The 57,671-nt window shown below is 59.9% G+C and carries 49 protein-coding genes, 5 tRNA genes and 1 pseudogene (2 of these 55 cut by a window edge); 21 read left to right on the top strand and 34 right to left on the bottom strand.

Annotated elements, in window-relative coordinates:
• The 5 genes from NBH12_RS03100 to NBH12_RS03120 form a co-directional block, all read right to left on the bottom strand.
• On the bottom strand, positions 1–934 hold the 5' portion of the coding sequence (locus NBH12_RS03100; RefSeq protein WP_015439106.1) for an ABC transporter substrate-binding protein. 254 nt of this gene lie to the left of the window's left edge; only the first 934 of its 1,188 coding nucleotides appear in the window; it begins with the start codon at positions 932–934; its stop codon lies off the left edge, out of view.
• A gap of 272 nt (positions 935–1,206) precedes the next feature.
• Positions 1,207–2,091 carry a peptide chain release factor N(5)-glutamine methyltransferase gene (gene prmC, locus NBH12_RS03105; RefSeq protein WP_052789364.1) on the bottom strand — a complete coding sequence of 295 codons (885 nt, stop codon included), beginning with the start codon at positions 2,089–2,091 and terminating at the stop codon, positions 1,207–1,209.
• A gap of 142 nt (positions 2,092–2,233) precedes the next feature.
• A complete protein-coding gene (prfA, locus tag NBH12_RS03110; protein WP_003830112.1) occupies positions 2,234–3,322 on the bottom strand; it encodes a peptide chain release factor 1 in 1,089 nt (362 codons plus the stop codon).
• Between the two features lie 109 nt (positions 3,323–3,431).
• Positions 3,432–3,644: a 50S ribosomal protein L31 gene (rpmE, locus tag NBH12_RS03115; RefSeq protein WP_003830110.1), complete on the bottom strand. Its 213-nt coding sequence runs from the start codon at positions 3,642–3,644 to the stop codon at positions 3,432–3,434.
• 124 nt (positions 3,645–3,768) lie between these two features.
• Positions 3,769–3,842: transfer RNA gene (locus NBH12_RS03120), tRNA-Ile, on the bottom strand.
• A gap of 91 nt (positions 3,843–3,933) precedes the next feature.
• Between NBH12_RS03120 and NBH12_RS03125 the strand changes: the two genes are divergently transcribed.
• Positions 3,934–4,545 carry an efflux MFS transporter permease gene (locus NBH12_RS03125; protein ID WP_003830086.1) on the top strand — a complete coding sequence of 204 codons (612 nt, stop codon included), beginning with the start codon at positions 3,934–3,936 and terminating at the stop codon, positions 4,543–4,545.
• 99 nt (positions 4,546–4,644) lie between these two features.
• On the opposite strand, the gene NBH12_RS03130 is transcribed toward NBH12_RS03125, so the two are convergent.
• The 8 genes from NBH12_RS03130 to NBH12_RS03165 form a co-directional block, all read right to left on the bottom strand.
• Complete coding sequence (locus NBH12_RS03130; protein WP_003830084.1) at positions 4,645–5,436, bottom strand: hypothetical protein; 792 nt, start codon at positions 5,434–5,436, stop codon at positions 4,645–4,647.
• A 520-nt stretch (positions 5,437–5,956) separates the two neighbouring features.
• The gene (locus tag NBH12_RS03135) at positions 5,957–6,376 is read right to left on the bottom strand and encodes a peptide deformylase (RefSeq protein ID WP_016462516.1); all 420 of its coding nucleotides are present in this window, start codon (positions 6,374–6,376) and stop codon (positions 5,957–5,959) included.
• A gap of 58 nt (positions 6,377–6,434) precedes the next feature.
• Positions 6,435–7,283 carry an aldo/keto reductase gene (locus NBH12_RS03140; RefSeq protein WP_016462517.1) on the bottom strand — a complete coding sequence of 283 codons (849 nt, stop codon included), beginning with the start codon at positions 7,281–7,283 and terminating at the stop codon, positions 6,435–6,437.
• A gap of 72 nt (positions 7,284–7,355) precedes the next feature.
• Complete coding sequence (locus tag NBH12_RS03145) at positions 7,356–7,550, bottom strand: hypothetical protein (protein ID WP_003830075.1); 195 nt, start codon at positions 7,548–7,550, stop codon at positions 7,356–7,358.
• 162 nt (positions 7,551–7,712) lie between these two features.
• Complete coding sequence (locus NBH12_RS03150; RefSeq protein WP_350448163.1) at positions 7,713–8,255, bottom strand: MarR family winged helix-turn-helix transcriptional regulator; 543 nt, start codon at positions 8,253–8,255, stop codon at positions 7,713–7,715.
• Between the two features lie 245 nt (positions 8,256–8,500).
• Entirely contained in the window at positions 8,501–9,451 is a 951-nt protein-coding gene (locus tag NBH12_RS03155; protein WP_025222042.1) for an ROK family glucokinase, read from the bottom strand.
• A gap of 284 nt (positions 9,452–9,735) precedes the next feature.
• Positions 9,736–9,812, bottom strand: a tRNA-Asp gene (locus NBH12_RS03160).
• A gap of 177 nt (positions 9,813–9,989) precedes the next feature.
• The gene (locus tag NBH12_RS03165) at positions 9,990–11,795 is read right to left on the bottom strand and encodes an MFS transporter (RefSeq protein WP_065452781.1); all 1,806 of its coding nucleotides are present in this window, start codon (positions 11,793–11,795) and stop codon (positions 9,990–9,992) included.
• Positions 11,796–12,329: 534 nt separating this feature from the next.
• Here NBH12_RS03165 and ettA point away from each other — a divergent pair.
• Both ettA and NBH12_RS03175 read left to right on the top strand, forming a co-directional pair.
• Complete coding sequence (gene ettA, locus NBH12_RS03170) at positions 12,330–14,009, top strand: energy-dependent translational throttle protein EttA (protein WP_003830062.1); 1,680 nt, start codon at positions 12,330–12,332, stop codon at positions 14,007–14,009.
• Positions 14,010–14,225: 216 nt separating this feature from the next.
• Positions 14,226–15,131, top strand: coding sequence for an acyl-CoA thioesterase (locus NBH12_RS03175; RefSeq protein WP_003830060.1), 906 nt, complete (start codon positions 14,226–14,228; stop codon positions 15,129–15,131).
• Positions 15,132–15,207: 76 nt separating this feature from the next.
• Here the strand turns inward: NBH12_RS03175 and NBH12_RS03180 are convergent, their stop codons facing one another.
• The 12 genes and pseudogenes from NBH12_RS03180 to NBH12_RS03235 all read right to left on the bottom strand — a co-directional run bounded on the left by NBH12_RS03180 (position 15,208) and on the right by NBH12_RS03235 (position 30,559).
• Complete coding sequence (locus NBH12_RS03180) at positions 15,208–15,735, bottom strand: DUF3180 domain-containing protein (protein ID WP_014484163.1); 528 nt, start codon at positions 15,733–15,735, stop codon at positions 15,208–15,210.
• Positions 15,736–15,828: 93 nt separating this feature from the next.
• Positions 15,829–17,373: a 2-amino-4-hydroxy-6-hydroxymethyldihydropteridine diphosphokinase gene (gene folK, locus NBH12_RS03185; protein WP_250819166.1), complete on the bottom strand. Its 1,545-nt coding sequence runs from the start codon at positions 17,371–17,373 to the stop codon at positions 15,829–15,831.
• Between the two features lie 11 nt (positions 17,374–17,384).
• Complete coding sequence (gene folP, locus NBH12_RS03190) at positions 17,385–18,263, bottom strand: dihydropteroate synthase (RefSeq protein ID WP_003832761.1); 879 nt, start codon at positions 18,261–18,263, stop codon at positions 17,385–17,387.
• Between the two features lie 197 nt (positions 18,264–18,460).
• The gene (gene folE, locus NBH12_RS03195) at positions 18,461–19,120 is read right to left on the bottom strand and encodes a GTP cyclohydrolase I FolE (protein WP_014484165.1); all 660 of its coding nucleotides are present in this window, start codon (positions 19,118–19,120) and stop codon (positions 18,461–18,463) included.
• Positions 19,121–19,216: 96 nt separating this feature from the next.
• A complete protein-coding gene (gene ftsH / locus NBH12_RS03200) occupies positions 19,217–21,313 on the bottom strand; it encodes an ATP-dependent zinc metalloprotease FtsH (RefSeq protein WP_250819167.1) in 2,097 nt (698 codons plus the stop codon).
• Positions 21,310–21,873 (bottom strand): hypoxanthine phosphoribosyltransferase, encoded by a 564-nt coding sequence (gene hpt / locus NBH12_RS03205; protein WP_003830048.1) that lies wholly within the window; start codon positions 21,871–21,873, stop codon positions 21,310–21,312. Before hpt ends, ftsH begins: the two co-directional genes overlap by 4 nt.
• Positions 21,860–23,011 carry a tRNA lysidine(34) synthetase TilS gene (tilS, locus tag NBH12_RS03210; RefSeq protein ID WP_250819168.1) on the bottom strand — a complete coding sequence of 384 codons (1,152 nt, stop codon included), beginning with the start codon at positions 23,009–23,011 and terminating at the stop codon, positions 21,860–21,862. The genes hpt and tilS overlap by 14 nt, the downstream gene beginning before the upstream one ends.
• Before the next feature lie 35 nt (positions 23,012–23,046).
• Positions 23,047–24,543, bottom strand: a complete 1,497-nt coding sequence (locus NBH12_RS03215; protein WP_250819169.1) for a D-alanyl-D-alanine carboxypeptidase/D-alanyl-D-alanine-endopeptidase — start codon at positions 24,541–24,543, stop codon at positions 23,047–23,049.
• 24 nt (positions 24,544–24,567) lie between these two features.
• Positions 24,568–26,238, bottom strand: a pseudogene (locus NBH12_RS03220) (ABC transporter permease).
• The gene (locus tag NBH12_RS03225) at positions 26,238–27,311 is read right to left on the bottom strand and encodes an ABC transporter ATP-binding protein (RefSeq protein WP_016462525.1); all 1,074 of its coding nucleotides are present in this window, start codon (positions 27,309–27,311) and stop codon (positions 26,238–26,240) included. The pseudogene NBH12_RS03220 and the gene NBH12_RS03225 overlap by 1 nt, the downstream one beginning before the upstream one ends.
• 432 nt (positions 27,312–27,743) lie before the next feature.
• A complete protein-coding gene (locus tag NBH12_RS03230) occupies positions 27,744–28,967 on the bottom strand; it encodes a glycosyltransferase family 2 protein (RefSeq protein ID WP_003830036.1) in 1,224 nt (407 codons plus the stop codon).
• Positions 28,967–30,559, bottom strand: a complete 1,593-nt coding sequence (locus NBH12_RS03235; RefSeq protein ID WP_065464503.1) for an AI-2E family transporter — start codon at positions 30,557–30,559, stop codon at positions 28,967–28,969. Before NBH12_RS03235 ends, NBH12_RS03230 begins: the two co-directional genes overlap by 1 nt.
• A gap of 77 nt (positions 30,560–30,636) precedes the next feature.
• Here NBH12_RS03235 and NBH12_RS03240 point away from each other — a divergent pair, with 77 nt between their 5' ends.
• Positions 30,637–31,563 carry a glycosyltransferase family 2 protein gene (locus tag NBH12_RS03240; RefSeq protein ID WP_052787368.1) on the top strand — a complete coding sequence of 309 codons (927 nt, stop codon included), beginning with the start codon at positions 30,637–30,639 and terminating at the stop codon, positions 31,561–31,563.
• Between the two features lie 135 nt (positions 31,564–31,698).
• Here the strand turns inward: NBH12_RS03240 and fucO are convergent, their stop codons facing one another.
• Entirely contained in the window at positions 31,699–32,850 is a 1,152-nt protein-coding gene (gene fucO / locus NBH12_RS03245) for a lactaldehyde reductase (RefSeq protein WP_014484170.1), read from the bottom strand.
• A 349-nt stretch (positions 32,851–33,199) separates the two neighbouring features.
• Between fucO and NBH12_RS03250 the strand changes: the two genes are divergently transcribed.
• A complete protein-coding gene (locus NBH12_RS03250) occupies positions 33,200–34,504 on the top strand; it encodes a class I SAM-dependent methyltransferase (RefSeq protein ID WP_003832778.1) in 1,305 nt (434 codons plus the stop codon).
• A 47-nt stretch (positions 34,505–34,551) separates the two neighbouring features.
• On the opposite strand, the gene NBH12_RS03255 is transcribed toward NBH12_RS03250, so the two are convergent.
• Positions 34,552–34,627: transfer RNA gene (locus NBH12_RS03255), tRNA-Phe, on the bottom strand.
• 49 nt (positions 34,628–34,676) lie between these two features.
• Positions 34,677–34,750, bottom strand: a tRNA-Asp gene (locus NBH12_RS03260).
• 294 nt (positions 34,751–35,044) lie between these two features.
• On the opposite strand from NBH12_RS03260, the gene trmB reads away from it, so the two are divergent.
• The 7 genes from trmB (at position 35,045) to NBH12_RS03295 (ending at position 39,722) form a co-directional block, all read left to right on the top strand.
• Positions 35,045–35,914 carry a tRNA (guanosine(46)-N7)-methyltransferase TrmB gene (gene trmB, locus NBH12_RS03265; protein WP_115767465.1) on the top strand — a complete coding sequence of 290 codons (870 nt, stop codon included), beginning with the start codon at positions 35,045–35,047 and terminating at the stop codon, positions 35,912–35,914.
• Between the two features lie 86 nt (positions 35,915–36,000).
• Positions 36,001–36,072: transfer RNA gene (locus NBH12_RS03270), tRNA-Glu, on the top strand.
• A 677-nt stretch (positions 36,073–36,749) separates the two neighbouring features.
• A complete protein-coding gene (locus tag NBH12_RS03275) occupies positions 36,750–36,899 on the top strand; it encodes a hypothetical protein (protein WP_014484172.1) in 150 nt (49 codons plus the stop codon).
• 144 nt (positions 36,900–37,043) lie between these two features.
• Positions 37,044–38,300 carry a helix-turn-helix domain-containing protein gene (locus NBH12_RS03280; protein ID WP_250819170.1) on the top strand — a complete coding sequence of 419 codons (1,257 nt, stop codon included), beginning with the start codon at positions 37,044–37,046 and terminating at the stop codon, positions 38,298–38,300.
• Positions 38,297–38,884 carry a WhiB family transcriptional regulator gene (locus NBH12_RS03285; RefSeq protein ID WP_014484175.1) on the top strand — a complete coding sequence of 196 codons (588 nt, stop codon included), beginning with the start codon at positions 38,297–38,299 and terminating at the stop codon, positions 38,882–38,884. Before NBH12_RS03280 ends, NBH12_RS03285 begins: the two co-directional genes overlap by 4 nt.
• Positions 38,875–39,474, top strand: a complete 600-nt coding sequence (locus NBH12_RS03290) for a ParA family protein (RefSeq protein ID WP_014484176.1) — start codon at positions 38,875–38,877, stop codon at positions 39,472–39,474. Before NBH12_RS03285 ends, NBH12_RS03290 begins: the two co-directional genes overlap by 10 nt.
• Positions 39,471–39,722 (top strand): hypothetical protein, encoded by a 252-nt coding sequence (locus NBH12_RS03295; protein WP_025332420.1) that lies wholly within the window; start codon positions 39,471–39,473, stop codon positions 39,720–39,722. Before NBH12_RS03290 ends, NBH12_RS03295 begins: the two co-directional genes overlap by 4 nt.
• Before the next feature lie 116 nt (positions 39,723–39,838).
• Here NBH12_RS03295 and NBH12_RS03300 read toward each other — a convergent pair whose 3' ends face one another.
• Positions 39,839–40,051, bottom strand: coding sequence for a hypothetical protein (locus NBH12_RS03300; RefSeq protein WP_014484177.1), 213 nt, complete (start codon positions 40,049–40,051; stop codon positions 39,839–39,841).
• 35 nt (positions 40,052–40,086) lie between these two features.
• On the opposite strand from NBH12_RS03300, the gene NBH12_RS03305 reads away from it, so the two are divergent.
• Complete coding sequence (locus NBH12_RS03305) at positions 40,087–41,598, top strand: ATP-binding cassette domain-containing protein (protein WP_250819171.1); 1,512 nt, start codon at positions 40,087–40,089, stop codon at positions 41,596–41,598.
• A 165-nt stretch (positions 41,599–41,763) separates the two neighbouring features.
• A complete protein-coding gene (locus NBH12_RS03310; RefSeq protein WP_250819172.1) occupies positions 41,764–42,282 on the top strand; it encodes a GNAT family N-acetyltransferase in 519 nt (172 codons plus the stop codon).
• 349 nt (positions 42,283–42,631) lie between these two features.
• Here the strand turns inward: NBH12_RS03310 and NBH12_RS03315 are convergent, their stop codons facing one another.
• Positions 42,632–43,279 (bottom strand): HAD family hydrolase, encoded by a 648-nt coding sequence (locus NBH12_RS03315; RefSeq protein WP_052790490.1) that lies wholly within the window; start codon positions 43,277–43,279, stop codon positions 42,632–42,634.
• A gap of 321 nt (positions 43,280–43,600) precedes the next feature.
• Here NBH12_RS03315 and NBH12_RS03320 point away from each other — a divergent pair, with 321 nt between their 5' ends.
• Entirely contained in the window at positions 43,601–47,950 is a 4,350-nt protein-coding gene (locus NBH12_RS03320; RefSeq protein ID WP_052828728.1) for an LPXTG cell wall anchor domain-containing protein, read from the top strand.
• Positions 47,951–48,104: 154 nt separating this feature from the next.
• Here the strand turns inward: NBH12_RS03320 and NBH12_RS03325 are convergent, their stop codons facing one another.
• Both NBH12_RS03325 and NBH12_RS03330 read right to left on the bottom strand, forming a co-directional pair.
• Entirely contained in the window at positions 48,105–48,848 is a 744-nt protein-coding gene (locus NBH12_RS03325; RefSeq protein ID WP_250819173.1) for an HNH endonuclease, read from the bottom strand.
• Positions 48,849–48,867: 19 nt separating this feature from the next.
• The gene (locus NBH12_RS03330) at positions 48,868–49,284 is read right to left on the bottom strand and encodes a hypothetical protein (RefSeq protein WP_250819174.1); all 417 of its coding nucleotides are present in this window, start codon (positions 49,282–49,284) and stop codon (positions 48,868–48,870) included.
• 185 nt (positions 49,285–49,469) lie between these two features.
• On the opposite strand from NBH12_RS03330, the gene NBH12_RS03335 reads away from it, so the two are divergent.
• The 6 genes from NBH12_RS03335 (at position 49,470) to NBH12_RS03360 (ending at position 56,283) form a co-directional block, all read left to right on the top strand.
• Positions 49,470–49,676 (top strand): hypothetical protein, encoded by a 207-nt coding sequence (locus NBH12_RS03335; protein ID WP_014484998.1) that lies wholly within the window; start codon positions 49,470–49,472, stop codon positions 49,674–49,676.
• Positions 49,677–49,707: 31 nt separating this feature from the next.
• Complete coding sequence (locus tag NBH12_RS03340) at positions 49,708–50,553, top strand: VirB6/TrbL-like conjugal transfer protein, CD1112 family (RefSeq protein ID WP_003832799.1); 846 nt, start codon at positions 49,708–49,710, stop codon at positions 50,551–50,553.
• Between the two features lie 28 nt (positions 50,554–50,581).
• Positions 50,582–50,965: a PrgI family protein gene (locus NBH12_RS03345; protein WP_052828731.1), complete on the top strand. Its 384-nt coding sequence runs from the start codon at positions 50,582–50,584 to the stop codon at positions 50,963–50,965.
• The gene (locus tag NBH12_RS03350) at positions 50,955–53,330 is read left to right on the top strand and encodes a VirB4-like conjugal transfer ATPase, CD1110 family (RefSeq protein ID WP_052828733.1); all 2,376 of its coding nucleotides are present in this window, start codon (positions 50,955–50,957) and stop codon (positions 53,328–53,330) included. The genes NBH12_RS03345 and NBH12_RS03350 overlap by 11 nt, the downstream gene beginning before the upstream one ends.
• 557 nt (positions 53,331–53,887) lie before the next feature.
• The gene (locus NBH12_RS03355) at positions 53,888–54,955 is read left to right on the top strand and encodes a CHAP domain-containing protein (protein WP_250819175.1); all 1,068 of its coding nucleotides are present in this window, start codon (positions 53,888–53,890) and stop codon (positions 54,953–54,955) included.
• Positions 54,956–54,987: 32 nt separating this feature from the next.
• On the top strand, positions 54,988–56,283 hold the full coding sequence (locus NBH12_RS03360; RefSeq protein ID WP_052828736.1) for a hypothetical protein: 1,296 nt from the start codon (positions 54,988–54,990) through the stop codon (positions 56,281–56,283).
• Between the two features lie 108 nt (positions 56,284–56,391).
• Here the strand turns inward: NBH12_RS03360 and NBH12_RS03365 are convergent, their stop codons facing one another.
• Positions 56,392–57,051, bottom strand: a complete 660-nt coding sequence (locus tag NBH12_RS03365) for a hypothetical protein (RefSeq protein WP_052828738.1) — start codon at positions 57,049–57,051, stop codon at positions 56,392–56,394.
• 1 nt (position 57,052) lies between these two features.
• On the bottom strand, positions 57,053–57,671 hold the end of the coding sequence (locus NBH12_RS03370) for an AAA family ATPase (protein ID WP_052828739.1). 695 nt of this gene lie beyond the right edge of the window; 619 of the gene's 1,314 nt are visible here — the last part of the coding sequence; its start codon lies off the right edge, out of view — the gene reads right to left on this strand; the stop codon is at positions 57,053–57,055.

Below are 57,671 nucleotides of genomic sequence, written 5' to 3' on the forward strand. Positions count from 1 at the left end.
ACTTGTAGGACTTGATGAAGTCCTGCACCTTGGAGTTGGTGTTGTCGTCGGCGGAGTAGTGGGTGGTGTAGTAGGTCTTGTTGTACTGGGCCTTGTCACCGGTGAGCTTGAGGCCGTCGTAGCCGTCAGGGCCCATCACGTAGCCATCGAAGCCCACGGAACGAGCTTGCGGGATGATGTACGGACCAGCCACGGAGTAGTAGTACGGAGCGTAAAGCAGCTCAGCACCGGAGGCCTGGATCTTCTGCAGCTGAGCGGAGTACTCGGTGTCGTCGGCGGAGGAGGAGCTTTCCTTGTCCACCACTTCAAGACCAAGCTTCTCGGCGGCCTTGGCGAAAGCCTCACCCACGCCGGAGGAGTACGGATCACCGGTACCGTAGAGCACGGCGACCTTCTTGACCTTCAGGTTCTCGGCCGCGAAGCGGGCGGCGACCTCACCCTGGTAGGAGTCCTTGAAGCAGGTGCGGAACAGGTAGTTGCCGGTTTCGATGGAATCGGAGGTGGCGGCCGGGGCGATGGTGACCAGCTTGGACTGGTCGGCCAGCGGAGCCACGGCTGCGGTGGTGGCGGAGATGGTCGGACCGGCCACGGCGAGCACGTTGTTGTCGCCAACAAGCTTGTTGTAGGCGTTGGACGCCTCGGTGGCGTCGCCCTTGTCATCCATGGACTCGAGCTTGACCTTCTTGCCGTTGATGCCGCCCTTGGCGTTGATCTCGGAAACGGCCAGCTCGAAGCCCTTGACCTCGGCCTCGCCGTAAGCGGCAGCGGTACCGGAGTTGGTGGTCACGGTGCCGATGGTGATGGTGTCACCAGATGCCTTGGCGCTGGAGCTGGAGGAGTCATCCATGCTGCCGCCGGAGCATCCAGCAAGGGACAACGCCATAACTGCGGCCGCGCTGGCCGCAATGAACTTAGTGGAGAACTTCACGTTCATCCTCTTCCTTCTTCCTTGGGATATTGCAACATCGTTCATCAGTCAATCAACGCGCGGGATATGCGCGTGAGACGTTCCGTTCGCATAATTCACATACCACAGAACTGCATCACACGGCTTGTGACCGTCATCTACGTCTCTCTCATTCGATGTTTGTCGCGGACTGTTATAACCAGACCCGCTTTGAAGCCGCAATAAATTGTTCTTATTATGAGACAGCGCAATTACGGAAACGAGAATGCAAGCCCAAGGAAATGTGGGATTCGTGAGGCTTAGGAAACTGCAAACAGGTAGCGGTCACGACCCGTCCAGTCCTGGCCGGTCGATGCGGCAGCGAATCCGGTGGCCCTGGCAAAGGCCACGAGACGATCCCCCTGGGTCACGTCATGTTCCATGACAAGCGCGCCCCCAGGCTTGAGAAGACGGCAGGCCCGCTCGATAATGCGCTCGGGAATCAACGTACCGTCCATCGAGCCGCCATACAAAGCCAATTCCGGATCCCAATCACGCACTTCCGGCTGCTCGGGAATATCGGTCTGCGGCACGTAGGGGGGATTGGTGATGACGATATCGACGGTGCCGTCCAATTGGGCCAATGTGGCGAAGGACGTGGCATCCGCGATTTCCAGATGGTAATTCGAGGCAATGGATGGGTACTTTTTCGCGGTTTCCGACAGATTCCTTCGCGTCCATTCGGCGGTGTTCGGAGACAGCTCCACCGCCCACACCTGGCTGCCGGGCACCTCGCTGACAACGGACAGCCCAATCGCGCCGGTGCCGGCGCACAGATCGACCACACGAGGATGGATCATGCCGTTTCTTGTCAGCCAGTCAAGACCGGCCTGCACCACGGTTTCGGTTTCCGGCCGCGGAATGAACACGCCAGGGCCGACCTTCAGGTCGAGATAGCGGAACGGCGCATGACCGGTGATGTACTGCAACGGCTCGCGCTTGGCACGACGGGCAAGCATGGATTGGAAGCGGGCAAGCTGTTCGGCTGTGCCAAGCTCCTCCCCCATCAACAGAGCTTTGTCGACATCGCGCAACTCAACACCTGCCGCCTCGGCAAGGAGCAGTTTGGCATCATGCTCAGGCGTCTCAATGCCAGCCTCACGCAATTGCACGGCGGCATCACGAATCACATCGGCAGCAGCCATCACATCCCTATCTTCCGGTGCCTTAATTATCACATAATGTAAGGGTTTGGCCGGTAAATGCGATGCTCGACCGTAGGCTTGACCGAACGTCCTAGAGTGTGTCGAGCATTGTATCTACCGGCCAAACCCGCTCACGCTACTATCACTTCTGATTGGCCAGACGGTCGGCTTCGTCGGCTTGGATGTCGGAGTCGATTACGGCCTGCAGGTCGCCGTCAAGCACGGCATCCAGGTTGTATGCCTTGTAATTCGTACGATGATCGACGATGCGGTTCTCCGGGAAGTTGTAGGTACGGATACGCTCGGAGCGATCCAACGAGCGTACCTGCGAGTGGCGCATATCAGCCGCCTCAGCGGCCTCCTGCTCGTGCTTCATGGCCAGTAGTCGGGACTTCAGCACGCGCAGGGCGGAGGCACGGTTCTGAATCTGCGACTTCTCGTCCTGCATGTTCACCGTGATGCCGGTAGGCAGGTGGGTCATGCGCACGGCGGAATACGTGGTGTTCACGGACTGTCCGCCAGGACCGGAGCTCATGAAGATATCAATCTTCAGGTCTTTCGGATCAATCTCAATTTCGTCATCGTCCTCGTCGGCTTCGGGGAAAACAATCACACCGGCCGCAGAAGTCTGGATGCGCCCCTGTGATTCGGTGACAGGAATGCGCTGCACGCGGTGCACGCCGCCCTCGTATTTCATCGAAGCCCACACGCCGTCCTCGGGAGCAGGCGTGCCCTTGGCCCGGATGGCAATCTGCACGTCCTTGACGCCGCCGAGCTCGGTGGTGTTCTCGGACTGAATGTTCACGCTCCAGCCGCGCTTCTCGGCGTAGCGGGTGTACATACGCAGCAAATCACCGGCAAACAGTGCAGCTTCCTCGCCGCCGGTGCCGGCCTTGATTTCCATAATGGTGTCTCGCGCATCATCCGGATCACGCGGAATAAGCGCGGTGCGCAGCTTTTCTTCCGCGCCCGGCAGTTCGGATTCGAGACGCTTAGCTTCCTCGGCGAAGTCGGCATCCTCGCCGGCCATCTCCTGAGCGGCTTCCAAGTCATCCTTCAATTGCAACCAAGCTTTGTAGGCTCCCACAATGGCACCTAGCTCGGCATGACGACGGCCTAGTTTGCGCAGCTTGTCCGGATTGGACACGACTTCGGGGCTCGCCATCTGCTCTTCGATGGACTGGTACTCCTCAAGTGCGGTCGCCGCCGCGGGGAACTGTTCGTCTGCCATGACACGCTTTCTGGTTGTGTTGTAATCAGGTCAAAAGAATACAAAAACGCCAGTCCTCGGGCGGGCATGCCGAAGCATGCCGGGCCGAATAGGACTGGCGCGAAGTATGCTACTTGCTCTTCTTGCCGTAGCGCTTCTCGAAGCGAGCAACGCGGCCACCGGTATCGAGAATCTTCTGCTTGCCGGTGTAGAACGGGTGGCACTGAGAGCACACGTCAACGAACATGTGATCTTCCTTGCCAGCAGTGCGGGTCACGAAGGTGTTGCCGCACGAGCACGTCACCTCAACGGGGTGGTAATCAGGATGGATACCCTGCTGCATTTTGCGTCTCCTATGGATTCGGGGGACCCGGGTCGTCATGCCCCTATGGCAAGACGTGAACCGGAACCTTACGGATTATACGCGCCTATATGGACGGGGAATACGTTGCGCTGTCGGAAAAGAGTGGGGCCGCAGGGGCTTGAACCCTGGACCGGGCGATTATGAGTCGCATGCTCTAACCGACTGAGCTACGGCCCCACGATGACCTACCGCGATTGCGGAGTAGTCAACTTGCCAAAGTGTAGCACGACCCCGGTCGCAGGAACGGATAACAAACGACCACTCCCGTATGATGTTGTACGCGCCGCCCACCCTGATGCGCGAGTTCAACGTGCCCAGCAGCACCGTGCAATGGCTGACCACCGGATTCATGCTCACCAACGGCATCATGATTCCGGTCACCGCATTCCTCATCGAGACCTTCACCACACGTCAGCTATTCCTGTATGCGATGGGCATGGTCATCGCCTTTGCTCCGGCACTGGGCCCCACCATCTCCGGTCTGCTGGTCGAATGGCTGAGCTGGCGTTGGATGTTCGCGCTGCTGGTGGCAATCGCCGGCGGCGTGATCGCGGCCGCCTGCTTCACGGTGCACAACGTGGGCGAGCCGACCCACCCGCATATCGACGTGCTGTCCGTGGTACTTTCGACCTTCGGTTTCGGCGGTGTGCTCTTCGGCCTCTCCACTGCCGGCGGAAACGGCTGGGGCAGCATGGACGTGCTGGTATCTCTAGCCATTGGCGTAATCGCCCTGACACTGTTCATCTGGCGCCAGATGCGGCTGGAACAGCCAATGCTTGACTTCCGCATTTTTCGCATGGTGGCCATCGTGTGCATCATCTGTCTGGTGGCACCCTTCTTCATCCGAGACCGCGGTCTTCATCCCGGTCAGAAGCGCTGAAAACATGCTCCAGGGCCGCCAGCACACACCGACGGCCCAAGCCCCCCCCAAAAAAAAACAGAGACTACAACTCAGGACGGCAGCCTCGCGAAAGCCCCATCAATCGCGCGCCTGCTCAATCAGCTGATTCAGCATGCCGGTCTTCTTGGCGGCAACCGCCTCCTCCCAATCCAGCCCGGTATCCTTGGCCCGGCCGTAGAAGAATCTGACCAAACCGGGAAAGTCGGGCCGGTATCCACTGTGGCGAAAACTTCGCGCTATGGCCTCGCCCGTCTTGGGATCATCTGGCCGGTGAGCCTCATAGATCGGAATCGCGCAACCCTGCCACCTGCCTCGCACACGGGCAATGCGGTTGACGATCAGGCCGCCGCGTGCGCCGTCATATTCTGCAGCTTGCGGGCTTGCTACATCATAAATACCACCATTAATGAGATCTTCGACCGTCATTATCCCCTTCACCGCATTGGCATCCTTGATCCAAAACATCGAGGCGAAATTGGTGTCATCAATATCCCGGAAATCCTGCAGCTTCCGTTCCCCGACCTGCGGGTCGACGGCGTACACGTATTCCGCCATAGCCCGGAACGGTGAGATGCCGTTATCTTTGTTATGCACCAGCTCGACGCGCATATCCGAGCTTTCATCTCCGGTCAGACCGATGTCGCTGATCGAGCAATCAAAGGAAAACCAATCCCAAAACTGCCACTCGATCATCCGGAGCAGACCCTCGGGATGTGGCTTGAATGGGTTCAAACTGACTTCACGGTAAAACTCACGCCGCGCCTCGGCATACACGGCAAGATTGCATTGCTTGAACATATCAACGACATCCTTGGTATCCAGGATTGCCGGTGCTCCGGAATCTTCAACGGCGGCAGTGGCTTCGGTCATGGTCGGTCCTTCCGGTCAAGTGTGGACGGCAGGCCGCATCGCCCGCCGTGAGACACACTGTACGGAAGCCGGCGACCTTGGCGCAAGCCCCTCAGCCAAACTTGTGGATAAGTGGAAAACCCAATGATTCCAGGGGTTGCCGATTGTGCATAACCCAGTTGGGACTCGGTGAATAACCCTGTATTCTCACGGGTTATCCACCAATTGCCTCGCCGTCATCCACCGCCTCTCAATTATTCACACCACCTCTGGCGTGTCATCCACCGTCGGCATCGAACCACGCAATAGCCCTACTGACGCAGTCACTCTTCAACAGAGTCAACCCGCCAAACACTGGCGGAACGGCACCGCTAAGAGCACCATCAGTGAAGCCAATCTGCCAAGCACTGGCAACGCGGCACCGCTCACGCTCCTCAGCGGAGCCAACCCGCCACTCCTTGGCACCCCAGCACCACTGAGAACACCCCAGCGAAGCCAAACTGCCAAGCGCCGGCAGATTGGCACCGTTCAGAGCTGGTAATCAGATGATGATGCCATTGCAGTGATCGACTTCATGCTGGATGATTTGCGCAGTCCAGCCGCTGAACGTGGCGTGGCGTGTGCGGAATCGGCGGTCCTCATAATTGACTTCGATACGTCGGTAGCGCAAAGTGCAGCGTTCGCCGGTTAGGGACAGGCAGCCTTCCTGAGTATCGAAGGTGCCGTCCGAGGCCGTAATCACGGGATTGAGCATCACCGTGATACGGCCGCCGAGATCCTCATCTACAAAAGCAATAATGCGTTTGCCGATGCCAATCATGTTGGCGGCCATACCCACGCAACGAGAACGGTTGGCTTCCAAGGTGTCCACAAGATCCTCAATCACTGTCTCATCGCCGGGACCAGCAGGCTCAGACGGCGTGCGCAGGAATGAGCGCGAAGTCATAATAGAGCGTTGCATCTTTGGTTCCTTCTATTCACACGGGCACTCCCCTCAGAGAGGGGAGCTAGAAAAGGAATCAGGCTTCTTCGTGCCAGTGGGGGTTCTGACCGAAGGTGTGGCCTTCAGGGTTGTCCATTGCGGCGATATCGGCCATGTCCTGATCGTCGAGTTCGAAAGCAGTCAGGTCAAGGTTCTGGCGCTGACGCTCCGGGTTCAGGGACTTCGGGATGGCCACATCGCCATACTGAAGATGCCAACGCAGAATGGTCTGCACCACAGAAATACCATGCTTGGCGGCGATACGCTTCAAGTCCGGATCGCGCAGCATCTGGTTGGCACGGCCCAGCGGGCTCCACGCCTCAGTGATGATGCCATGCGCGTTGTCGTAGGCCAGCTGTTCGTGCTGCTGGAAGTACGGATGCAGCTCGATCTGGTTGACGGCAGGGGTCACGCCCGTATCGCGAATAAGCAAATCAATGTGACCGGGCAGGAAGTTGCTAACGCCGATATGCTTGACCAGCCCACGTTCACGGGCTTCGACCAGCGCCTCCCATGCCTCGACGAACTGACCTTGGCTCGGGTTCGGCCAGTGAATCAGGTAGAGGTCGATGTAGTCGAGTCCCATGCGGCACACGCTCTCCTCGATGGTGAGCAGCGCCTCGTCATGGGCGTGGTGGCGGCCAGGCAGCTTGGAAGTGACGATGATGTCTTCACGCGGCACACCGGATTCGCGGATAGCGCGGCCCACCACACCTTCGTTCTCATAGTTGAAGGCGGAATCGATGAGTCGGTAGCCCTGATGAATGGCAGACTTGATGGCGTCCACACCGGTCAGGCCGTTAACCTTATAGGTGCCGAATCCGGTGGCGGGCAGCTCAAGGCCGTCGTTGGCCTTGCGAATCGGAGTGACTGGTGGCTCAAGCATGATAGTCCTCCTGCTTCTCCTGTGATGGAATATCGATTCCATCATAAAGCCAACCGATACGCGGCAGGCGAACTATTTGACTTCCCGCAATTCCGGCGGACGGCGAGTGGAGAAGCGGAACATGAGTGCGGCGAGAATCACGCCAAGCACCGCCATGCCGGTGAACACCATCATGCTTTGCGGGAAAGCGGTGAAATAGGAGTCGGCGGCATCCGCCCCATTGTTCACGGCGGCGGCCGAAAATCCAGAAATCAGCGCGCTGGCCACAGCAGTGTCGTTGGCTGCGTTACTGACTGTGTTGTTGGTCGCGTTGTTGCTGGCGTTGCTGACTGTGTTGCTGCATCGTTCATAAGATTTGCCCCCTCCATTCGTTCGTTTTCGGTGTTGCCGATGGGCTGGCCGCCGGTTGTACCGATTGTTTTCCGATTGTTACCGGTTGTTGGCGTCCTGCTGCATGAGTCGCAAGGCTTCGGTCAAGGTGCGTACCGTGGTTTCGCACTGGTCCGAGGTCAACCCACCCAGCAGTTGGCTCAGATGCGCGTGATATTCCTCCACATAGATGCGGCGGATATCTAAGCCGCGTTCGGCGAGCGTAAGCGTCACCGCGCGGCGGTCGGTGGCATCGGCGTGTTTGACGACGAGTCCGAGGTCGGCCATTTCGCCGACGAGCTTGGTGATGCTCGGCGTGGTGACGCCGAGGAATGCGCTGACATCGCCCACGCGCACGGTGCCGGTATCTTGCCCGTTCGGTTCGTTGATATGCCAGACGGCGTCGATCACGTGGACGTAGCGCGGCTTCATGCCTTTCGGCAATGCCGGCATCAGTTCGGTGATGGTTTTGGCTTTCCAGCAGGCGTCTATAAGACTGCGTACGTCATCCACCGGCAGCTGGCCGGGCTTGGACTTGGTCGCGGACTCAGTCGCGGACTTGGTTTCGGTCTGGGATTCGCTCATCGCTGACCCAACCTCCATTTAGTTACCAATAGTCATTACCTTTAGTAAGGGTATGCGACCTCTAGGCAAACCCAACGACCCATTCGCTCACGTTGGGTTTCGCCATTTTCGGGAGAAAAAACAACAGTGCGGTGATTCCCATAACGAGAATCACCGCACTGTACTGTTCGCGATTATTTACGCGTTGCTATCTGCGTCGTGCGCGTTATCTACGCACCGCCATCTGCGTCACCGCAAGACCGAATGCCTTGCGGCCGGCTGCGTCAGCGCAGAGCCAGGTTGGCGGCACCAATGAGGCCGGCATCCTGGCCGGCGGTGGCGGCGACAATCTTGGCGTGAGCACGGTAGGCGCTGCCTTCCAGGAAGCGCTGGTAGTTGTAGCGGGCCGGCTCCAGCAGGATGTCGCCGACGGCCACCACGCCGCCGCCGATCACGAACAGGTCCGGGTCGAGCACGGCGGAAACGGCGGCCATCGTGCGGCCGAGCCATTCACCGATCTTGCCGAATGCGTACAGGCCGAGTACGTCGCCTTCCTGAGCTGCCTGGGAGACCATCGGGCCTTCCAGCTTGGCGATGTCGCCGCCGCACAGCTCCATGAGGCGCTTGGAATCCTGCGGGCGACGGCGCACGGCAGACTTGGCGAAGTTCTCCAGTGAGGTGCCCGAGGTGTAGCGCTCAGCGCAGCCGCGCAGGCCGCAGCCGCAGTGGTCGCCGTCCGGGACCATCGGCAGGTGGCCGAGCTCGGCGGCCATGCCGAAGGAGCCACGGTAGAGCTGCCCGTTGAGCACGATGGCGCCGCCGAGGCCGGTGCCCACGGTCAGCGCGACCATGTTGGAGCTGCCCTGGCCGGCGCCGTGCACGAATTCGCCCCAGCCGGCGCAGTTGGCGTCGTTTTCGACAATGACCGGCACGGCATGGTCGATCATCGCGCCGACATGCTCGGACAAATCGTAGTTAATCCATGCCGGAATGTTGGCGGAGAAGGTGAGCGTCTTGCGATCCGCGCTCACATTACCGGCCGCGGAGATGCCGATGGCCTCGATATCGGTGTGGCCGGCGGCGACGGCTTCGCGGTAGATCTCGGCGATGTGCTTGTTGATGGCGTCGGCGTCCATCGGCGTGGGGACGCGCCAACGCTGGATGATGCTGTCGTTTGCATCGCAGACGGCAGCGGCGATCTTGGTTCCGCCGATATCGATGGCGAGCGTGGTCATGGCTTACTCCTTGAAGACTTTCGTAACGTACGAGATAGCGAAAATAGTAGTGAGCCGCCATGACCTCCCACCGCGGATTTTCCGTGGTTCGCCATGCGTCGCGAACATTCCGCCGATGCGCTTCCTCATGCATTTCACCCGCTGCAAACGGGCGCCTCCCTTAACGCCGGCATCGGTGCGGACGGCGTGTCGAATCGGATGCATTCACTCTCACCGTCCTTGCGGATGGTATCGAAGAACGGCAGGAAACAAAAAAAAACTCCCGACATGCATCGGGAGTTTGGTGGCGACCCCGGCCGGACTTGAACCGGTGACCTCCGCCGTGACAGGGCGGCGCTCTAACCAACTGAGCTACGGGGCCGTGCGTGCCTCGATGAGGCACAAAAAGATATGCTACAGCATCATCGGATCATGACACGCCGCCTGATACGTCGTTCCTTCCACCGGCGAACCGACCGCAGGTGCGGTGGACGGTATGCGGACCATATCGTTCGACCGCGCACGACCGCACTCCCCATAAGACAGTAGCCGTCATGCGTCAACGCACGTTGTGCGACGACGCGGCACGACGCACGGCCACCGAGGCCAGTAAACCGATGAACAGCATGATGCCGGCGACCAGAAGCGTCCACTGACCTCCTTCGATGAACCCTGAAGTCATCGCATCGGCAATCTTCGGCGCCTCATCGCCGAACCGGGCCGCCGGTCCATCACCGCTGCGGAACACGCCGATCGCTCCACCCGCCGAACCGCTGACCGCCTGGGCCAGACCGTCGCCGACCTTGGTGGGCAGCCCGAGGGATTCGAGCCGCGCCGGCAATGTTCCGTTGACGGCCATGGCCAACGACGCGCCGGAGATGGCCGAACCGACGGCGGTGCCGAGCTGTCGAACCGTGGACTGGGTGGCCGACCCTTCGCCGGACTGCATGATCGGCACTTCGGAGAGCACCACGCTGGTCAGCTGCGCGGAGGCGAAGCCCAGACCCAGACCGTATGCGGCCATGGGAATAAGCTGCCACCACACCGACAATCCCACAGGCATAAGGACCGCGACCAGGGCGACGGCGATGATCTCGATCACAAGACCGAGTTGAATCACGCCGGCCGGGGTGAGCCTGGCGGCCATGACATGGGCCTGCGCACCTGCGACGATGGACCCCAGGCCCATCACGGCCAGCATCGCACCGGCCTGCAGCGTGTTGAGCCCGCGGGCGTTGATGAGGTACAGCGGCAGCATGAACACCAGCGCGAATTCGCCGGCGGCGATGGCCGCGGCCGCCAGATTGCCCCACGAGAATGTCCTGATGCGAAACAGGGTCATGTCCAGCATGACCGGCCGACCGGCTTTGCCCCGCGCCGACTCGAAGACGATGAAGGCAGTCATCAGAAGCGCACCGGCAATCAGGCAGATCGGCACCGGCGACAACCAGTCTCGATTCCAGCTCAACCCGCCCAGCTTCAACTGCGTTGAGGTCTGCTTCCACCAGCCGTAGGTCTCGCCTTCAATAAGACCGAACACCAGCAGGGCCGAGGTCAGGGCAGACAGCACCACGCCCGGAATATCCACACCGACACGATGGGATCGGGCATCCCGTGCGGCATCCGCGGCGCCGGCGACCGAGGCGTCCCCACCGGTCTGCGGTACCAGGAAGATGGCCGACACAAAGACCGCGATACCCAGCGGCAAGTTCACTAGGAAAATCCAACGCCATCCCAGAGTCTCGGTGAACACGCCACCGAGCAGCGGGCCGAGGGCGGCGGCCGAACTCATCACCGCACCCCAGACGCCGAACGCCGCGGCACGGTATTTGCCCCGGAACAGGGCGGACACCGTGGACAGGGTGTTCGGCATGATCATCGCGCCTCCGATGCCCTGCAGCACACGGGCGGCAAGCAGCATCCCCGCACCCTGCGAGGCGGCGGCGAGCGTCGAACTCGCCACGAAGATCACTGTACCGACTTGAAACACCAGTTTGCGCCCCCTGGCGTCGCCCAACTTGCCGAAAGGCAGCAACAACGCGGCAAGCACGATGTTGTAGAGCGAGGTGACCCACTGGGCGTCGGTCAGGTTAATGCCGATGTCGGCGATGATGGTGGGAATGGAGACGTTGACGATCGAGCTGTCGAGCACGATCATGGCCAATCCCAGGGCCATCACCCACAGCGCGCCCCACGGCGGCGTCTGGGTAGGCAGTGGCGACGAGGCCGTCGGATTCGTTGAAGAGATCGAAGACGCATCGGCCTGAGTCTGATGCTGAGATCGGGATGCATGATCCATAACGGGGTTTCCTCTCATTGCCATGATTGCGGCGACCGACACGCCTATGCGCCATTCACGGTACATCCGCGGCCTAGACCGTCTCACCGGATTTCGCGGGACATTCCGGGCGTTCAGCCATGGGCGTAACCTCGGCGGATCACTGAAGAGAGGAGCACCAAAGACGGCCGCACTATTCCAGATGCGTCATTTCGAAATGAAAGCCCGGCAGAACGCCGGAATCGCAACGATCGACAAATCGCCAGACGATACAGGGCCGGGCTCTCGCTCAGGAAACAGGGCATGCCCAGCGCCCATTTACCGGCGTCGGCAATGACGGCATCGCCGCCACCTTCCACGTCTCCTCCTGATGACCGAATCGCTAATTCCCGCCCGCCAGAACCCCATTGCATCGTGTAGACGGGATATGGGATAATCCACAAGGTGCTTTTGCTTGGGACCGAGGCGCCGCGATGACACGGAAATCCAGGGACGGGCGGCATCAAACGGGTCGTTCGGAAACCCTCGAAACCGGCCGCGTCGTTCCACAGTGTGTCATCACGGAATCCAAGCCCGGCAAAACGTTGAAATTGCAACGATAAGACAGGATAAGACACTTATATGGCTGAATTTGTGTTTCAGATGATCAAGGCCCGTAAATCCTACGGCGACCGAGTGATCCTCGATGACGTGACCCTGAGCTTCCTGCCCGGCGCGAAGATCGGCGTCGTGGGCCCGAACGGTATGGGTAAGTCCACCCTGCTCAAGATCATGGCCGGCCTCGAGACCGTGAGCAACGGTGAGGCCACGCTGACCCCGGGCTTCACAGTCGGCATCCTACAGCAGGAGCCGCCGCTGGATGACACCAAGACCGTGGGCGAGAACATCAAGATGGCGTTCGGCCCAATCGCCGAGAAGGTCGCCCGCTTCAACGCTATCGGCGAGGAAATGGCTAACCCGGACGCCGACTTTGACGCGCTAATGGAAGAGATGGGCAAGCTGCAGACCGAAATCGACGCCGCCGACGGTTGGGATCTCGACTCCCAGCTCGAGCAGGCGATGGACGCTCTGCAGTGCCCGGACCCGGATACCCCAGTGAACGTGTGCTCCGGTGGCGAGCGCCGCCGTGTGGCTCTGTGCAAGCTGCTGCTCGAGGCTCCAGACCTGCTGCTGCTCGACGAGCCCACCAACCACCTGGATGCCGAATCCATCCTGTGGCTGGAGCAGTTCCTGCACCAGTACAAGGGTGCCGTCATTGCCGTCACCCACGATCGTTACTTCATGGACAACGTGGCCGAGTGGATCTGCGAGGTCGACCGCGGCCACCTGTACCCGTACAAGGGTAACTACTCCACGTACCTCGAGACCAAGGCCAAGCGTCTTGAGATTCAGGGCGCCAAGGATGCCAAGCTGGCCAAGCGCCTGAAGAACGAGCTCGACTGGGTGCGCTCCTCCCCCAAGGCCCGTCAGGCCAAGAACAAGGCACGTCTGGAACGCTACGACCAGATGGAGAATGAGGCACGCAACAACAAGAAGCTCGACTTCTCCGAGATCCAGATCCCGGCCGGTCCGCGTCTGGGCTCCACCGTGCTGGAAGCCAAGCATATTCACAAGGCCTTCGGCGAGCGCGTGCTCATCGACGACCTGTCCTTCACGCTGCCGCGCAACGGCATCGTCGGCGTGATCGGCCCGAACGGCGTGGGTAAGTCCACGCTGTTCAAGACCATCGTGGGGCTCGAGCCGCTCACCAGCGGTGAACTGAAGATCGGCGATACCGTCAAGATCAGCTACGTGGATCAGAACCGCGAAGGCCTGGATCCGAACAAGAACCTGTGGGAGGCGGTGTCCGGAGGCCTCGACTTCATCGAAGTGGCCGGCGTGGAAGTGCCGACCCGCGCCTACGTGGCCAGCTTCGGGTTCAAGGGCGCCGACCAGCAGAAGCTGACCGGCGTGCTCTCCGGTGGTGAGCGCAACCGTCTGAACCTGGCCCTGACCCTGAAGCAGGGTGGCAACCTGCTGCTGCTCGACGAGCCCACCAACGATTTGGACGTCGAGACTTTGGAATCCCTCGAAAACGCACTGCTCGAATTCCCGGGCTGCGCCGTGGTGATCTCCCACGACCGTTGGTTCCTCGACCGCGTTGCCACGCACATCCTCGCGTGGGAGGGCGATGACGACAACCCGGCCAAGTGGTACTGGTTCGAAGGTAACTTCCAGGCCTACCAGGAGAACAAGGTGGCTCGCCTCGGCGAGGACGCGGCCCGTCCGCACCGTCTGCACAAGAAGCTCGTGCGCGGCTAAGCCCACAGCTAACCTGAGAACAAGGCATATTGCCTGTATTCATCGAAAACCGTCCTGAAAGGGGCGGTTTTCCTATAGCTGTGCATAACCGGCCGTTTACCTTCCAAACAGGCTCGTTGCATTTCGCTCCTGAAACTCTTAACCCTCGCCGAATAGACTGCCAACCATACGTTGGAATAATAAAAACCGAATATCGAACAGGAATCGAGGAACACTATGGCTCAGGCGACCGCCGTCACTCCGCTGGATCATCTGGTGAAAGTGTTGAAGTTGGGTGAGCCTTCCGCTTACCGCAATCACACCTATATCAACGGCGAAAGCATGTACTTCCCCACCGGCCGCGTTTACGGCGGCCAGGTCATCGCCCAGTCGGTGGTCGCCGCATCCAAAACCGTCAACGCATCGCGCCTGCCACACTCGGTGCATGGCTATTTCATCGCCGCCGGCGATATTCGGCAAGATCTGCTGTTCGACGTGGAGAACCTGCGCGACGGCCGCTCGTTCTCGGCTCGCCGTGTCAATGTCACCCAAGCCGAAGGATCGATTTTGACTGCTATCGCCTCCTTCCAGGAAACCGATCAGGAAGGCGTGGAGTTCGCCGATCCGATGCCTGAAGACCTACCTGATCCTGAAATGCTGACCTCCGCCAAGGAGCTTATGCAACCGTTCGCCGAGAAGTCGCCGTTCGCCAATTACTACGCCGAAAAGTCGCCATTTGATATTCGCCACGTGACACCCACCGTGATGCTGCGAGCCGATAAGGATTCCGCTGAGCATGATTCCGGCAAGCAGATGGTGTGGATGAAGGCCGACGGCCATGTCGATGTGTCGCAAGTCATGCACCGCGCGATGCTGGCACTCGGATGCGATCAGGTAATGATGGAACCGGTGCTGCGCCGAGCCGGGCTGTCGATTTCCACACCGGGCATCTCGTACGCTTCCATCGACCACTCGATGTGGTGGTATCGCGATATCGACATCAACGAATGGCACCTGTATGTGCAGGACACCCCGATTGCCGCACACGGCCGCGGCCTGGGCATTGCCAAGGTGTATGCGCGATCCGGCGAACTGGTGGCGGCCATCGCGCAGGAAGCCATGGTCCGCGTGCCGCAGAAGTAGACGAGTCTCGTCTGACTATTATTGCAACGGTCCTCTTTCTAGAAGCGGAAGGAGGACCGTTGCACGGATAAAGGGCTTATTGCCGGTATGCCTGAGCCATATCACGGCGACGCTTGGTCTCTTTCATTTTGGGATTCTCCGGCCCCTCGTTCGGCGGTAATTGGCACAGCCATTCGCCCAGTATGCCGATAATCATATCGGCGATGCACACAGCGGCAGCAATCGCGCATTCGGTGATGGCCTGGGAATAATACTCCGCCTCGATATGACCGATGCTCATCAGGATTTGGCCGCCGTACCAACCGGCAAGCCCCGCACCTGCCAGACCCAACGCCTTGGCCAGTACCAATGTATACACGGCGATGGTGGGGTTGATGAAGCTGTGCGGGCGCTTCTTGGGATCGGTATTGGCGTATTTATGCACCTGCAAGGCCATTACCAGCACGATGATGCCCAGCACGGCCAGCAACCCGGTCACAATCCATGGCGCACCAATCAGCGACAACCCTGAACTTTCGCCGTAGGAAGCCAGACCGGTGCCGGCCAACAGGCCAAGTCCGGTACCGATCACATACTGCCACCATGGCGTTCGTCGTGTTTTCACGTCCGGCCTCCTTATCTTGTACTCCACGTCCACCCTACCGGTTGAACCTGATTCACGCTCGCAGCATGATTGCATCAGAGGACGCGTCTCGCATCACTGCTGCGGCATCACCCAGTTGTCAGACAGCAGTCCGACCTGACCGGCATCCGGCGCCATAGCCAGCAGGAAGGACACAGGATCGCCTCCCAGCATGGCATCAGGATCCATGTCTAGCCAAGGGGCTAACACCGATGCGTGGCTGTGCGCAGAAGGCCAAGGAACACTGCAATTCGGCTCGTCGGAGGTCACGCCTTCCATATCAACCAAATCAAGATCGACCGCCAAATCATGAGCGGCCTCGATACTGCCCAACACGGCAATCAGGTCTGCCGCAGGCAGTTTGGTTTCGAGTTGCACCACCGCGCTCATGGCGTCCGGACCATCAAAATGACTGACGTGGTACAGCGGGGAAATGCCCTGCACCTGATTGCCGGGCACACTGTCAAGCGAGACGATGGTTTCGCGGAATATCTTTTCCGCATCATGCGATGCCGAATCCAACGAAACAATCGCCTTGCGCGAGACGGGTTTCTCATCCGTTCCCGCCGGCGGGAACTGGCTTGCGAAGCGAGACTGAGGGTGGTCTTCTTGTGCGCCGGCCGACAACCCCCAACCAGCAGGGGCAGATTCCTTCTTGCCCACGTGGCTGCTCAGCATCCAATCTTCGCTTTCCAGCTGCACGGCATTGCGGTCTGGAGCGACCGCCAACAAACTGGCCACCGGTCCGCCGTGCGCACCTGCCAGCTTGGCATTGGGATTGAGCGCGGCCCATGGAGCCAGCACAAAAGCACGCTGCCATGCACGCGGGTGAGGCAACGCCAAATCGGGATCGGCGCTGGTAATGCCGTCATAATCGATGATGTCAAGATCCAAAGGCCTGGAGTCCCAATGGTTCTCGCGGATACGGCCATGATCCGCCTCAATGCCTTGCAATGCGGCAAGCAGCTCATGGCTGCCCATCTCAGTCTCCAGCTCCACTACGGCATTCAGGAAGTCCGGCGTGCCATCGGCCATACCCCATGCGGCAGTACGGTACAGCGGAGAAATACCGGTCACCTGCGTGCCGGGCAGTGCGTCGATCTCCCGCACTGCGGCCCGTAGCGTGGATTCCACCTCACTCACGTTGCCACCCAGCGCCACCACTGCGCTATGCATGGAAGGGATGACGGGGGAAACCACCGACGAAGCCGGTTCATGCAGCTGCTCCGACAAAGCTTGTTCCGCATCGCCGCAAGCCCCATCACGCACCCGAGTAATGGAGACGGACACATCATCGAACGCCACGACGATCGGCGCATGCGGCTTATGCACGGTGACGTCAATCTGCATCACAGCCGGTGCATCGGCAAGAATACGATCGGCGATGAGCTGAGCGAGCCGTTCGATAAGGCCCACATGAGGCCCCTCGATGATGGCGACGATATCTTTGGCCACACGGCCATAGTCGATGGTGTCGTTGAGATCATCGGATTGGCCGGCCCTCGTCAGATTAAGATGCAGCGTGGCATCCACGACGAACGTCTGCGGCCGCTCATGTTCAAAGGCGAGCACGCCGTGGGTGCCATTGGCATGCACGCCGGTAAGTGTGATGGTATCCATAATGCTGCTTTCTACGAGAGATACTGGCGCCAGATGTTGCCGGCTATGACGGCAGCATGGCTCTTGGCCACGTCATGCACACGTACGGCCCATGCGCCATGTTCGGCGCTGAGAGCCGACAGCGCAGCAGTCACATCATCGCGCTGGGCCATGGTCGGCCCGTCCTCGCCGACTGCACCGGCCTCGGTGAGCATCGCCGAAATAAAGCGTTTGCGCGATTGACCAATCAGTACCGGGTATCCGGTGCCGCGGAAGGTCTCGAGGCCCGTCAGCAGCGGCAGGTTGTGCTCAATGCTGGGCTTGGAAAAGCCCAGACCCGGATCAATGATGATGCGTTCCGGCTTGACTCCAGCGGCCAGTACACCGTCAACCTGGCGCATGAGTTCGTCATGGACGTCGGTCAGCACACCATGCTCGTATACGGAAGTGTCCTGATCGGGGTTCGCCCCCTTGGATCCGGCAAGCCAGCCACGCCAGTGCTGCACGATATACAGGCAGTCATGGTCGGCAACCACATGAGGCAGATTCGCGTCCAGCGTACCTCCGGAGACGTCATTGATGATCTGCGCTCCCCCATCCAGAGCCGCTGCGGCCACGGACGCGCGGGTGGTGTCGATGGACAGCACCGCACCGGCCGGAATCAGCGCGTTGACGGCACCGGTGATGCGGGCCAGTTCATCCTCCTCAGACACTCGCTTGGCACCGGGACGCGTGGATTCGGCGCCGATGTCGATGATGTCGGCGCCGGCGGCCATCATATCGCGACCATGTTGTGCGGCCTTGGCCGGGTCCAACCACAGGCCGCCGTCCGAGGACGAGTCCTCGGTGATATTGAGCACGCCCATCACCATGGTGTGCGATGCGTCGTGCAATGCTTGCAAATCAGTCATTGTGTTCCTTTTCTGCTCCTGCTGGTGGGAGCTGCCCAGCCATGGGCCGACTGAGGGTGGTCGGGCTGTGGTTTACCACCCCCAGTCGGCTGCGCCGCCAGCCCCCGCCAGCAGGCGGCCAATTTATTGATGAGGTCTCTCCCTCAGTCAGCCTTACGGCTGCCAGCTCCCTCATCAGAAGGAGCTTGTCTCCTTCACTATTTATCCAGAATCAGGCTCATGGCCTCGGCTCGGGTGGCGGGGTTGCGCAGCAGGCCACGCACCGCGGAGGTCACTGTACGGGCGGAGGACTTCTTGATGCCACGCATCGACATGCACAGGTGCTCGCATTCGGTCACCACAATCACGCCACGCGCGCCCGCATATTCGACCAGTGCATCGGCGATCTGCTGGGTCAAGCGCTCCTGCACCTGTGGACGGCGGGCATACACCTCGACCAGTCGGGCCAGCTTGCTCAAGCCCATCACCCCATCCTTGGCCGGAATATAGCCCACATGGGCCACGCCGTGGAACGGCAGCAGATGATGCTCGCATACCGAATACAGTTCGATGTCCTTGACCAGCACCAGCTCGTCGGTATCCACATCGAAATGCTTCTCCAGCACATCGGCCGGCGAGGCCTGCAGGCCGGCGAACAGCTCACGGCAGGCACGGGCGATGCGGTCGGGTGTCTCCACCAGTCCCTCGCGCTCGGGATCCTCACCGATCGACTTCAGGAACAGGCGTACTGCCTGACGCACGCCTTCTTCGTCGTATGAGGATTCCTCCCGCTGGCGACTTTCGGACCCAGAACCACCCCCAGTCGGCTGCGCCGCCAGCCCCCGCCAGCGGGGGCAAGATTCTATATATTCGTTCATCTTCATCTCTCCCTTGATACCGGCTTTACAACGACGTCGGCCCGATCTGGCATACGGACGAAACCATATGCCGGATCGGGCTGAACAGTCATCGAATCACTCTTCCGTCTTCATACCGACTGAACGCTTGAGACTGTCGGGAATCTCCACCGGCGGCTTATCGGAGTCGGGGCGGCGTGCGTTGGACAGCCACACCGGACGGACCGGAGCCTTCTTGATCGGTGCGAAGATCTCCGCGAGCTCCTTCTCGTTGAGCGTTTCCTTGACCAGCAGCTGGCGAACCAGTTCGTCGAGGATATCGCGGTTCTCGTTGATGATGGTCCACGCTTCGGTATGCGCGGTTTCCACGAGCTTCAACACCTCGTCATCAATCACCTCGGCGGTGCGATCGGAGTACTTACGCGGCTGCAGACCGTCCATCACGGTGGTCTGGTCATCGTCGTCGCCCCACTTGATGGCACCGAGCTTGTCGGAGAACCCGTATTCGATCACCATGGTGCGGGCGATGTTCGTGGCCTTCTCGATATCGTTCGAGGCACCGGTGGTTGGATCGTGGAACACGATCTCCTCAGCAGTACGGCCGCCCATAGCGTAGGCCATCTGGTCGAGCAGCTGGTTGCGCGACTGCGAGTAGCGGTCGGAAGTGGGCATCACGGCGGTGTAGCCGAGTGCACGGCCGCGCGGCAGAATCGTCACCTTGGTCACCGGATCGGTGTTGTTCAGGGCGGCGGCCACCAGAGCATGACCACCCTCGTGGTATGCGGTGTTGCGCAGCTCTTCCAAGGCCATGCCCTTGGACTTGCGCTTCGGACCGGCCTGGACACGATCAATGGCCTCGTCAATGGCACGGTTGTCGATGAGCTGGGCACCGGCGCGGGCGCACAGCAGGGCAGCTTCGTTGAGCACATTGGCCAAGTCGGCACCAGTGAAGCCCGGGGTACGCACGGCGACCATGTGCAGGTCGACATCCGGCACGAACGGCTTGCCCTTGGCATGCACCTTCAGGATCGCCTCACGGCCTTCCAAATCGGGTGCGGCCACGCCTACCTGACGGTCGAATCGACCCGGGCGCAGCAGGGCGGGGTCAAGCACGTCGGGACGGTTGGTCACGGCGATGATGATGAGGTTAGTGTCGTTGTCGAAACCATCCATCTCCACGAGCAGCTGATTCAGCGTCTGCTCACGTTCGTCATGGCCACCACCCATGCCGGAGCCACGCTTGCGACCCACGGCATCGATTTCGTCGATGAAGATAATGGCGGGAGCGTTCTTCTTGGCCTCGTCAAACAGGTCACGCACACGGGAGGCACCGAGTCCGACGAACATCTCGACGAAGTCGGAACCGGCCATCGAGTAGAACGGCACGCCGGCCTCGCCTGCGATGGCTCGGGCCAGCAGCGTCTTACCGGTTCCAGGAGGGCCATACAGCAGCACGCCGCGCGGAATGCGAGCGCCCAATGCCTTGTACTTGGACGGATCCTTGAGGAAGTCCTTGATTTCCTCCACCTCGGCCACGGCCTCATCCTCGCCGGCCACATCGGCGAACTTGGTGGTGGGGGTCTGACCTTCGAGCAGCTTGCCGCTGTTCTTCTTGCCGCCCATGCCGAGCATGCCACCGGCACCGCCCATGCGACTCATCAGGAACCAGAACAAGGCGAAGACGATGATGAACGGCAGAATAGAGGTGATGAGGTAGCTCATCATGCTGGTCTGCTCAATGTTGGAGGTCCAGCCCTTGGACAAATCACCGTTCTCCACGGCCTTGGCCACCTGAGCGCCCTGCGCAAAGGTGTAGTAGAACTGAACGTTCTTGCCGTAGTTGGTCACCTTGCCGGTGTCCGGATCCTTCTTGGAATAGTCGTTCTTGAGCTCAAGACGGACTACCTGCTTGTTATCCGTGATTTCGGCGTAGGTGGCTTTACCCTGGTTCAACAGCGCAAAGCCGTCTTTGGTGTCGATGGTTTTGGTGCCGCTGCCAGCAAACATCTGGAACATCAGCACGACCATAATCACCAGTACCGCGCCCCATAACCACGGCGACTGCCAGACCGGCTTGTTCTCATTGCCGTTCTTACGGCCATTGTTGTCGTTGCCGCGGTTGAACGGGTTGTTGAATGGGTTGCCGTTGTTGCGGTTATTGTTCGAGTTCGGGTTATTCCCGTTGCCCGAACCGGGCCCCTGGGGGAAACTCATGCTTGCACTCCTTGGTAAACGGACGGCTTGAGGACCGCGATCGAGTCGAGGTTGCGGTAGCGTTCGTCGTAATCGAGACCAAAGCCGACCACGAACTCATCCGGAATCTCATAGCCGGCGTACTTCACATCCACGTCCACCTCTCGGCGGGAAGGCTTGCTCAGCAGAGCAAACACCTCCACGGAGGCGGCGCCACGACGTTTCAGCTCCTCGACCAGCCACGCGAGCGTGCGTCCTGAATCAACAATATCCTCTACGATCACAATGTGCCGTCCGCGAACATCTGCGGACAAATCCTGACGAACCGTAATCTCACCACTGGATACTGTGCCCGAACCGTAACTGGACAGACTCATGAAATCAATCTGCACAGGGATGCTCATGGCCTGGCTGAACTCGACCAGCGTGTTCACGGCCCCCTTCAGCACGGCAACCAGCAGTGGGTCCTTGCCACGATAATCGTCACTCACCCGCGCGGCGACCTCATGGATTTTGGCATCGATCTGTTCTCTGCTGACCAACTCGTGGTCAATATCTTCCTCAACGTCAGCGATTCGCATGGGCTCTATCTTGGCACACGCGAATGACGTGTTTCTGGCGCTTTGCTGAATATCCGCTGGGAAGTGCGACCGCCCCCTGACCATGCCAGTCGACGACCAGGCGATTGATGGCCTCGATTTGCGCGGAACTCGCGCTGATACCAGCCCGGGAGAGCGCATGGGCGATGGTTCGAAGACGGATTGCCTCATGTGCCGATTGCAGCGGTTTGACGGCAATGACCAAGCTGGGTTCTCGCTCCAGATCATTCGACTTGTCCGTCATGCCGGCAACGGAGGTTCCTTGTGATTCCGCCGTTTTCAGGGTGCTGCCAAGGGCTTCGATCATGGTCTTATCCGCCTGTTGATCCAGATACTCCTTGTCCAGTCTCGCCAATCGTGCGCCGTTGGCGATATGCTGCGTCACATCGGCACCGGCGAACCGCTCGATCGCCGGCAACAGGTCATGCCGGATACGTGAGCGGAGCGGGTAGTCTCGCGGCAGCTCGCCATCCACATCATCGCCGTTGGTGGGATCGTCCCAATAATGAATATTCAAATCCTCGCAGATGCCGGTGGTTTCGGCTCGAGAAACGCCGATCAGCGGTCTGAGAAACATGATGCCGTCGCGGTGCATTACCTGCGGCATACCGGCCAGCGCATCAACGCCGCCACTGCGCAACAGCCCGATCAGCACCGTTTCCGCCTGGTCATCCAATGTATGAGCCAGCAACACCACAGCGGCATTCAGCTCGCGTGCCGCACCGCACAATTCCCCATACCGTGCCTCACGGGCGGCAGCCTCGACGCCTTCGCCCTGCACATGCACGCTGGCTGTACGAACAGCAACCGGGGCAAGGCCACAATCGCGGCATCGTTCAGCGGTCAAAGTCGCCACCCGATCGGAGCCTGACTGCAAACCATGATCCACGATCACCGCACCGCACCGCAAACCAAGACTAGCGCAGACAATTCGGCAAACCGCGGCCAGCGCCATCGAATCACGCCCACCCGAGCAGGCGACCAGCACCAAAGGCGCGTCGGGGGCCGTCTGGTGCTCACCATGCCGGGCAAATTCGGGCGACTGCATCCCTAATCCGGCCGATTCCAATGCCAGCCGGACGGCACCAATCGCCTTACGCAATCGAGCCGAATATGCCATGCCTCATCACCCGCCTTACCGTTACCATTCGGCCATCACAGCTCGGCCAGCTTAGTGATGAATGCGCTGATGGCATTGCTCGCGGCCCAGTAATCCGCAGGATTGTTAATCACCACCGCAAAAGACAACGCTCCCCCATGCGTACGGGACACATTGCCGGCCATCGAGGTGACCGTATCCAAACTACCGGTTTTGACGCGAAGCAAGCCGGCGACATCATCACTGGTGTATCGCTTCCGCGCCGAACCGACCAGACCAGCAACCGATAATCCTTCGGCCGCAGGGGCTCCATCGCCGACCGCCAGGTTACGCTGCTGCACGGCGGCCAATGTGCGCACGGTCAGCTGCGAGCCAGGAGACAGACCCGAGCAGTCGGCCATACTAAGACCGTTGACGTCGATTTTGAGGTTGCCAAGCACTGTCCGCACCGCTTTGGTGGCGCCTTCCGGGCTGTTGTTCTCCGAGCGTGCCAGTGCGGTGAGTCTGCCAAACTCCTCGGCCAAGGTGTTGTCTGAATGACGCAACATGAACGCCAGGATTTCGGACAACGTTGCGGAGCTTACCGAAGCTATGGGGCTTGCGCCCCGAGGGGCGGCGTGTGCCGCCGGCTCCGCCTCCACGGTGATGCCGTGCTGTTGCAGCAGACCGGAGAACGTCGCGGCGACGTCCGCTGCAGTGTGCTGCGATAGTTCAGGGTATCCGGCCGAGTCATCCGGGTTGGCGGGCGCGGGCATGCTGTCGGAATATTGACGCCCGCCATCGATGGCCATGGATGATACCGATGTGAAATACGTGGTGTATTCGCCGAGCACGCCACCATCGGCGTTGCGCAGGCCCGTGGGTATGCGGGAATCGCCGAATAATGTGTCGTCGTAGTTGACGTGCACCGTGGTGATGCCGCGTTGCGCAAGGGCCGCAGCCGTGGCCTGCGCAAGAGTGTTCAGCCCGGCACGGCCGTTAATATGGTCGGCATCGGAATCGCCGGCAGACAGCAGCATGTCGCCATTGCCTTTGAGCGTCACCGTGTCGCTGCCGGTATCAGATTGGGTAAGAAACACCTGCGTGTCCAACGTGGCGGCCATGTTCAACGTGGATGATGCCGCGAGCGCGGTAAGCGTCTTCATAGTGGATGCGGGTTCGCGCGGCGTGCCTGACTCGTGCTCGGCGGCGACAGTGCCCCGGGCATCCTCGACCACCACCGAAACATCAGAGCCCACGCCTTCAGCCGCCAGCAGCTCGTCCATCACTTCGCCCGCAGCCGCGGCGTCGATAGTCTTGGTAGTGTCAAGGGAACCGGCGATGGTGCCGCCTTGCTTGGCCGAAACGGGGTCAGCGAAAGTGGGGGCGTCGACCGGTTTGAGGGTGAGCATACCAGGCATGACATCGTACACATCTGCAATGCAGTAGCCCGCGAATAGCGCAATCGTTATCAGCACGGAGATGATTACGGTAATCGTGCGTCGGACGGATCGGCGCGCGCTATGATTCGCCGCTCCACGCCGTTGGCGACGTGACATCGCAGTGGACGTCATCAGACTCCCTATCTCACGGGTCGGTTATTTCTGTAGTGATGCGAATGAATCGAGCGTGCTCACGATCGACAGTATTCGCGCCTCCAACAGCTTACCGCCCAGCCATGTCCCAAGCGCCAGAACACCGATGCCGTTGGCTAATGCGACCGGAATAATCACCAGCCAGCCGACGATCCCCGCATGGATGACGAGCAGCACGATGGCGGCGATACCCGTGGGCAGCATCAGCAGCATGCTGCCAAGCATATAGACGAACGGGAAGAAGCCCTGAGCCATCGCTCGGCCTTGCGGCGAGGAGAACGGCTTGTCCATTGACGCCACGGGATACATGAGCACACAGGAGGTTATCTCAGCCACACCAAGACTGCTGAAGCCCACACCTAGGCCCACGGCAAGGAAGAACAACCCGATGATGAGATCGTCCGGCTGAGCTCAGCGCCCAGCAGTCACGCCGACTATCACTATGCAGCCCACATACAGCAATGCCATGTAGATGACCATGATGCCGACATAGACTCGCACTCGGCCGAGCCTATCGGCCCAACCACGCACACCAGCGATGACCTCCATGGTGAAACCGCGGCCATCGTAGGCAAGACCATTGCTTTCCACAATGGACATGAGCCATCCGCACCAAATCATCGACTGCCAGACGATTGCGTGTATACCGTGCGCCTGGAAGGCAAAGATAATTATGAACAGCACCGGCATGGCGAAGATCATGACCTGACGTGGGTCCCGCTTCAAGTAGGTGAGCACGCGTGCGGAAATCGCGCCGGACGTGGAATCGGGCATCCATGAGAATGCGCCGACGCCTTTCACGGTTGCGCTCTGCCCAGCGACTCCAACCGTCAGGCGTTCACGACGCAGGCACCATGTGCACACAGCGAAGCACACAACCCATGTAACCACCAATATGGCGATGCGCGCGAGCGCTGGCAACCATGCACCGGACAGCACATCGAACGGCAATTGGAATACCGCGCCGAACGGGGTCCATGCCATGACCGCCGCGGTGGCGCTCCATGCGGATGGATCAAGCCCGAACGCGATGCCGGAATTAACCAGAATATTCGGCAGCTGGCAAATCACCACGAACAGGAGAACAATCACAATATAGAATGTGCTTTTGCCTCGTTTGCTGGTCACCAGTGTGGTAGATAAGGCGATCAGCATTTTGGAAATGCTCATCATTGTGATGACGGCGAGCGGTGCGGCAACGAGCTCGGCGATCACCACTGCCGGGCCCATGGCACGGTAAGCCAGCGACCAGAGCACCAAGGAAATCACACCTGTGATGGCGGGGAGCCCGGATAAGCCAGAAAGCAGCAGACCGAATTGCAAATTGCGATCTGCAATACCGTAGAGTGCGAATTTGCGCGGGCTCATGGTGGACCCTTCGCCCAACATCATGAGCTGAATCAAACCGATGAATACGGTGATTGTCGCACCGACCAGCACGGCGACCATGTTGACGATGCCGCCCGGCCCGAGAATGTTGAACGGATAGCCGTCCGAGTCCATGGTGGAAGGCGGGAGCATACCGACGAACCATGCGAGTATACCGGTCCCGATAATGGTGCCAGCGGCGAATATTGCGGAAAGAACGTAGGCAACCGTCTGCCATACCGATTTGCGCAGCGCCGCGAGGGTGAGCGCCCAACGCAGTCGGACCAGAGTGATTGCGATACTCATTACCGGGCCTCGTTGTCTGCATTGTCCGCATTGCTTGCGCTACTCGAGCCGCCGACAATATCAGGATGAGGCTGAACTGTCTCCTGAGTGAAGGACTGAAGCGGGGTTGATTGGACGAGTTGCGATGCTGATTGCGTGGACGCAACAGGCTGCGCTGCCGGCTGATTGGGCTGTACTGCCGGCTGACCATCATGCGATAGACCACCATCGAGCCATGCGAGATGTGCCGCTTCATGGCGTCCACCAACCAACTGCAGGAAGCGGTCTTCAAGCTCTTCGCCGGAGGCAACCTCGTCCACCGTGCCGGCCGCGCACACCATGCCGTTGTTAATCACAGCCACATGCGTGCACATCTTCTCGACCAGTGTCATCACATGCGAGGAAATGATAACCGTGCCGCCGGTTTGCGCATATTCGACCAGGATGTCTTTGAGGTTGGCGCTAGATACCGGGTCCACGGACTCGAACGGCTCATCCAACACCAGAATGCGTGGGCTGTGAATCATCGCGGAGGCCAAGCAGATTTTCTTGGTCATGCCGGCCGAATAATCGGTGACCATGGTGTTGGCGGCCTGGGCCAAATCGAAAGCATTCAGGAGGTCTTTCGCGCGGCGAGTGGTCTCCTCACGGCTCATGCCGCGTAGCATGCCGGAGTAGATGAGCAGCTGCAGGCCGGTGAGACGATCGAATATCTGATCGGGTTGCGGCATTACACCGATCATGCGTTTGGCGGTGTTGACATCGCTCCACACGTCGTGGCCCAGAATCATGGCGGTGCCAGCGTCCGGCACCAACAGACCGGTCACCATGTTAAGCGTGGTGGTTTTTCCGGCACCGTTCGGGCCTACAAGCCCATAGAACGAACCAATTGGGATGTCGAGCGCAAGCCCGTTGACTGCGATCTTCTGGTCGAAACGTTTAAATAGGCCACGAATCGACACCGCGGCAGTCGGATTCGGCGGCCATGCCTGCGGTTGTGGCTGTTGCGGCATCATCGGCGGCTGAGCAGGTGCGTCTCCAGGCCTCATCGCAGATTGAAATTCGGCATTCCCCTGGATATTGTCTAAGTTCATACACCCACTATAGTCCTTCAGCAGAGCAAAGCCCCCAGTAAATCGATATTTTGCCCTATTGACGAACCTTCAATGAAACAAAACCACAAGTCAATCAAGCTTTTGCTCCGCTGACAAACTTTCAGTGAGGTAATTCTGCGAGCCACCCAAGATTTTGCCCCGCTGACAGCCTCCCAGCGAAGCAAAATCTCCAGTCAATCGATGTCTTGCCCCACTGACGAGCCCTCAACGAAGCAAAACCACGGGTTACTAGTCGAATCACCCCGCTGACGGCCTCCCAGCGAAGCATATTGCCGAATAACTCGATGTTTTGCCCCGCTGAGACCCAACTAGCGAAGCAAAATCTCCAGTTAGTCGACGTCTTGTCCCACTAACAAGCCCTCAACAAAACAAAACCTTGGGCAATTGGTTGATTTGCTCCGCTGGAACTCATCAGCCTTTATGCGCGATGGGCTTCCACTGAACCTTGGCGAAGATGGCCTGGAATGAAATCGGCACATAGCTCAACATGTAAATAGGGAAGCTCAACACGTAGGCGAGCAACTCCTTGTTGGAGGCACCAATCTGATCGCGCTCAACGATGATGGTCAAGGCGGCCAGCGCCATCAGACCAAGCACCGACGTGACGATACCGTTCGACCAGCCAAGCAACGATTGCAGCTGGCTCGGCCAGCTCACAAAGCCAAAGGCGGCAAACAGCACACCCATAATGACGCGAATCACACCCAGCACGGTGAACGGGCACAACATCAAAGTGAAATCAATGCAGGAGAAATCGCGTTCTCGCACCGCTCGCTTGAGCAGGGCCGGACCGTAATAGCGGAACACCTGCAGGAATCCCTTACTCCAACGCAGTCGTTGACGCCAGCTCTGCGCAAAGGTGACAGGCTGCTCGTCGTACAGAATTGCGTTGCCGCAGTAGCCGATACGGTCGCCATGCAGAATCGAATCCATGGTGAATTCGAGATCCTCAGTAAGCAGATGGAACTTCCATCCACGATTGCGCTTCATCACGTCACGGGAGAACATGAATCCGGTACCGCCCACGTGGCAAGAGGATCCCAGAATCATGCGCGAGTTGGACAGGAATCGCGATTCACGGATGAACCACAACGCCGAGCCAGAGGAAACCCAGTTATCAGCCAAATTCACCGAGTTGCGGTAGCTGGTCAGAATCCTGAAGCCCGAGCAGAACGCCTTGTTCATTTCCTCGAAGTAATGCTTGTCGAGCTTGTTGTCGGCATCGAACACAAAGTAGGCCTCATAGTCATCGGCCGCGCCGGTATCGAGCATATGGTTCAGCAGATAGGTCAACGCATATCCCTTGCCAACCAGCTCAAGGTTATGCCGCTCAATCACATGGCATCCACGGGCACGCACCACTTCAGCGGTATTGTCGGTGCAGTTATCCGCCACCAACCAGATATCAATGAGGCCGGTGGGATAGGTCTGCGCCTGAATCGAGTCGATGAGATTGCCGATGACGTTCTCCTCGTTGCGCGCGGAGATCAGCACGGCATAACGGTTGGTCATGGGCGCGTCGGGGAAACGCACGGGCTTGGCAAACAGGGACATCACAATGCACAATCCCTGATACACCATGCCCGCTCCACCGACGATCACCAATAGGATGTCGAGCACAGTAAGCAATGTCATCAGCGCCACCCCGCTCTCGGGTTGTCCGATACGGACGTATTGTCTGACGATGATTCAGGTTGTACAGCATCGGACGCGGCTGCCTCATCATCAGTGGAAGTGTGACGCTGAGGAATGGCGGAGGTATCCGGCTCATCGTCATCATCTTCCGCAGCGGTACCGCGCAATCCCTTGCGGGCATTGGCCGAAAGCACACGCTTCGGGATAGCCACCGTGGCGGAATCTTCGCCATCGTCTTCACTTCCCCCGTGCTCCGGAATCGCGTAGATCTGCTCCTGCAGCAAACGCAGCTCCTCGCCCATCGGCACCCGACTCGTCGACCCCTTGGCAGCACGCGGTATATGCTCGCCCAGTGGCTGCAGCACATGCTCGCCGAAGGCCTCAGATGCCTCGACGATCTTGGACTTCTTCTCCGGTTCGGGATCATTCATCAATGGCGAATCAATCAGGTCATACCGCTTGGTGTAGGCGCGGAAGATGGCCTGCAGGGAGGCGGTGACCGGCAAGGCCAGGAAAGCACCGAACGCACCAAACAGCGAACCGAAGGCCAGCACTGCGAGGAAGGCGACCGCGGCATTGATATCCATGGTGCGCTGGGAAATTCTCGGAGAAAGAATCAGGTTCTCAATCTGCTGGTAGACGATGATGAACACCAGCACAGCCACGGCATATGTCCAACCGCGATTGCCCCAAGCGAACAGCACCGGCAGCGCACCGCCGATATAGGTGCCGACTGTGGGGATGAACTGGGAGACCACACCGCAGAAGAGCGCCAGAGGCAGCCAATAGGGCACATGCAGAATTTCCAGGAAAATTGCGGTGCACGTGGCATTGATAAGCGCCAGGATGGAGCGGGAAAACAGGAAGGATGAAATCTGGCCTTGGGCCACAGTCCACACCAGCAAGAATCGGCGCTGCGTGCTGGGAGCCAGCCATTGGCAGAAGGAACGGCGCAGCTTGGGGCCGGCGGCGGAAATGTAGTACGTGGTCATCACCACGGTCATGAGATTCAGCAAGAAGGAGAACAGGCCACCCACAGTGCTCATGGCGGTACCGGCAAAGTCGGTAACCCATGAAGTCTGAATGTTGTTGACAATCTCAGTGCCAAGATTGTTGATTTCCGGCATCTTAAACGTGGCGTACTGATCGACGAACTCACGTATCTGCTCGTACGTGCCCGGCAGACCTTTGAACATGGCGATCATCTGCTGCACGAACATGTTGCCGAACAAGGTGAACAGAACGCTCACCATCACGGCCACACCCACCAGGCTGACCATCGAGGCCACGCCGCGTTTCCAGCCATGGGCCACCAGCGCCACAACCAACGGTTCGATGGCGAGCGCCACGAACAGCGAGATGATGATGTCCAGCACCAGATAGGAGATGTCGTCCCATGAGCGCCAGCAGAACATGAACACGATGATGGCGATGGCCACATAGAGCAACGCGCGACCGAACCATTCCGGAGGCCGGCGCGGATCGCCCCTAGAGGGGAACAAGGTACCAAAATCGATACGGTTCTCGTCTTCAGGACTAGCTGCGGTTTCGGCAGTGCCTACATTATCTGTGTTTCGCGCGCTTTCGCTCATGGCTCTCCATTGTAGCGAGTGGGTTTGAAGCTCGAGTCATCCCTGCGGAGTACACCCGCTTTCCTATTGTTGGGAATATGCTCAACGTTTCGATTATCATCCCCGCGTGGAACGAGTCCGAACGCATCCTCGATTGTCTGTTGAACGCCACACGCCAGACTGTTATGCCGTATGAGGTACTGGTGGTGGATAACCGATCAACGGATGACACCTGCGCAATCGTGGAGCGGTTCATTGCCGAACATCCCGAGGCGCCGGTCAAACTGCTGCACCAGAACGACGAGCAAGGGCTGATTCCCACCCGCAATTTCGGCCTGAACGCCGCCACTGGCGATGTGCTGGGACGCTTTGACGCCGATTGCATGATTCGCCCCGATTGGGTTGAGGTGGTTTCCGGGATTTTCACCGAGGATCACGGGGCCATGGGCGCCACCGGACCGGTGATGTATTACGATATGCCCTCACGCCACTTCGGCCTGAGGAGCGACAATTCCCTGCGCAAACGCATGTACAAAGCCGACGGCGGCCAGCCGCTGCTGTTCGGCTCGAATATGGCTTTGCGCGCTTCCGCTTGGCATCAGATCGCCAACGAGGTGTGTCGGGACAAAGCCGACGTGATGCATGAGGATATCGATATTTCGCTGCATCTGCTGGGCAAGGATTTGAAAACCGTATATTCGCCGCGCATGATTGCCGCGATGAGCGCTCGACGCATGGATACGTCGCTCAGTTCGTTCCTGAACTATATGCGTCGATTCAAGAACACGTTCGATGCGCATCCACAGCATTGGCGCAAGCATAAGCCGGAAATTCTCTTCACCGCCATGTATCCAGCAATGCATCTGTTCTATCCGGTATGGCAGAAAGTGCTGGACACTGCAGACATCAATCCGGCTGAGGCAGCGTGGATCAACGAGCAGATGGAACTGGCCGAGACCGAAGGCAAGCAGCTCTACGCCGAGACGCCTACTGACGAGGTCTATGACGAGCGCCACGAGAAATAAGTGGGCATATAGCGCTGCCCTCGCTGGCGGGGCTGTCAGCAAAGCTGACTGGGGGTGGCTACGGGAATACCGCAACCACCCCCAGTCCGTCTCCGACGGACAGCCCCGCCAGCGGGGGCAACGCTATTGAGCAGATTACATCAGCGAGGTGTAGATCTTCAGGATGTCCTCTTCGGTGGCCTGACGCGGGTTGCCCGGCGTGCACACGTCGTTGAAGGCATCGTGGGCCAGCGGAGCCAGATCGGCCTCGGTGGCACCGACCTCGGAGATCGTGGTCGGGTTCTTCAGATCCACGGTGAGCTTGTGTACGGCCTGCACGGCCTCCTCACGCACCTTCTCCAGATCGCCGGTGTAGGCATCCTCAACGCCGAAGGCATCGGCGATGTCGCGGTACTTCTCACCAGTGAAGTCCTTGTTGTATTCCATGACCGGAGCCAGCAGAATACCGTTGGCCACACCGTGGGCCACGCCCAGACGACCGCCCAGCGGGTGGGCCATGCCGTGCACCAGACCGAGGCCGACGTTGGAGTAAGCCATACCGGTGATGTAGGAGGCGTAGGCCATCTGCTCGCCGGCCGGGATATCGCCATCGGCGGACTTGGCCAGGTTCTTGGCAATCATGCGGATGGTCTGCATGGACAGGCAGTCAGACAGGCTCCAAGCACCCGGGGTGATGTAACCCTCGATGGCGTGGGTCAGGGCATCCAGACCGGTGGCCACCTTCAGGCCGCGCGGCATGGAGTCGGTCAGATCCGGGTCCACAAAAGCGACAATCGGGATGTCATGCGGGTCGACGGCCACGAACTTACGCTTGTTGGCGGTATCGGTGACCACATAGTTGATGGTGGTCTCGGAGGCGGTGCCAGCGGTGGTGGGCACGCCGAAGATCGGGACGGACGGGTTCTTGGTGTCGGCCACGCCCTCGAGGGAGAGCACGTCGGCGAACTCCGGGTTGGCGGTGATGATGCCGATGCCCTTGCAGGTATCCTGCGGGGAACCGCCGCCCAGACCAATCAGGAAGTCGGCGCCGGATTCGGCGAACTTGGCCACGCCATCCTTGATGCACTCGACCGGCGGGTTCGGCTTGACGTTGGAGAACACCTCATAGGGCAGGCCGGCCTCGTCCAAAACCTTGGTGACCTTCTCCGCCGTGCCGGTCTCCAGAAGCACCGGGTCGGTGACGATGAACGCCTTCGTGAAGCCATGCTGCTTGGCAACAGCCGGAATCTCCTTGATGGCGCCGCGACCGAAGTATGCAGTCTGGTTGAAAATCATGCGATAGACCATAAGTGCTCTCCTTTTGAGCTCGTTCATTAACCGATGAGTCACTCTGTCATTGAGCGGTTCAACGGTTCTCCAGTGTACTCCGAATGTTAACGTTAACCTGAAAACACGCTGAAAAAACAACGCTGAAAATAATGTCAAAAACGGCGATTCCGCGCTTATTGAGATTCTGTCTCAATAAGTCGCAGCGATAAGAAACGAGGGAGTCCGGCACACGGGGCGCACCTGACCAATTCCATCAGCCGAACGCGAACGGGGTCATCAGATGACTCGCTCACCGTTTTCTACTTCTAGAAGAGGACTAAGATACGTCGCAGTTGGGGTGATCACAGGTAGTGGAATGAGGTAGATAATGGCAAACGGCAAGGCTATGACGGTCGGCGAGATGGCATCCCTATTTCTCGATCCCGCCACTCCTGTTCGCATCGACGCTTTCGATGGCTCTCATTTCGGACCGGCAGACGCCGATCTGAAAGTCAACGTCGCCACCCCGAATTGCATGTATCAGCTGCTCGCTCATCCGAACGAAATCGGTATTGTGCGCGCGTATATTCTGGGCGATTTTGACGTGGAAGGCATCGACTATGCCGATCCGTACCCTGCCATGCGCAAGCTGATTTCCCTGTCCAAGTACGTCAAGCCGCCCACTCCTGCTTCCATCGCCCGCGTATCCGCAGGAATACTCAGCCATGGCTTCAAGAAGCCGCCGGTGCCTTCCACCGAGGGACCGAGCAAGTTCGCCCGCATTAAGCGCGGCCTGATGCCACATACCGAAAAGGCCGATTCGGAAACCGTCAGCTTCCATTACGACATGTCTAACGAGTTCTATGCCGACTTCCTAGGTCCGTCCATGACCTACACCTGTGCGGTGTTCGACAACGAGCATATGAGCCTTGAAGACGCACAGGCCAACAAGCTGCGCCTGATTCTCGACAAGCTGGATCTGAAGCCAGGCGAACGACTGCTCGATATCGGCTGCGGATGGGGTTCGATGGTCATCACCGCAGCCCGCCGCGGCATCAAGGCGCTGGGCGTCACGCTGTCCAAGGAACAGGCCGCATACGCCAACGAGTGGATCGCCCGTGAGGGATTGCAGGATCTGGCCGAGGTACGCGTGCAGGATTATCGCGAGGTGCCTGAGCATGACTTCGATGGCATCTGCTCAATCGGCATGATGGAACACGTGGGCGTCAAGAACTACCAAAGCTACTTCGAGGAGATGTTCCGCCTGCTGAAGCCGATGGGCCGCTTGGTGAACCACCAGATCACCATCAGCCATGACAAGCCACACGGCAAGCCCGGCACCGACGAATTCCTCGATCGCTACATCTTCCCGGATGGCGACCTCGGCGCGCCCGGCTTCATCGAATCATGCATTCATGACGCCGGTTTCAACGTGGTGCACCAGGAGAACCTGCGTCAGCATTACGCGCTCACCCTGCATCACTGGAACCAGAATCTCTCCGAGCACTGGGATGACGCGGTCAAGCAGGTCGGATTCGAGCGTGCCAAGGTGTGGGGCATGTATATGGCCGCCTGCGCCCTGAACTTCGAGCTCGACGGCATTCAAATCCACCAGTTCCTGGCCGCCAAGCCAGACCGTGTGGGCCACCCGGACGGCAAGTGGTATCCGTTGCGCCAATGGTGGCAGGCCTGACACCCCTCGCAACAACGAAAAGCCCCGCATTATGCGAGGCTTTTCTGTGGTGGCTCCGAGCGGCATCGATCCGCTGACCTAGCGATTTTCAGTCGCTCGCTCTACCAACTGAGCTACAGAGCCAGTGAACAGTCGAAAGCCCGGACAAAACCGGGCTTCATAACCATTCCAGCGACCCCGGCCGGACTTGAACCGGTGACCTCCGCCGTGACAGGGCGGCGCTCTAACCAACTGAGCTACGGGGCCATGTTGTTTCTGCCATGCGACAGACAACAGATGTATATCTTATATGAAATTAGCAACCTCGCAAACCACGGCGTGTTTCGCGATATTGCAGCATTTCCGGCACTTGGCATATTCGTTGTGAATACCTGTAATTTCGCGACCCGCACTGACCGGCACCGCCGATTGCAGATATCCTCTAGGTAACTGGCTTGCTATGGTGAGTGATGCAACATATCAGCGACCCAAATGAATAGCAACACCATGAGCGAGACGCGCAACGTTACTCCAGGCAGCTCCAACCATTCCGAGGAACATATGACAGACCCGACAACTACCCCCACGACTGCCGGCGTGGCCAACGCCACCACCGATAATGCGAGCGCCACGCATCCACACCCATTGCACAAAGTGCTCTCCTTCGTGCGACGCTCCGGAAGGCTTGACGACCGCCTGCAGCGCGCATGGGACAACTATGCCGACACGTATCTGCTCGATATCACCACTGGCAATCTGCTGGACGTACGCGAAGGCGTGACGCTCAACCGCAATTTCGTCGCACAGCATTGGGGCAACGACAACCCGCTCATTGTGGAAATCGGCACCGGCCAAGGCGAGAATGTGGTCGCCGCAGCGGCGGCCCACCCCGAAACGAACTTCCTGGCGCTCGAAGTTTACGACCCCGGCGTGGCCCACACGTTGCTGCTGGCGGGCAAGCAAGGGCTGCCCAACATCCGAGTGGCACAGGTCAACGCGCCTGAACTGTTTAAGGTCACCGAGCCCGGCACTGTGGCTGAGGTATGGACGTTCTTCCCCGATCCGTGGCCCAAGAAGAAGCACCATAAACGCCGTATCGTTCAGGTTGGCATGTCGGACGACATCCACCGCGCACTGGTCGAAAACGGGCTGTGGCGCATCGCCACCGATATCGAGGATTACGCCTTGCATGTGCACGAGGTGATGGATCATCTTGATGGCTGGACTAACTTGGGAGGCGTCACCGTCAGTCTTCCTGTGGAGCACGTGGGCAAGGGCAACGCAGACATGGCCGCCGATATGCCGCACGCTGACTTCAAGGAATCCGAACGGTTCGAGGGCCGTGTGCTCACCAACTTCGAGAAGAAGGGACTGGCAGCCGGCCGAGTGATTCACGATTTCACGTATCAGGCAGTACCGGTCTCCCGATAAGCGGGCATCCGCGGCACGTCCGACACACGGGCGTGTCGCGGATTTGCATAAAACCGATTCCTTCATTAAAGTAGCTCAAGTTGTTCGCCCCCATCGTCTAACGGTTAGGACACCAGACTTTCAATCTGACAACGAGAGTTCGACTCTCTCTGGGGGTACCGGTTTGCTCCTGTCGCTATCATTGTGATTCGGCAGGAGCCTTTTGTTTTCAACGGGTTGCACCTGCCGGCGATGTGGCGTGCCAGGAGCGTCGAGGTCAGCGCTGCCACCAACGATGCACCTTTGCCTTCGTTTGTGTTCGTGTCGTCGTTGTTGACGATGTCGTACAGCGTGTCGTCGAGCAGTTCGGCCGGAGGCATGCCGAGGGTGACGGCCGCGGCCGCGATGGCGTTGAGGTCCCATGCGGCGTCGAGGTTCATTCTGGCCGATATGGTGGCCTTGGTCACGCCGGCCGCCTCGCACAGGGTCTGCTGTTCGAGTCCTTCCTTGGCCAGGTGCAGTCGCACGTTCCATGCGGCGACCTCACGCAGGCGTTCTGCCAGCTCGATGGCCTGTGTTCTTGCCGTGGTGTTGCCGGTCATGTCCGTTCCTTTCGTTTGCGTGCCCTTGGGGGTTTGTGCGCACCATGCTATGGGCGGCACGCTTGGTTGTGCAATACGACCGCCTCCCCGGTTCGGTCTGGTCGAACTGGGCCGGGAAAAACATGGGAAACGAAAGCGCTCCGCACCGTGTTGGCACTTGGTGCGGGGCTGATCGACAACCTTGGGCGGGATTCCGAGCGATTCAAGTGACAAGAGTCCCGGGATTCGCCCTCCATTGAAAGAGAGTTATCGCAATGACCAATCCTACCATCGCTTCCGCCCCGCGTGCGGCGGGAGCCATGAAAACCATCCCGTCGCTGCGTGTGCGGATCGCCCGCGCGCACCTGCTGGCGGTGCTGCTGCATCCCGCGCGCTCGTCGCGCCGTCGCCGCCGGAGCGCCTGAGATGGGCCGGGCTGTGGCGGCGGTGGCCGTCGTCGCAATCGTCGTGTGTCTGCTGGCGGTGTGGGCGTTGTGCCGCGCGGCCGCGTTGGGCGACCGCATCGGCGAACGGCTCCATGATGCCAGGGGTCGCGAGGAGGATGCGCGATGAGCGGGCCGGCGGAGCAGTGGGCGTGGCAGTTGCAGGACGAGCGGCTGAGCCTGTCGGAGAAGTTCGTGTTGGTGTATCTGGCGCGAAGGGCGTATTACGACGACGGGTGCGGCGCGTGGCCGTCGGTCAACACCATCGCGGCACATTGCCATTGCACGCGCCGTTCCGTGCTGCGCGCGTTGAAACGTTTGCAGGAGCTGGGCTACTTGCGCGAGGGTGACCAGGAGCTGGCCGCGCGCAATCCCCGCAGCCACGAGCCCATCCCCAGGGGGCATCGTTCCAAGGTGTGGGATGTGGTGATGAAGGGCGCGCAGACCGAGCCGGAGGATATCACCGATCCCGGCGAGACCGACGCAGGCAAGGACGTTCCAGCGAAACCCAGTACAGCCGAACCATCGCGGAGCAAGGAGTGCGCGCGGGGTGACATGGCGTCACCTGACGCAGTGTCACCTGACACAATGTCACCCCAAGGCGATCCAGCCGGTGAGGTGACATCCTGTCCGAAGAGAGGTGACATGGTGTCACCCAATAGACAAGTGATAACCAATGCTCCCCTTGTCCCCTACGGGGACATTCCCCTCGCCGGGGAACAACCCGAGGAGGAGCGAAGCGAGCGTGATGCACCGGATTGGCGTCTGGCGCTGCCTCCCAAGGGCGTACGCGATCCGCTGTGGACGCCAGGGGCGGAGGATGCGGACGAGCGGGTACGTTCCCGGGCCCTGCAGGAGGTTCGCATGCTAACGCTGATCCATGACCGTGTGGCAGCCATCGACCCGAAGTCCGCCAAGCCAGCGTCGATGCGCGACCGGCGCAAGGTCCACGAACTGCTGACGGAACGCTCTCTGGCGGAGGTCGAGACGATCCTTGACTGGGCGTATGGCAACCCGCGCTGGATCTCATGGCTGGTGGACGGCACGATGGTCGAACGCTACTTCGCACAGGTCAGCCTCGACATGCGCGCCAAGCAGGCACGAGGGCCACAGCGTTCCGGCAGTCATACCACCGCTGCCGAGCTCACGCCGGTCCATGATCCCGACCGGCCGGTGGCGGTCAGCTCGGGGCTGGCCTGGCGGGTGCCGGTCTACGGCGGCGGCATCCTGTCGGTCGCGTTATGCCAAGCGCACCTCGACGGCGAAGCCGGACAGGCCGAGTGCCCGGTGTGCGCCTATGACCGGCGCAACCAAGCCACCCACGCCATCGGTCTGGACCAGGCCGAGCACGCCGAGGAATCCCACGAGGAGGCCAAGTCATGACCGGCATGACGGAAGCCATGCCCCGTTCGCCGGAGGCGTGGAAGAGCATGGGATGCTGCGTGGATTTCCCGCAGCCGTGGGCCGACCTGATGTGGGGTCTGGAGTTCGAGGACACGCATCCCTTGGCCCGCGTGTTCCGGCAGGCGGGCGCATCGGTATGCGAGCATGACTGCCCGGTGAGGGCCGAATGCCTAGCCTACGCCGGTGCCGCCGGCTTGGAATGGGGCTTGTACGGCGGCCGCTCGTGCACCGACCGCCGTCAGATCGCCCGCCTGGCGGAGGCCGACGGCGTGCCCTGCCGCGACCGCACGGTGCCCTGGGCCCGCCGCTGGGGCCTGTTCGCCGACTGGATCCAAGCCCATCCCGAGGTCTTCGACACGGCCCGGGACAAGGCCAGCATGGAACGCGGGCAACGCCGATGGCGCGCCGCAGGCCGCGCTCAGCCCGGAGACGGGCCACATGACCGTCAAACCATCATGCAAGCAGACAATCAAACAATCCGACAACCAAGCAATCAAACAATCAACCATGCCGACGATCCGGCGAATGGTCCCGAATCCAAGGAGGAAGCATCATGCGAGTAGCGTTGGCGAACGCAAAGGGCGGGGTGGCCAAAACCACCAGCTGCATCTATCTGGCCGCCGTGCTGGCCCGGCGCGGCATCGAGGTGGCAGTCTACGACGCGGACCCGCAGTCCAGCGCCAGCCTATGGGCGGCCGCCGCCGAACAGGCGGGAGACCCGCTACCATTCGACGTGCTGCCGGCCAACATGGCCACCCTCGCCCACCTGGGCGGCGCCCCGGCCACAAAGGAATGGTCGATCATCGACGCCCCTCCGCAAGGCCCGCTGCTCGACAAGACGCTGGCCGTGGCCGATTTCGTCATCCTACCCACCTCGGACTCGCCGATGGACCTCCAGCAGGCATGGGACACGCTCGACCGCGCCCGACATGCCACCAGGGCGGCCCTGCTGCCGGTGCGCGTCGAGGCGAACACCAACGCCTGGGCCCAGACCCTAGCCACGTTGGAGCAAACCGACACCACGCGCTTCGACACCTTCATCGCCAAACGACAACCGATCAAGACCTCGCTCGGCATGAACCCCAAACAACTGTACGAATACCGGGAACTGGCCGACGAACTGACGCGCATCGCCAAGGAGGAACTGGCATGAAAGGCAACTACCAGCCACTGCCCCGACCCGTGCCCTTCGACACAGTCCTCGACCAACAGGCCGAAGACAAACAACCCACCGGGAAGAACAACGCCGGCGAACCGCTGGTCATGCTCTCCCTGCGCCTGCCCGTCCGGCTGAAGAACCGCCTCAAAATCGCCGCCGCCGAACACGGCACGCCATGCAACAGATCCTGCGCCACGCCATCGAACACGAACTCGACCGACTCGCCAGCAACGACTGAATAAGGGACACCGTACATGCCGAGATGCGAGGATTGAGGAATTGATAGTTGCTATGGTAAAATCCAACTAAATTTGATGGAACACCTGACATGCCAAGGTGGTTCCGAAGCAGGAAGGCCTTAGAGCATTGGTGATTTGAGCAGTGGCGGATTGCATGAGGAGAGATTCCGCGTGTTCTGCGCATTATCGCGCGTATCTGCCATTGTACCAATCGCAATGCCTGATTCGATGAAGTTCTCGTTAGCATAGCGACTTTCGGTGCCGTCACGAGGACTGCTTTCTGAATGCAGCTTGGCAATAAATGGCACAGTCCGCCACTTTTCGATAGTCACAGTTTGATTAATGCGCCTTATCGAAAGAGGCTTCCATGAGTCAGATATTGACACTAACCGATATTTCCTACTGCTATCCGGGCGCGCCGGAACCATTGTTCGAACATCTGTCCGCGACATTCGCGGCCGGCTGGGCCGCAGTGCTGGGAGACAATGGCATTGGCAAGACCACACTGGCCAAACTCGCCTGCGGCATGCTTTCCCCCGATTCGGGGACAGTCTCGCCGAACCCGTGCAAGATGGCAGTCGCCTACTGTCCGCAACGTACTGATGAAACGCCTACGAATCTGGATGATTTCGCGGCGGATTGGACGGGCGAGACCATCGCCATCCGCGACGCGCTGAACATCGGCGACGATTGGGCATACCGATACGAGACTCTCTCTGGAGGCGAAGCCAAGCGGCTGCAAATCGCTTGTGCGCTGGCCGGCGATCCCGACGTGCTGGTGTTGGACGAGCCAACCAATCATGTGGACGGCAGGACGCGCCAAGCCATCACGCAGGCGATGCGTCGGTTCGATGGCATAGGCATCGTGATCTCCCATGATGTCGAACTGATCGACGCGACGTGTTCGCGCTGCGTGATGCTGGAGCGCCGACATGCGCGTGGGCGTAACATCACGGCGGCGAACACCTATCAGGGTGGATATACCCAGGCCGCGCAGCAGATGCGCGACAATCAACGTGCCGATACGGCCGCCATACAGTCCACTCGAAAGGAGCTGCAACGCATGCAGCGCATCAAGCGGGAGCGGGCGCAGCGTGCGCGCGAACTGGATATGCGGAAGAATCAGGGAATGCGCATCGATATCAAGGACATCGACGCTCGCAAAGCCCTGAAAAATCTGAAACCGGCTATCGGCACCACTGTCGCACAGACAAGCGCGCAATTCGACGGGCGTATCGCCCGCGCCACCGACAGACTTGCTCACCTCAGCGAAGCGGCCAAACGCTACGACGGCACCATCTGGATGAACGTCATGCCGAGCTCACGCAGGGAATTGACGCGCATCCCCAACGACCACGCCATCGCGGACCAACCCGATATGCTGAGCATCGGCCCGCGCGACCGCATCGGCATCAGCGGTCCAAATGGCAGCGGTAAAACCGCATTGATACGACGATTGATCGAAGCGCTGGAGCGTGATGAAGCGCAGCGGCATTCGGAGAGAATGCCATATCTCTATATTCCCCAAAATTCCAGCGACATGGATACCGCCAACGCAATGAACCGCTTGCATGCTTTGACGGACGAGCAACGCGCCATTGTGCTCAGCGCCTACGCCCAACTTAACGCCGACCCCGACAGACTGCTCGCCGGCGGCAATCCCTCGCCAGGCGAACTACGCAAACTTCTGTTGTGCCTCGGCATGATTGAACAGCCACAGCTCATCATCATGGATGAGCCGACCAACCACCTCGACCTGCACTCCAAACAGGCACTTGCTAATACGCTATCCTCCTATGCGGGCGCATTGGTCGCAGTCAGCCATGACGAATGGTTTCTGAATGCCGTCACATCGATTCGATGGCGATGCGCGTCATGACGCTATCTATGAGTTTACGTTCCTTCGTAAGATTTGGATATCGGCAAGACGCATTCCTTTTCGTATGAAGCTGTATCGATGGCAATGACCGAGCAAGAGGACACCAGTATGACACGACCGATTATGCCGCGAGCACATGGCAAAAAACTTCACATGGAGGCGAACATGGCTCATGTTCCTTCGGCCATCGCAATCACGGCGATGCGACCGGAGGAATATCCGTTGCTCGTCGAGTTCCTGTATCAGGCGATTCATGTATCGCCGGGAACCCCAGCACCGGACAGGAGCGTTGTCGAGCTGCCGGAATTGCGGCGATATATCGAGGGATTCGGACGGCCCGACGATGCCTGCATGGTTGCTCGCGCCGGACTACCGAACGGTCCGCAAATCGTGGGTGCCGCATGGGCCAGAATCTTCCCGAACAACTCCGCAGGCTACGGTACCATCGACACGGCAACGCCGGAAGTCTCCATATCCTTGCTTCCCGACTGGCGGAACCGAGGCATAGGGCACCGCCTGATGACGGCGTTACTGGACCGACTGCGAACCGATGGTCACGCCGCAGCCAGCCTCTCGGTCCAGCGCACCAACGCCAACGCCCTCCATCTCTACGGGTCGCTTGGCTTCACCATCATTAGCGAACACGACGGTGAACTGGTCATGCGTGTGGCTCTCGCGGATTGAGGCAGTGTTCCACACATCATCCGCATGGAGCCAGTGCGTAAGCCACCCACTGTGATATGTGCGGCTGCAAGTCCCGCATTCATACAAGCAAACAATCTGACATACAGATGCAGTCTATTCCTTATTATGTTTTCGGCTTTGCTCTTGATAAGAGCCAGCACCACCATCCATCCTCGATGAATGTGGGCAGGCTTTCGCAATGTGCCACATGACGCAACGTGTAGTCGGCGTGAACCGCACCACCGCGCAGGTGTTCACGCATGAAGCTCACGAATGATACGACCTCGAAAAGCTTTTTGGGAGGCTCGTTCCCAATCTTGTCCTCAGTGTGCAGCCTGTCAGTCTGAAGTCAGCTTTCAACTGGCAAATGTTCAAAGAGACGGGCTAGCGCAGTGGATAGATCCGCTCCTTCGAAAGCAAAAGTCGCAGCAGCACGTGTCTGCTTGTCCGCGTTGAAGGCAAGCGAGACACCGACGGCTTTGAACAGCGGTAGGTCAGAACGACTGTCACCAATAGCGATGCAATTCGAAGCTTCAACTCCCAAGCATTCACATTGCTGCCTCATGAATGTTACTTTGGTTTGTTCATCGGCATATGCCGCTGTTTTACCAATAAACACGCCATCCTTGACAGCAAGTTCTGGACCGCACCATGCTTCAAATCCAAATCTCTGCGCAAGGCTCTCGGAAACGACTGTCCAAGCGCAGGATGCGAGGACTGGCTTGATTCCCCTCGACTCGCATTCCGCAACGGACTGTGCGATTCCTTGCACAAGCGGGAGATCGTTCAACCATCCGTGAATTTCACTTACCCGATGGCCAGTGTATCCACGAGCATCAATATCGCATACCGTGTCATTTCCGATCTCACCGCGTGCGTATCGATCCTCTGCATCTCGCATCCTGTCGCCGGTACCCAACCGGTCCGCAATAAATGCACCAGAGCTAATGCCGTATGTGAGCGTTCCGTCGATATCAAAAAATGCAATTCCCGCCATTCATCCCTCTTCATTTACTGGTTCAGCCCGAACCTCCAGCCGGTAACTAAGCCAATAGCGTATCAAAAGGCACACATATCAGAAAAGAAAGGCAGATAGTCCCATTAAACCGTTTCATGCGATTGCAGTTGTCCGCCGCTGGCTACGGCTGGCAGGGGGAAGCTGGGAAAGGCGTCCCGGCGGAAGGCCCGCCGGTGCGTTCTTCTTCCAGGGACAAGGAAGGATGCGGGCGGCCGTGAATGGTCGCCCGCATTTTCCGTATCCGTGTGAAACGGGAGGGAGCGCATCATGGGGCGCTTCCGACTGAAAGGACGGATACGTATGTCAGGTGGGAAGAAGAGCAGGCGCACGATGCTGATGGCTGCCCTGACCGCAGGGGCGTTGGCCTTGGGATATCTGGCGCCAGCAGCGTTCGCCGAGGGCGGTGGCGGCGGTTCCGGCGAGGGCGGTGGCGGTTCCGGCGGGCAGGTTCCATCGCAGACCGCCGACGTGCATTGGATCTACAAGGATTCCTGGCCCGCCACTCTGGAGGGCATGAAGCAGGCGATACGTGATTCGGGCACCACCCTGTCTTCCGATTTGGAGGATGGGTCGAATCAGTTCGTGGATATGAATGCCATCCTTGCCGACGCGATCTCGGAGTGCAAGGCCTCATACACCGGGGAGGGTGACGCGGAATGCCGGATGGTCGCTATCGGCTACGCGCGCCTCGGCAACGGCGTGTTCAGCGGTTCCTATGTCAGTTCGAACGCGCGTCAGCGTTGGGAGTCCCAATGGGCCGCCGAAGGGCGCGGCACCTACCAGTACCAAGGCCAGTCGTACACGACCGGCACCACGTGGACCGATCGGCTTGGCGTGCGTTCGGTGGATAGCCTGGTGCAGGATTCCATCAACGCCAATCCCGATGCCTCGTTCCGTGTGGTCGTGCTGGCCAAGAACCAGCCGCCCGTCGATTATCCGTTGACCGTCACCACCTCGCACCGCCAGCAGACCGACATGCAGGTCGGCTCGACCATGCCGGTCGGCGACACCATCCACGCGAACAACGGCGGCTCGTCGATCAAGGAGACCCTGCATGGCACCGCGATCGTGCACTACGATGGCGGCCCCTACACGCCGACGGGCAGCGTGAGCAAGCCGATCAGCTTCGCCAACAGCGGCGACACCGTGATCGACAACCTGGCCTCGCCGGGTGATTTCGGCATGGATTCCTGGGCCGAGGGCACATATTGGATTGACATCCAAGTGCCCAGGCAGGGAAGCATGCAGGCGGCCGTGGACACCACGGACCGGGATCCGGCGGAGACCTGGAAGGTCAGCGCCGTGCCGCCGGCCGATCCGGTCAAAAGCATCGAGGAAGGCGTCAGCGCCGACCGAATGACCAACCGCACCACCATCACGTATGGGACCGGCCGGGGCGGTTACGAGCTGAGTTTCAGGGACGTGATCGAACCCAACGGCGTCGATTACACGGTGGACGGCTTCACGCTCGTGGACGCCACCGACAACAATCGCGATGTCTCCAACGAGTTCGAGATCGGTTGGGACCGCGCATCGAACACGGTCAGCGCGGTCCGTTCGGCCGACAAGGGCATGATGCCGTTCGACCACGAGTATGTGTTCGGCTTCGATGTGACCGTCAGCCTGCCATCCGATTACCAGAACATCAGCGACCATGCGTGGGGCAAGTGGAACCAGCTGCCCGAGGCCGACGCGGGAGAACGCGAGTTCGACACCTGGCGTCCCAATCCCGACAAAAGCTGGATCATGCTCGACACTAATGGCAAGTGGCAGGCCGTGATCGATCCCGACCGCACCAACCAGACCGGCGGCGACGGCAAGGTGTTCCTCGACGGAGACCGCGTGGCCTCCGTGGTCAACGGCACCGTGCCGGCGAACCTGATCCAGGCTCCGCAGACGCTCACCTTGGTCGATGATTGGACAGCCGCCGATTACCTGTTCGACGCCGATGAAGCGGCGAAGGTCCGTGTGTACGAGGCGGACGCGGGCACCGATCGTGCCAGCAGCGTGAGCGACATCGCCAACCGTGGCCGTGACATCACCGACCAGTGGGACATCACGATCGATGGCACCGTGGTCACCGCCACGGCCAAGGCCTCCTACCTGACCGGGTTGAAGGGCTTGGAGAAGGCCAGGCAGATCACGATGCTCGTGCCCGGCCGCGCGAACTACGCCAACGGGGCCGGGGCGGGCCAGGTGCGCGATAACTTCGGCATCGAAGCGGACGACGAGATCACGTTCTGCACCGCCGGCAAGAACGGCGCGGAGTTGACCAACGCCGGCTCGCAGACCATCAACACCCACACGGTCGAAACCAACGAGCCGAAGGTCTGCGGTTACGCGCCGTCCGTGGTCAAGGATGTGGTCGGGGAATCCTCCCAAGGCGGCGCCCAGGACAGCGTGGACGGCAAGATCGTCTTCCCCGGCCAGCGTCTCGAATACCGTCTGGAAACCCAGCCGCACCTGCCCGACAGTCTCGCCTACACTATCGTCGAGGTGGCGGTCACCGACACGTATGACGAGCACTTCCAGCCGGACAAGCAGACCCTGGAGGTCACCGACCTGACCACCGGCAAGTTCATCCCCAAGAGCCAGTACCGCAGCGAGTGGAACGACGCGAACCATGCCGTGCGTCTCGTGTTCGCCGACGACTATGTGCGGGCGAACTGGCTGGCGGGCGCGAATCCCAGGATCATCATCAGGTTCGAGGGCGTCGTGGCCGAGGATGCCCCGGCTGACACCGTGGTTGACAACCGGTGGGCATTGACCTTGAACAACTCGGTCACGCCAAGCAACAAGGTATGGAACGATCCGCCCGACTTCCAGCCGGGCAAGGAGGACACCCAGGCCGACCCGTCCATTTCGATCGACGGCAAGACCGCGTTGCTCGGAGACCGCATCTACTATCGGATCAATCTCGACGCCAAGCAGACGAACCATGCCTACAAGGTGTGGCGGCTGGGCATGGTCGATGACTGGGACGACGAATACCTCGAACTCGACGAGAACCGTATCACCGTGACCGACAAGGCCAACGGCAGGGATGTGACCGACCGGTTCAACATCCAGGCCATCGACGGCGTGGCATACGTGTTCGCCAAAACCGTTGACACCGAGGTTCCGGCGACGGGAGAGACCATCAAGGGCGACCCCCAGCCAGCCGATCTCAAGATCTACGCCGCGCTTGGCGACAAGGACCACGACCCGTTGAAGGACCCGGCCATCGACCAGTCGCTTCTGGGCACCTCGTATGAGGTCACGCTGCCGATGACCGTCATCAAGGTCACCGACGATTACGTGGTCACGAACACGGCCACCCAGCTGGTCAACGACGTGCGCAAGGACACCAACCAGGTTTCCAACCCCTTGAAGCCGATCAACCCGGCCAAGGATGTCGTGGTCAAGGTGGACGGGCAGAGCGTGGATGGCAAGAGCATCTATCTCAACAGCCTGTTCCTCTACCGGCTCGACAGCTCCACGCTGCCGCCCGACCGCGCCTACCCGCGGGTCTCCGACTGGTCCATCAGCGACCCGCTCGACACCCGGTACGACAAGTTCACCGGCCAATGGGCCGTCTACGCCGCCCGCGACCTCATCAAGGACGGCGAGACCCTGGCCGAGCGGGGCGAACGCATCGCCGGCTCCGACTTCGACGCCAGCCGTTTCGGCGGAGAACTCTTCGAGCTCGCCACCGACGAGCGCGGCGTGGTCACCGTGCGCGCCACGGAGCTGATGCTTGGACTCGTGTCGGCCGACACCGAGCATGAGCAGGCGTGGACCGCGTTCATCCAATGCCAGCGCATCGCCGTGGGCGGTCCCGTGGCCAACCAGTTCACCGAGACCATCAACGGGGTCGAACGGCCCTCGAACACCGTCACTACGCACACGCCCGACATGACGCCACGACTCACCATCGAGAAATGGGACGATCAATCCGGCTGGCCCGATGGCGACCGCGACACCGTTGACGAGGCGCTGAACATGAACGGGAGCGACACTCGCATCGTGTTCACCATCACCAACGCATCGCCCACCGACCCTGACACCGGAGACGGCCCTTGGTTCAAGGCGAGCGAGCTGAGCCTCACCGACCAGCTCGTCGCCGGCGACGGCCAGATCGGCGAGTTCGAGTATCCCGATGACTGGCAGACGCTGATCCTCAAGCCCGGAGACAGCGTGGAGGTCAAGGCCACCCTCAGTGGCGTGAGCGAGCATCACACCGACCGCGCCATCGTCACCGGTGTGCCGCTCGTCCAATGCGTCGTCTCCGACCCCGACCCCTTCGATGGCAAGGACGAGGAGAAGCTTCCCGAGGACGCGGTGGAGATCGACGGGCGAACCCTGTGCGCGGACACCACCGTGACCAGCAACACCGACGACTGGAACGGCTACCAGCCCAAGGACAATCTGGCGACCACCGGCACCAACATCGCCGGCCTCATCGCCGTCATCCTCGTCCTCGCGCTCCTCGGCACCGGCGCAACCGCCGCGATCCGCCTCACCCGCGCCAGCGGCCGCCACACCGGACACGAAAACGACGCGAACGACGATGGCGCTGGCCGTGATGGCAGTCCCGATAGGGATGGCCCCGAGCCGGACTTCGCCCAACTCGTCACCACCATCAACCCCAAGGAGTCGCCCATGAACTAACAACAACCATCCATCTGCTGCCTAGAGCCAACTTTCGTATTCCAGTTGGCAGCTAGAGGGTGATACCATGCAACTGTCCCGGCAAAACGGGGCAGTGCATACCAGGCCCGCAGGCGTAGCCCTGCGGGCCTATTTCGGCTGTTCCCCATCGGCTTTAGCCAACGTTCCCCCATGACAGCGGACTATGATTCGCTGCTTTAAGCACTGGCAAGTGAAACTCGATGCCAGGTTTCTCTCCCCACGGCACTCTAGCTAAATCGGTTATGTTGCCCGGCCATTCAGGCACCTTATTACTAGAACTGAGATCAAACAAAGCGAAAGCGAATGGCGGTATCCTGATACATGCCATTTTGCAGCACGTGTAATCCGCAAATATGGGAACCATCCATCCGGTGAACAGCTTTTGTTCACGCAGGTTATCGATTATAAACATATGGAGTCTGTATCGCTGGGGGAAAACAGTGCTCTCCCTATCCAAGAGATAGTCCTTACAGTCATGCATATCACCAGCTGATACACAGAAGTTCGACATCACCTGCTTCACAAATGCAAGAGGCATGAGCCTATCTGTCTTGAAATGAATGGATTTATCCCCTTCCTGAAAGTCAGAGACAAGGATTTGCTGTCCAGTTGCACGATAGAACTCACTGAATGGCTTGACGTAGTTTTGACCAAGATAACTATTGCATGAGCTGCAAATCGTCTTGAATCCTTGACCTCTTTGCAATTGCCGATACTTCAGGCCTTCCATGTCATCCTGCCCGGTCAAGCTGCTCTTCACGGCGTCAACGCCTGAATAGAGCTTCACCGTGTGATCATTACCCACAGATTGAGGAGGGATGTGTTCAAAGCTCAGCGGCCCTTCTTTACCGCAAATTCGGCAAATGTCATCTGCCATTTCACGTCATCTCCAAACGTTATTGCCACAGGCCGAGGAATGCTGCGGCAATGAAATCGAGAAGCGCAGCACCGACCAGAATCAATGCATATAGGTTGAAATAACTGCGCATCAATTTAAGTTTTGCAACATGAAGTTTCTCGTTTGTTGATTCAAAGTATTCCATCGATCCCGACACGACTTTTTCTATCGCAGGAAAGACCGCGCCAATGATGGCGAGCGACGAAGTCACGAGTGTAGCCTTTGCGCCGTCTTGCAGAATGGTGAATGAGAGAATCCCCACACCAATAGCTAATCCGATGGCGATGATTGCGTACCATGCTGCTGCTTTCCGAAGGGAGACTCGATCGGCTTCGTCTAGTTCTTCCCAGTTTGAAGCAGCGCCGAGAGATTGCTTAATCCAAAGATCATACTGCTGCTGGTCGTTATTTTGCATTCTTTTCCCTTTCCCGGGCATCTTTTGGCGAATACTATAGCGTCTTGATTTACCTATTTCTGTAAGTATGTTGAACGAATGCTGTGTGAATTTGTCCGCCGCTGATTCCACGGGACTGCACGAGGATGGCCGTATGCGTGGGCATGGCGGTGGGCCGTGCCGTTCCTGTGCGGAGGAGTGCGGCTGTGGATTTGATGAACCAGGTGCTGGAGTTGTTCGTGAAGTTCGCGACGATCGGCGGCGGCCTGTGGCTGGTGTGGGGCGCGGTGACATTCGGTGGCGGTTTGAAGGATCATAACGGGCCGCAGACGCAGTCGGGTCTGTGGCAGATCGTGGGCGGCGGCATGATCATCGCGGCGGCGCAGATCTTCAGCGCCGTGGCGATGGGCTGAGCCGGTTTGAGGCATCGGGGATCCCGGCAGCATGGAGGATTTCATCGTTGCGATGCTCAACATGATCGGGGGCGGCGGTGCCGGTTCGATAGCCACTGGCATGCTGTCGCAGGGGCCAGAGACGTGGAATCCGGCGCTTTACCAGTTGGCCGTGAACGTGCATGACGTGGCGGTCAAGCCGTTGACCTCGGTGGTTCTGGCGGTGGTGTTCACCTTGGAGTTGGCGCGTAATTCCACGCGCATCGAGTCCGACCGCGAGTTGGGCGTGAAGATTGTGGCGGGCACGTTGTTCAAGGTCGCGCTGGTATTTCTGGCGGTTCAGAATGCGGGATTGTTCCTGCGTGCGTTCGATTCGGCCACCCAATTCCTCATGCAGGGTGCTTCCTCGCAATTGTCGTTCGATACGGCCGGCGATGGCGGTCAGCTGGGCGATCTGATGCGGGAACAGGTCAAGGACGCCGGCATGATGGGGCAGGCGGCGCTGTTCTTTCTGTTGGCGATTCCGTGGCTGGTCTCGCAGCTCGCGGCGGTGGTGTTCACCGTGGTGCTGTACATCAGGTTCATCGAATTGTATGCCCTGACCGCGTTCCAGTCGTTGCCGTTCGCCTTGCTGGTGCATGAGGACACCAGGCCGGTGGGTGTGGGCTATTTCAAGGCCTATGCGCGCACGTCGCTCAACGCGGTGTGCGTGTTCGTGTGCCTGGTGTTCTATCAGCGCATCGTGATCGACGCGGTGCGTCTGCCCGAGGGCGATGGGTCGGGGATGGTGTCGTGGGTGACGGGCAATTTCGGCAACCTGCTGATGGCGGGCATCCTGTTGTTCTTCGTGATCGCGGTCTCCCAACGTGTCAGCCGCGCGATCGCGGGCGGCGAGTGAGCGCGATAGGGATTCAAGGAGGAGCTTGATGGCGTTGCAGATGCGCGTGTATGCGGAGATCGCCAGCGTGGAGGCGAAGGTCATGTGGGGCATGGGATGGCGGCAGTTGGCCGCCTCGGCGCTCATGCTCGTTCTGGGAGGCGGCGAGGTCGCCGTGTTCTTCCTGATGCTGGACCAGCCCGACCTGGGCTCGTACTTGTTGTTCGTGGTGTGTCTGCCGCCGGCGTTGTGGGGCTGGTGGCGTCCCAAGGGCCTGAAGCCGGAACGCTATCTGGGCTGCATGCTCCGCCAGCGCTTCGGCAGGAACATCCACACACTGGAGAATTTGGAGCCGGCCAAGTGGCCGGCGAAACCGTCATTGAGGGAACGCGCCCTCCGCAGGGGCGCGGGAAGGAGCAAGCGTGGCCGTTGAGAGCAAGGAACGCGAGGATGGCAAGCGTATGAAGAGAAAAGGCGGCGGGTCCGCCAAGGTCGCACGGTCGAGCAGGGAGTTGGTCGCCTATGATTCGATGCTGCCCGGCGGTGTCGCCTATCTGGGGCAGGACCGTTGGAGCGTGACGCTGCGCATCAGCGACATCAGCTATCAGATCGCCTCGCAGGACGTGCAGATGGATGTGGTGGAGCGTTGGGGCCGGTTCCTCAACTCGGTGGGCGAGGGCATGGGCATCCAGGTCACGGTGATGACCCGGACATTGGACCCGGAATCGGCAGGCCAAGGGCTGGCGATGGGCGTCAAGGGCGATGGCCTGGATGCGTTGCGAGAGGATTTCGACCGTCATGTGCGCCGCAAGCTGTCGGGCCAGTCGAGCGGCACCGTGTGCGACAAGTACCTGACGCTGACCCTTGCGGAGCAGGACGGCCAGCGGGCCGTGGCCACGCTCAACCGGGCGGCCTTGCGGGCCATCGCGCAATTGCGTTCCGTGGGCGGTTGCCGTGGCTCCAAACTCAACCGCGCGGAACGGCTCAAGGTGCTGCACCGGGTGCTGCGCCCCGGCGTGCGTTTCACATTCGACGAGGATGCGTTCTCCCGTTCGCATGGCCTGTGCACGAAGGACTGCGTGGCCCCGTATGCCATCGACACGGGCGACCGGCGTCGGGTCAAGCTGTGCTCGGGCACGCGCGAGGTGTGGCATCAGTGCCTGATGGTGCGCGATTTCCCCGAGTGGCTTTCCGACCAGCTGGTCGCCTCCCTGACGGACATCAAGGCCGACATCATCGTGAGCGTGCATCTGCGGCCCCATGCGAAGGCCGAGGGGTTGCGGCTGGTGAACCGCAAGATCGCGGAGATGTACATGCAGGCCATCGACGAGAGACGCAGGAACCGCCGCCAGCATCTGCCCGAGGACCTGCTGCCGCACGACCTGGAGGAAAGCATGGGGCAGGCCAGCGAATTGCGCCGTGACCTGGAGCATAACGGCGACCGGCTCATGGACACGCTCATGGTCATCGACGTAGCCGCCGACACTCCCGAACGGTTGGCGCAGGTCGTGCGCGAGGTGGAGGCCACGGTGGACGGCCAGTCATGCGTGGCCGAATCCCTGACCTACATGCAGGTCGAGGGATTGAACGCGGCGCTGCCCCTGGGCAATCCCCTGCCGCCGATGAGACGGACCCTGACCACGTCCAGCGCCTCGATACTCGTTCCTTTCACCAGCCAGGAGCTGTGCCAGCCGGGTGGTGTGTTCCACGGCGTCAACGCCAGGAGCGGCAACCCGCTGGTCATCGACCGCACCCTGGGCATGAACGGCAACGGGTTCATCCTGGGCGGCACGGGAAGCGGCAAGAGCCAGGCCGCCAAGAACGAGATCACGCAGACGTTCCTGCTGCGCGAGCAGGACGATCTGATCGTCATCGACCCCGAGCATGAGTTCACGCCCCTGTGCGACAGGCTCGGCGGCCAGCGCATCGAGATCGGCGAACGCTCCTCCAATCACATCAACGCGCTCGACATCGAGTACGCGGACGATTCCGAGGGCGATCCCATCCGGGGCAAAAGCGCGAGCGTGCTGAACATGGTCGAGGCGCTGATCGGCGGCGCGGACGGCATCGACAAGGCCCAGCGCAGCCTGATCGACCGCGCGGTCACGCAACTCTACCGCGAGCACCACGAGAAGCCCGACCGGCCCGCGCCGACCCTGGTCGATCTGACGGAACGCTTGGACCGGTTGGGAGAGCCGGAGGCCGTGGATGCGGCGCGCGCGTTGGAGATCTACGCCACCGGCAGCCTGGATGCCTTCGCGCATCCCACGAACGTGGACACCTCGAACCGGCTGCTGGTCTACGACGTGTCGGGGCTGGGCGCGGAATTGAAGACCTTCGGCCTGATGGTCGTGCTCGATCAGGTGTGGAACCGCGTCGTGCGCAACCGCGCCCAGGGACGGCGCACATGGCTGTGGGTCGATGAGTTCCATCTGCTGTTCTCCAACCCATATGCGGCCGAGACGTTCCTGCGCATCTACAAGCGGGCACGCAAATGGGGGTTGTCGCCCACCGGCATCACCCAGAACATCGAGGAACTGCTGGCCAATCCGGCCGCCCGGCTCATGCTCGCCAACAGCGACTTCCTGCTGTTGATGAACCAGAATCCCACCGACGCCGACGCCCTGTGCGATCTGCTGAAACTCTCGGACGAGCAGCGCGGCTTCTTCACCGGCGTCCAGCCCGGACAGGGCATGGCCAAGTCCGGCACCGCGTTCATCCCCTTCGACGGACGACTCGACACCGGCAGCCTGCTCTACCAGCTGTACACCACCAAATTCGAGGACCAGCATCCATGAACAAGCCCCAGCCCATCGGACAGGCAAGCCAAACCGCGCAGCCCTCCGGCCCAGCGCCCCGAAAGCTGCGGGCCGGCCGACCCATCGGGCTTAAGGGCGAGGACGTCCCGCCGTTCTCCGGCAATGCCGCTCCTGCCCCGAAGATCGAGGGTCAGCCGTCCAAGCCGGCGTTGGCCAGGCCAAGCCGGTCCGATGGCCCAAGCCGGATAGCGCTGCGTCATCTGGCGAGAGCAACGGAGGAGACCTCCGCTTTGCTGCAAGCGCAAATCTCAAGCGACGACACCGATAAGGCTGATGGCGAAGCCATCGGCCGTTCTCCCGCTTCCGTTGCCTCCCGAGTCATATCGCCGCGAGGCAAGAGCCGGCGGCCCGGCAAAGTCCGCGTAGCTCGTCGCGGCAACATGCGTGGAGGCCGTTCCATCCTGACTCAAAGCGCACTCCGGAAACGCACGGGCCCTGTTCTAGCCAGAGGCGTCCGAGCACGGCGAACAGTCCGTTCCGGCGCCGGTTCCTCGATGCGAGCGACGCAATGGGTCGTTCGGACTATGGCCCGTTCCATGATGGCGACCAAGGCGGCGGTCATGGCCACGGCGTCGGCGGCCGCCGGTCTGCCGTTGCTGGTCGTCGGCGCGATCGTCATGCTCATGATCAGTCTGTTGATGTGGCTTATCCCGACCGTGGCCGTGGGCGGACAATCCACCTGCCAGTCCAGCGTCGTCGAGGTGCCCGAACAGGTCAGGCCCTGGGTCGAACGGGCCGCCCAGTCCAGTGGATTGGGCGCGGATTTCATCGCCGCTCTCATGCGCCGCGAGTCCGGGTTCAATCCCGAGGCGTATGCCGATGACAGCAACGGAGGCACCTGGGGCCTGTTGCAGCTCAACCGCAGCGTGTGGCGTGGCGTGCATCCCGAAGGCGCGGACCAGACCCCGCCCCAAGGCATCACCGATCCAAACATCCACGCCCAATACGGCGGCATATATCTCAAGAACCGGCTCGAAGACGTCAGACAGCTCAAGGCCAGCCACCCCGACGCGCAATTCGCCCGGCTATCCGATCTGGAGGCCTTGGTCATCGCGCACAACGCGGGCGAAGGCAACCTAATGAAATATCCCGACATCCCGAACGTCACCAAGGAATATCTGGACGAAGTGCGGCCTGCCATCAACGCCGGCGGCTCATGCTCGGCCACGGCCGGAGCCACCATCGGCGCCCTTAGCCCGCCCTTGGTCGTCGATGGCACCAGCATCGACATCGACGCCAGCGGCGTGCCCGTGGCCTCGATCAACTCATACAGCGTGGGCCAATGCACCTGGTGGGCCGCCGCCCGACGGCAACAGATCGGCAAACCGGTGGACCCCTACATGGGCCACGGCTACATGTGGGCGGCCAGCGCCGAGCGACACGGGTACCCCATCGGCGGCACCATCCAACTGGGCGACGTGATGAGTTTCGAGCGAGGAGTGCTGGGAGCCAGCGGCGAATACGGGCACGTCGCCATCGTCGAGGAAATCCACGAGGACGGCTCCATCCTCATCAGCGAATCCGGCGGTGGCCAACGCCGCGCCTGGACACGCCTGCTGACACGCGAGCAGGCCGAGAACCCCGGCATCATCTACATCCACTAGCCGCGATTGTCACGACGAAAGGAGCGGAGAGCATGCCACGCATCAACCCACGGCTCGATCCCCACGAGCTCGCAGACCTCATGGCCGCCCCCGAGCACTGGGACTTACTCGACCAAGTTCCCCGGCATCCGGCCGCATGGCCGGATCTCGCCACATGGGCCAAACTCGCGCTCAACGACCCCTCGACAGCCGGAGCACCACCCGAGCCACCGACGGGCACACCCCGCAAACGAAGACTCCGCGCCATCCAGCCGATCCTATGGGAGGAAAAGAAGCCCGAAGCGGGCGAATCGAATAAGTCGGGCAATTCCACCGCCTCTGATTCCTCGGCAATCGCGGAATCCGAGACCCCTGACCAGAACGCGGCATCCTCTTCTGCCTCCAACATGTCGGAGGCAGAAGAAATATTCACCGGCGATTCGACGGCGGACGAAACCGAGGAACCACCCATCAGGGTGCGTCGGCGCGTCCCGTGGGCACGCATCCTGGCCCTGACCGCCTTCACCATCCTGACTGGCGTCCTGGCATCGGTGACCATCATCGCAGGGCAACGCCATGCCCATGCGCAGGCCCTCGCATCATGCAATCAAGCAATCCAACAAGCAAACAAGCTATACGACCAATGGAACGCAGCCCTGGACGACGCCAAGCCACTGCTGGCATTGGGCGACACCGACGTGACCGATCCCGAGGCACTGGTCTCCCTACGCAACGTGGTAGAACATCACGCGACGAACGAAATTCCTCACTGCTCAACGGATCTTTCCACGGCGCATCTCGAAGAGAACGCCCACACTGCGGACGAGCGCAACAAGCAAACGAAGACAGCCCTCGACGAACTCTCGAAGGCAACCGCCACCGTCAAGCAATCGCAACAAGCACGTAGACTCGACGACGCCAAGACGAAGCTCTCCGACGCCATCACCCAAGCCGAAGACCTCTACCAGCACACCGAAGCCAACACCGACACTAACGTTAGCGAGACACGCGTATCGCTCGGCGCCCAACTCGACACCGCCCGCAACACCCTGCACACTACCACCGACATCGCCGCCCTGAACAAAGCCGCAGACGACCTCAATGCTTTCACCCAGCGTCTCTCGGATGCCATCAAACAGGCAGAAGAAGCACCATCCGTGCCAGCCGAACCGTCCGGGGCATCCGAATCAGAGCCCACGCCCATCCAGCGGCAGCCATCAACCAGCACCACTCACCCAACGCCAGCCGCTCCCGCCACCCCTCGGCCCGCACCTCAACCGTCTCCCTCGGCTCCATCATGGGATGTGCCCGGTGTCGATGCGTCCTCAACTTTTCATGACACTTTATGAGGGAAGATGACGTTGATGTCATCTGAAACTTACACGGACACCTAAAAATAGGGTGTTTTTTGACGTTTTTCATCAATTGATGTAAGTTTTGGCACGCCAAAACTTACATCAATCAAAATCCACGGCTTTTCTGATGACGGATAGTGGTACTGGAGCTGTGTTTTCGATAAGGTCAATATCGAGCGTTTGTATGAGTGCCCTCGCGCGTTCTCCTTCATGGTAGGCGCAGGCGGGATCGGATCGCCGGAACAGTTGCTTGATTTTGACTTTACCCTTGCGCCCCTTGGACATCGGAGTATTGTTGTCCAACCCGAGGAATGCAAGCACACCTTGAAAATCGCACAGCATGACATCTTCAATGTCGGCTTGGGCAGCCAAATCTGCGATGGATTCGGCATCGCTTTCGATTGACTGCCGCAATCTCAGCCAGTCTCCTTCATGGAATTTGGTGATGTCCGAATTGTAGGCGTCCGTGTCATAGCACAGAAACACTGACCAGCCGATATTGCTGTATTCCTTCACGCACGCACGGTGAAACCATGTTGCCGAATTGGTCATTTGGCTCACGGAGCCAACGTTGTTAATGAGAACCAGAATCGACCTGTTCTCCGCGCAAATGGTGTACTTGTTCTCCTGCGATTTTTCGTCTTTGGTGATTGTCATGCCTCGCTCAGAGCACAGTTTCTTCAGGTATTCCTCGTAGAAAACCCGCTCAGTGGCGCCTTCAACGATAAACGCGATGCCTTTCTCATATGAGTAATCGTTCATATCAATCCTCAAGAAGAGTGCCAAGAGCGCGCAGTCCATCGTCATCGGACGACATCAGCTCGAACAGATATTCGCCGAAGCCAAGCCCCCTGTTGTATGCAGAATCGAGGACATCCTTAGTTTTGGACTTCTCCACTCGTTTGAACGTCGCTACTCCGTCCTTACTAGGAACGCCAAGGTAGATTTTCTCTGGCTTGAGATACTGAATCAGGAACGGGGAGTGACTTGTCAACAGCAACGAGGTACTGCCGATGTTCTCGTTAAGAACCTCAAGAAGCTCACGCATCATGCGTGGGTGGATGCTGGTCTCGATTTCCTCGATACCGATGCAGCCAGCAGAGTTCGCGCCGGCGATGATGGTATTGGCAACAAGCCATATGATGCGCTTTGTGCCTGTGGACATATGTGAGATGTCGACAGGTTGGTTAAGATTAGCGCTTTTAACCATAAGACGATACAAATCATCTCGAATGTGGAACGGTATGTTCTCTTCCGGGATGTCATCTTTCTTCAACGCTTGGCTCAGACGCTCGTGGTCTTCGGGCCGTAGTTCGTAGGAATTCACCGAGATGTGCTCGAACTCGGGGAACAGCGTATATATAGCGGATTGGAAAATATCA

The sequence above is a fragment of the Bifidobacterium sp. M3-N-101 genome, from assembly GCF_023656805.1.
Classification (GTDB): Bacteria; Actinomycetota; Actinomycetes; order Actinomycetales; family Bifidobacteriaceae; genus Bifidobacterium; species Bifidobacterium breve.

What these genes read in the sequence shown, in the direction of transcription:
- prmC (WP_052789364.1), bottom strand. Translation starts at nt 2,091, where the DNA reads ATGGCTGCTGCCGATGTGATTCGTGATGCCGCCGTGCAATTGCGTGAG.
- prfA (WP_003830112.1), bottom strand. Translation starts at nt 3,322, where the DNA reads ATGGCAGACGAACAGTTCCCCGCGGCGGCGACCGCACTTGAGGAGTAC.
- rpmE (WP_003830110.1), bottom strand. Translation starts at nt 3,644, where the DNA reads ATGCAGCAGGGTATCCATCCTGATTACCACCCCGTTGAGGTGACGTGC.
- NBH12_RS03125 (WP_003830086.1), top strand. Translation starts at nt 3,934, where the DNA reads ATGATGTTGTACGCGCCGCCCACCCTGATGCGCGAGTTCAACGTGCCC.
- NBH12_RS03130 (WP_003830084.1), bottom strand. Translation starts at nt 5,436, where the DNA reads ATGACCGAAGCCACTGCCGCCGTTGAAGATTCCGGAGCACCGGCAATC.
- NBH12_RS03135 (WP_016462516.1), bottom strand. Translation starts at nt 6,376, where the DNA reads ATGCAACGCTCTATTATGACTTCGCGCTCATTCCTGCGCACGCCGTCT.
- NBH12_RS03140 (WP_016462517.1), bottom strand. Translation starts at nt 7,283, where the DNA reads ATGCTTGAGCCACCAGTCACTCCGATTCGCAAGGCCAACGACGGCCTT.
- NBH12_RS03150 (WP_350448163.1), bottom strand. Translation starts at nt 8,255, where the DNA reads ATGGAGGTTGGGTCAGCGATGAGCGAATCCCAGACCGAAACCAAGTCC.
- NBH12_RS03155 (WP_025222042.1), bottom strand. Translation starts at nt 9,451, where the DNA reads ATGACCACGCTCGCCATCGATATCGGCGGAACCAAGATCGCCGCTGCC.
- NBH12_RS03165 (WP_065452781.1), bottom strand. Translation starts at nt 11,795, where the DNA reads ATGTACCGTGAATGGCGCATAGGCGTGTCGGTCGCCGCAATCATGGCA.
- ettA (WP_003830062.1), top strand. Translation starts at nt 12,330, where the DNA reads ATGGCTGAATTTGTGTTTCAGATGATCAAGGCCCGTAAATCCTACGGC.
- NBH12_RS03175 (WP_003830060.1), top strand. Translation starts at nt 14,226, where the DNA reads ATGGCTCAGGCGACCGCCGTCACTCCGCTGGATCATCTGGTGAAAGTG.
- folK (WP_250819166.1), bottom strand. Translation starts at nt 17,373, where the DNA reads ATGGATACCATCACACTTACCGGCGTGCATGCCAATGGCACCCACGGC.
- folP (WP_003832761.1), bottom strand. Translation starts at nt 18,263, where the DNA reads ATGACTGATTTGCAAGCATTGCACGACGCATCGCACACCATGGTGATG.
- folE (WP_014484165.1), bottom strand. Translation starts at nt 19,120, where the DNA reads ATGAACGAATATATAGAATCTTGCCCCCGCTGGCGGGGGCTGGCGGCG.
- ftsH (WP_250819167.1), bottom strand. Translation starts at nt 21,313, where the DNA reads ATGAGTTTCCCCCAGGGGCCCGGTTCGGGCAACGGGAATAACCCGAAC.
- hpt (WP_003830048.1), bottom strand. Translation starts at nt 21,873, where the DNA reads ATGCGAATCGCTGACGTTGAGGAAGATATTGACCACGAGTTGGTCAGC.
- tilS (WP_250819168.1), bottom strand. Translation starts at nt 23,011, where the DNA reads ATGGCATATTCGGCTCGATTGCGTAAGGCGATTGGTGCCGTCCGGCTG.
- NBH12_RS03215 (WP_250819169.1), bottom strand. Translation starts at nt 24,543, where the DNA reads ATGACGTCCACTGCGATGTCACGTCGCCAACGGCGTGGAGCGGCGAAT.
- NBH12_RS03225 (WP_016462525.1), bottom strand. Translation starts at nt 27,311, where the DNA reads ATGAACTTAGACAATATCCAGGGGAATGCCGAATTTCAATCTGCGATG.
- NBH12_RS03230 (WP_003830036.1), bottom strand. Translation starts at nt 28,967, where the DNA reads ATGACATTGCTTACTGTGCTCGACATCCTATTGGTGATCGTCGGTGGA.
- NBH12_RS03235 (WP_065464503.1), bottom strand. Translation starts at nt 30,559, where the DNA reads ATGAGCGAAAGCGCGCGAAACACAGATAATGTAGGCACTGCCGAAACC.
- NBH12_RS03240 (WP_052787368.1), top strand. Translation starts at nt 30,637, where the DNA reads ATGCTCAACGTTTCGATTATCATCCCCGCGTGGAACGAGTCCGAACGC.
- fucO (WP_014484170.1), bottom strand. Translation starts at nt 32,850, where the DNA reads ATGGTCTATCGCATGATTTTCAACCAGACTGCATACTTCGGTCGCGGC.
- NBH12_RS03250 (WP_003832778.1), top strand. Translation starts at nt 33,200, where the DNA reads ATGGCAAACGGCAAGGCTATGACGGTCGGCGAGATGGCATCCCTATTT.
- trmB (WP_115767465.1), top strand. Translation starts at nt 35,045, where the DNA reads ATGACAGACCCGACAACTACCCCCACGACTGCCGGCGTGGCCAACGCC.
- NBH12_RS03275 (WP_014484172.1), top strand. Translation starts at nt 36,750, where the DNA reads ATGACCAATCCTACCATCGCTTCCGCCCCGCGTGCGGCGGGAGCCATG.
- NBH12_RS03280 (WP_250819170.1), top strand. Translation starts at nt 37,044, where the DNA reads ATGAGCGGGCCGGCGGAGCAGTGGGCGTGGCAGTTGCAGGACGAGCGG.
- NBH12_RS03285 (WP_014484175.1), top strand. Translation starts at nt 38,297, where the DNA reads ATGACCGGCATGACGGAAGCCATGCCCCGTTCGCCGGAGGCGTGGAAG.
- NBH12_RS03290 (WP_014484176.1), top strand. Translation starts at nt 38,875, where the DNA reads ATGCGAGTAGCGTTGGCGAACGCAAAGGGCGGGGTGGCCAAAACCACC.
- NBH12_RS03295 (WP_025332420.1), top strand. Translation starts at nt 39,471, where the DNA reads ATGAAAGGCAACTACCAGCCACTGCCCCGACCCGTGCCCTTCGACACA.
- NBH12_RS03305 (WP_250819171.1), top strand. Translation starts at nt 40,087, where the DNA reads ATGAGTCAGATATTGACACTAACCGATATTTCCTACTGCTATCCGGGC.
- NBH12_RS03310 (WP_250819172.1), top strand. Translation starts at nt 41,764, where the DNA reads ATGGCTCATGTTCCTTCGGCCATCGCAATCACGGCGATGCGACCGGAG.
- NBH12_RS03315 (WP_052790490.1), bottom strand. Translation starts at nt 43,279, where the DNA reads ATGGCGGGAATTGCATTTTTTGATATCGACGGAACGCTCACATACGGC.
- NBH12_RS03320 (WP_052828728.1), top strand. Translation starts at nt 43,601, where the DNA reads ATGTCAGGTGGGAAGAAGAGCAGGCGCACGATGCTGATGGCTGCCCTG.
- NBH12_RS03325 (WP_250819173.1), bottom strand. Translation starts at nt 48,848, where the DNA reads ATGGCAGATGACATTTGCCGAATTTGCGGTAAAGAAGGGCCGCTGAGC.
- NBH12_RS03330 (WP_250819174.1), bottom strand. Translation starts at nt 49,284, where the DNA reads ATGCAAAATAACGACCAGCAGCAGTATGATCTTTGGATTAAGCAATCT.
- NBH12_RS03340 (WP_003832799.1), top strand. Translation starts at nt 49,708, where the DNA reads ATGGAGGATTTCATCGTTGCGATGCTCAACATGATCGGGGGCGGCGGT.
- NBH12_RS03345 (WP_052828731.1), top strand. Translation starts at nt 50,582, where the DNA reads ATGGCGTTGCAGATGCGCGTGTATGCGGAGATCGCCAGCGTGGAGGCG.
- NBH12_RS03355 (WP_250819175.1), top strand. Translation starts at nt 53,888, where the DNA reads ATGATGGCGACCAAGGCGGCGGTCATGGCCACGGCGTCGGCGGCCGCC.
- NBH12_RS03360 (WP_052828736.1), top strand. Translation starts at nt 54,988, where the DNA reads ATGCCACGCATCAACCCACGGCTCGATCCCCACGAGCTCGCAGACCTC.
- NBH12_RS03365 (WP_052828738.1), bottom strand. Translation starts at nt 57,051, where the DNA reads ATGAACGATTACTCATATGAGAAAGGCATCGCGTTTATCGTTGAAGGC.